This is a genomic window from Burkholderia sp. MSMB0856 (assembly GCF_001524645.2).
GTDB lineage: Bacteria > Pseudomonadota > Gammaproteobacteria > Burkholderiales > Burkholderiaceae > Burkholderia > Burkholderia diffusa.
Genome location: NZ_CP013427.1, coordinates 3299564 through 3355232 on the forward strand (window position 1 = coordinate 3299564; position 55669 = coordinate 3355232).

56 protein-coding genes (2 of these 56 cut by a window edge) are annotated in these 55669 nt (G+C 68.7%); 19 read left to right on the forward strand and 37 right to left on the reverse strand.

Features of this window, described 5'->3' with window-relative positions; genetic code table 11:
• The 3 genes in view from WS87_RS16655 to WS87_RS16665 are tightly spaced (at most 58 nt apart) and all read right to left on the reverse strand, a layout consistent with a single transcriptional unit that may run on beyond the window.
• A protein-coding gene (locus tag WS87_RS16655; protein ID WP_059819905.1) for a YoaK family protein crosses the window boundary here: on the reverse strand, positions 1–454 show its 5' portion. 299 nt of this gene lie to the left of the window's left edge; 454 of the gene's 753 nt are visible here — the first part of the coding sequence; its start codon is at positions 452–454; its stop codon lies beyond the left edge, outside the window.
• A 58-nt stretch (positions 455–512) separates the two neighbouring features.
• Positions 513–1040 carry a chromate transporter gene (locus WS87_RS16660; RefSeq protein WP_059535107.1) on the reverse strand — a complete coding sequence of 176 codons (528 nt, stop codon included), beginning with the start codon at positions 1038–1040 and terminating at the stop codon, positions 513–515.
• The gene (locus WS87_RS16665) at positions 1037–1651 is read right to left on the reverse strand and encodes a chromate transporter (RefSeq protein ID WP_059819906.1); all 615 of its coding nucleotides are present in this window, start codon (positions 1649–1651) and stop codon (positions 1037–1039) included. The genes WS87_RS16660 and WS87_RS16665 overlap by 4 nt, the downstream gene beginning before the upstream one ends.
• A 96-nt stretch (positions 1652–1747) precedes the next feature.
• On the opposite strand from WS87_RS16665, the gene WS87_RS16670 reads away from it, so the two are divergent.
• Entirely contained in the window at positions 1748–2632 is an 885-nt protein-coding gene (locus WS87_RS16670; RefSeq protein WP_059819907.1) for a transcriptional regulator GcvA, read from the forward strand.
• A gap of 41 nt (positions 2633–2673) precedes the next feature.
• Here the strand turns inward: WS87_RS16670 and WS87_RS16675 are convergent, their stop codons facing one another.
• The 13 genes from WS87_RS16675 to flgB all read right to left on the reverse strand — a co-directional run bounded on the left by WS87_RS16675 (position 2674) and on the right by flgB (position 16212).
• Positions 2674–3981, reverse strand: a complete 1308-nt coding sequence (locus WS87_RS16675) for a solute carrier family 23 protein (RefSeq protein WP_059691967.1) — start codon at positions 3979–3981, stop codon at positions 2674–2676.
• A gap of 252 nt (positions 3982–4233) precedes the next feature.
• Positions 4234–5472 (reverse strand): flagellar hook-associated protein FlgL, encoded by a 1239-nt coding sequence (flgL, locus tag WS87_RS16680; RefSeq protein WP_059819908.1) that lies wholly within the window; start codon positions 5470–5472, stop codon positions 4234–4236.
• 23 nt (positions 5473–5495) lie between these two features.
• Positions 5496–7478 carry a flagellar hook-associated protein FlgK gene (flgK, locus tag WS87_RS16685; RefSeq protein WP_059819909.1) on the reverse strand — a complete coding sequence of 661 codons (1983 nt, stop codon included), beginning with the start codon at positions 7476–7478 and terminating at the stop codon, positions 5496–5498.
• A 194-nt stretch (positions 7479–7672) separates the two neighbouring features.
• Positions 7673–8428 (reverse strand): flagellar brake protein, encoded by a 756-nt coding sequence (locus WS87_RS16690; protein ID WP_059535097.1) that lies wholly within the window; start codon positions 8426–8428, stop codon positions 7673–7675.
• Positions 8429–8664: 236 nt separating this feature from the next.
• The gene (gene flgJ, locus WS87_RS16695) at positions 8665–9663 is read right to left on the reverse strand and encodes a flagellar assembly peptidoglycan hydrolase FlgJ (protein ID WP_059535095.1); all 999 of its coding nucleotides are present in this window, start codon (positions 9661–9663) and stop codon (positions 8665–8667) included.
• A complete protein-coding gene (locus WS87_RS16700; protein WP_059820004.1) occupies positions 9664–10860 on the reverse strand; it encodes a flagellar basal body P-ring protein FlgI in 1197 nt (398 codons plus the stop codon).
• Between the two features lie 5 nt (positions 10861–10865).
• Positions 10866–11555, reverse strand: coding sequence for a flagellar basal body L-ring protein FlgH (flgH, locus tag WS87_RS16705; protein ID WP_059819910.1), 690 nt, complete (start codon positions 11553–11555; stop codon positions 10866–10868).
• A gap of 21 nt (positions 11556–11576) precedes the next feature.
• Positions 11577–12365 (reverse strand): flagellar basal-body rod protein FlgG, encoded by a 789-nt coding sequence (flgG, locus tag WS87_RS16710; protein WP_014895799.1) that lies wholly within the window; start codon positions 12363–12365, stop codon positions 11577–11579.
• Positions 12366–12400: 35 nt separating this feature from the next.
• Positions 12401–13159 carry a flagellar basal-body rod protein FlgF gene (gene flgF / locus WS87_RS16715; protein WP_059691964.1) on the reverse strand — a complete coding sequence of 253 codons (759 nt, stop codon included), beginning with the start codon at positions 13157–13159 and terminating at the stop codon, positions 12401–12403.
• Between the two features lie 20 nt (positions 13160–13179).
• Positions 13180–14421: a flagellar hook protein FlgE gene (gene flgE, locus WS87_RS16720; RefSeq protein WP_059819911.1), complete on the reverse strand. Its 1242-nt coding sequence runs from the start codon at positions 14419–14421 to the stop codon at positions 13180–13182.
• 28 nt (positions 14422–14449) lie between these two features.
• Entirely contained in the window at positions 14450–15196 is a 747-nt protein-coding gene (locus WS87_RS16725; protein ID WP_059535087.1) for a flagellar hook assembly protein FlgD, read from the reverse strand.
• A 67-nt stretch (positions 15197–15263) separates the two neighbouring features.
• Positions 15264–15689 carry a flagellar basal body rod protein FlgC gene (gene flgC / locus WS87_RS16730; protein ID WP_059535085.1) on the reverse strand — a complete coding sequence of 142 codons (426 nt, stop codon included), beginning with the start codon at positions 15687–15689 and terminating at the stop codon, positions 15264–15266.
• A 34-nt stretch (positions 15690–15723) separates the two neighbouring features.
• The gene (flgB, locus tag WS87_RS16735) at positions 15724–16212 is read right to left on the reverse strand and encodes a flagellar basal body rod protein FlgB (RefSeq protein WP_059448497.1); all 489 of its coding nucleotides are present in this window, start codon (positions 16210–16212) and stop codon (positions 15724–15726) included.
• 206 nt (positions 16213–16418) lie between these two features.
• On the opposite strand from flgB, the gene flgA reads away from it, so the two are divergent.
• The 4 genes from flgA (at position 16419) to WS87_RS16755 (ending at position 20175) form a co-directional block, all read left to right on the forward strand.
• A complete protein-coding gene (gene flgA / locus WS87_RS16740; RefSeq protein ID WP_059819912.1) occupies positions 16419–17678 on the forward strand; it encodes a flagellar basal body P-ring formation chaperone FlgA in 1260 nt (419 codons plus the stop codon).
• A gap of 118 nt (positions 17679–17796) precedes the next feature.
• Positions 17797–18129, forward strand: coding sequence for a flagellar biosynthesis anti-sigma factor FlgM (flgM, locus tag WS87_RS16745; protein ID WP_059448495.1), 333 nt, complete (start codon positions 17797–17799; stop codon positions 18127–18129).
• Between the two features lie 85 nt (positions 18130–18214).
• Positions 18215–18655: a flagella synthesis protein FlgN gene (locus WS87_RS16750; protein WP_006762551.1), complete on the forward strand. Its 441-nt coding sequence runs from the start codon at positions 18215–18217 to the stop codon at positions 18653–18655.
• Between the two features lie 173 nt (positions 18656–18828).
• A complete protein-coding gene (locus WS87_RS16755) occupies positions 18829–20175 on the forward strand; it encodes an SGNH/GDSL hydrolase family protein (RefSeq protein ID WP_059819913.1) in 1347 nt (448 codons plus the stop codon).
• Between the two features lie 80 nt (positions 20176–20255).
• Here WS87_RS16755 and WS87_RS16760 read toward each other — a convergent pair whose 3' ends face one another.
• On the reverse strand, positions 20256–22106 hold the full coding sequence (locus tag WS87_RS16760; protein WP_059819914.1) for a M24 family metallopeptidase: 1851 nt from the start codon (positions 22104–22106) through the stop codon (positions 20256–20258).
• Between the two features lie 392 nt (positions 22107–22498).
• Between WS87_RS16760 and WS87_RS16770 the strand changes: the two genes are divergently transcribed.
• Complete coding sequence (locus WS87_RS16770; protein ID WP_059819915.1) at positions 22499–23317, forward strand: helix-turn-helix domain-containing protein; 819 nt, start codon at positions 22499–22501, stop codon at positions 23315–23317.
• A 48-nt stretch (positions 23318–23365) separates the two neighbouring features.
• On the opposite strand, the gene WS87_RS16775 is transcribed toward WS87_RS16770, so the two are convergent.
• From WS87_RS16775 to WS87_RS16790, 4 genes are all read right to left on the reverse strand, one after another.
• Entirely contained in the window at positions 23366–24607 is a 1242-nt protein-coding gene (locus WS87_RS16775) for a multifunctional CCA addition/repair protein (protein WP_059703189.1), read from the reverse strand.
• Entirely contained in the window at positions 24604–25251 is a 648-nt protein-coding gene (locus tag WS87_RS16780; protein WP_059535069.1) for a glutathione S-transferase family protein, read from the reverse strand. The genes WS87_RS16775 and WS87_RS16780 overlap by 4 nt, the downstream gene beginning before the upstream one ends.
• Before the next feature lie 54 nt (positions 25252–25305).
• Positions 25306–26265: a complex I NDUFA9 subunit family protein gene (locus WS87_RS16785; RefSeq protein ID WP_059819916.1), complete on the reverse strand. Its 960-nt coding sequence runs from the start codon at positions 26263–26265 to the stop codon at positions 25306–25308.
• Between the two features lie 157 nt (positions 26266–26422).
• On the reverse strand, positions 26423–28375 hold the full coding sequence (locus WS87_RS16790) for a lytic transglycosylase domain-containing protein (protein WP_059819917.1): 1953 nt from the start codon (positions 28373–28375) through the stop codon (positions 26423–26425).
• An 8-nt stretch (positions 28376–28383) separates the two neighbouring features.
• Between WS87_RS16790 and WS87_RS16795 the strand changes: the two genes are divergently transcribed.
• Complete coding sequence (locus WS87_RS16795; RefSeq protein ID WP_059819918.1) at positions 28384–28992, forward strand: 5-formyltetrahydrofolate cyclo-ligase; 609 nt, start codon at positions 28384–28386, stop codon at positions 28990–28992.
• 68 nt (positions 28993–29060) lie between these two features.
• Here WS87_RS16795 and WS87_RS16800 read toward each other — a convergent pair whose 3' ends face one another.
• Positions 29061–29573 (reverse strand): winged helix DNA-binding protein, encoded by a 513-nt coding sequence (locus WS87_RS16800; RefSeq protein ID WP_059535061.1) that lies wholly within the window; start codon positions 29571–29573, stop codon positions 29061–29063.
• A gap of 148 nt (positions 29574–29721) precedes the next feature.
• Here WS87_RS16800 and pxpB point away from each other — a divergent pair, with 148 nt between their 5' ends.
• Genes pxpB through pxpA form a run of 3 tightly spaced genes read left to right on the forward strand, consistent with a single transcriptional unit; the run spans position 29722 to position 32262 of the window.
• Positions 29722–30378, forward strand: coding sequence for a 5-oxoprolinase subunit PxpB (pxpB, locus tag WS87_RS16805; RefSeq protein WP_059819919.1), 657 nt, complete (start codon positions 29722–29724; stop codon positions 30376–30378).
• Positions 30375–31442 (forward strand): biotin-dependent carboxyltransferase family protein, encoded by a 1068-nt coding sequence (locus tag WS87_RS16810; protein WP_059703181.1) that lies wholly within the window; start codon positions 30375–30377, stop codon positions 31440–31442. The genes pxpB and WS87_RS16810 overlap by 4 nt, the downstream gene beginning before the upstream one ends.
• A gap of 55 nt (positions 31443–31497) precedes the next feature.
• Positions 31498–32262, forward strand: coding sequence for a 5-oxoprolinase subunit PxpA (pxpA, locus tag WS87_RS16815; protein WP_059535055.1), 765 nt, complete (start codon positions 31498–31500; stop codon positions 32260–32262).
• Between the two features lie 559 nt (positions 32263–32821).
• Here the strand turns inward: pxpA and WS87_RS16820 are convergent.
• The 10 genes from WS87_RS16820 to WS87_RS16865 form a co-directional block, all read right to left on the reverse strand.
• Positions 32822–33967 (reverse strand): TraB/GumN family protein, encoded by a 1146-nt coding sequence (locus WS87_RS16820; protein ID WP_059819920.1) that lies wholly within the window; start codon positions 33965–33967, stop codon positions 32822–32824.
• A complete protein-coding gene (locus WS87_RS16825; protein ID WP_059819921.1) occupies positions 33960–34976 on the reverse strand; it encodes a peptide ABC transporter ATP-binding protein in 1017 nt (338 codons plus the stop codon). The genes WS87_RS16820 and WS87_RS16825 overlap by 8 nt, the downstream gene beginning before the upstream one ends.
• Positions 34973–35971: an ABC transporter ATP-binding protein gene (locus tag WS87_RS16830; protein WP_059535050.1), complete on the reverse strand. Its 999-nt coding sequence runs from the start codon at positions 35969–35971 to the stop codon at positions 34973–34975. Before WS87_RS16830 ends, WS87_RS16825 begins: the two co-directional genes overlap by 4 nt.
• 1 nt (position 35972) lies before the next feature.
• Entirely contained in the window at positions 35973–36890 is a 918-nt protein-coding gene (locus WS87_RS16835; protein ID WP_059607393.1) for an ABC transporter permease subunit, read from the reverse strand.
• A 4-nt stretch (positions 36891–36894) separates the two neighbouring features.
• The gene (locus WS87_RS16840) at positions 36895–37905 is read right to left on the reverse strand and encodes an ABC transporter permease subunit (protein WP_059691952.1); all 1011 of its coding nucleotides are present in this window, start codon (positions 37903–37905) and stop codon (positions 36895–36897) included.
• 118 nt (positions 37906–38023) lie between these two features.
• Complete coding sequence (locus tag WS87_RS16845) at positions 38024–39652, reverse strand: ABC transporter substrate-binding protein (protein ID WP_059819922.1); 1629 nt, start codon at positions 39650–39652, stop codon at positions 38024–38026.
• 312 nt (positions 39653–39964) lie between these two features.
• Positions 39965–41272, reverse strand: coding sequence for an MFS transporter (locus WS87_RS16850; protein WP_059703177.1), 1308 nt, complete (start codon positions 41270–41272; stop codon positions 39965–39967).
• Between the two features lie 188 nt (positions 41273–41460).
• Positions 41461–41772: a high-potential iron-sulfur protein gene (locus tag WS87_RS16855; protein ID WP_059535040.1), complete on the reverse strand. Its 312-nt coding sequence runs from the start codon at positions 41770–41772 to the stop codon at positions 41461–41463.
• A gap of 149 nt (positions 41773–41921) precedes the next feature.
• A complete protein-coding gene (locus WS87_RS16860) occupies positions 41922–43031 on the reverse strand; it encodes an NAD(P)/FAD-dependent oxidoreductase (protein ID WP_059691950.1) in 1110 nt (369 codons plus the stop codon).
• A 148-nt stretch (positions 43032–43179) separates the two neighbouring features.
• On the reverse strand, positions 43180–44160 hold the full coding sequence (locus WS87_RS16865; RefSeq protein ID WP_057924566.1) for an AAA family ATPase: 981 nt from the start codon (positions 44158–44160) through the stop codon (positions 43180–43182).
• A 227-nt stretch (positions 44161–44387) separates the two neighbouring features.
• On the opposite strand from WS87_RS16865, the gene WS87_RS16870 reads away from it, so the two are divergent.
• From WS87_RS16870 to WS87_RS16905, 8 genes are all read left to right on the forward strand, one after another.
• Entirely contained in the window at positions 44388–45107 is a 720-nt protein-coding gene (locus WS87_RS16870) for a nitroreductase (RefSeq protein ID WP_059819923.1), read from the forward strand.
• 146 nt (positions 45108–45253) lie between these two features.
• Positions 45254–45742, forward strand: coding sequence for a hypothetical protein (locus WS87_RS16875; protein WP_059819924.1), 489 nt, complete (start codon positions 45254–45256; stop codon positions 45740–45742).
• A 5-nt stretch (positions 45743–45747) separates the two neighbouring features.
• Positions 45748–46563, forward strand: a complete 816-nt coding sequence (locus tag WS87_RS16880) for an endonuclease/exonuclease/phosphatase family protein (protein WP_059819925.1) — start codon at positions 45748–45750, stop codon at positions 46561–46563.
• A gap of 274 nt (positions 46564–46837) precedes the next feature.
• On the forward strand, positions 46838–47608 hold the full coding sequence (locus WS87_RS16885; protein WP_059535031.1) for a ferredoxin--NADP reductase: 771 nt from the start codon (positions 46838–46840) through the stop codon (positions 47606–47608).
• A 415-nt stretch (positions 47609–48023) separates the two neighbouring features.
• Positions 48024–48839 (forward strand): quorum system sensor histidine kinase RqpS, encoded by an 816-nt coding sequence (gene rqpS, locus WS87_RS16890; RefSeq protein ID WP_059819926.1) that lies wholly within the window; start codon positions 48024–48026, stop codon positions 48837–48839.
• A gap of 7 nt (positions 48840–48846) precedes the next feature.
• Positions 48847–49503 (forward strand): response regulator transcription factor RqpR, encoded by a 657-nt coding sequence (rqpR, locus tag WS87_RS16895; protein WP_059468587.1) that lies wholly within the window; start codon positions 48847–48849, stop codon positions 49501–49503.
• Positions 49504–49701: 198 nt separating this feature from the next.
• Positions 49702–51108 carry an amino acid permease gene (locus WS87_RS16900; protein WP_059819927.1) on the forward strand — a complete coding sequence of 469 codons (1407 nt, stop codon included), beginning with the start codon at positions 49702–49704 and terminating at the stop codon, positions 51106–51108.
• Between the two features lie 283 nt (positions 51109–51391).
• Positions 51392–52417 (forward strand): XdhC family protein, encoded by a 1026-nt coding sequence (locus WS87_RS16905; RefSeq protein WP_059607548.1) that lies wholly within the window; start codon positions 51392–51394, stop codon positions 52415–52417.
• Between the two features lie 82 nt (positions 52418–52499).
• On the opposite strand, the gene WS87_RS16910 is transcribed toward WS87_RS16905, so the two are convergent.
• Positions 52500–53234 carry a PepSY-associated TM helix domain-containing protein gene (locus tag WS87_RS16910; protein ID WP_059819928.1) on the reverse strand — a complete coding sequence of 245 codons (735 nt, stop codon included), beginning with the start codon at positions 53232–53234 and terminating at the stop codon, positions 52500–52502.
• Positions 53235–53310: 76 nt separating this feature from the next.
• Between WS87_RS16910 and WS87_RS33660 the strand changes: the two genes are divergently transcribed.
• Complete coding sequence (locus WS87_RS33660) at positions 53311–53511, forward strand: hypothetical protein (protein ID WP_159085690.1); 201 nt, start codon at positions 53311–53313, stop codon at positions 53509–53511.
• On the opposite strand, the gene WS87_RS16915 is transcribed toward WS87_RS33660, so the two are convergent.
• From WS87_RS16915 to fliS, 4 genes are all read right to left on the reverse strand, one after another.
• Entirely contained in the window at positions 53491–53811 is a 321-nt protein-coding gene (locus WS87_RS16915; protein WP_059535017.1) for an EscU/YscU/HrcU family type III secretion system export apparatus switch protein, read from the reverse strand. The two genes, WS87_RS33660 and WS87_RS16915, sit on opposite strands and share 21 nt — an antisense overlap.
• Positions 53808–55127: a flagellar hook-length control protein FliK gene (gene fliK, locus WS87_RS16920; RefSeq protein WP_059819929.1), complete on the reverse strand. Its 1320-nt coding sequence runs from the start codon at positions 55125–55127 to the stop codon at positions 53808–53810. The genes WS87_RS16915 and fliK overlap by 4 nt, the downstream gene beginning before the upstream one ends.
• 75 nt (positions 55128–55202) lie before the next feature.
• Positions 55203–55535, reverse strand: a complete 333-nt coding sequence (locus WS87_RS16925; RefSeq protein WP_059819930.1) for a flagellar protein FliT — start codon at positions 55533–55535, stop codon at positions 55203–55205.
• Positions 55532–55669, reverse strand: partial view of a flagellar export chaperone FliS gene (gene fliS, locus WS87_RS16930; protein ID WP_059819931.1) — the 3' end only. Its footprint extends 297 nt past the window's final position; 138 of the gene's 435 nt are visible here — the last part of the coding sequence; its start codon lies off the right edge, out of view; the stop codon is at positions 55532–55534. Before fliS ends, WS87_RS16925 begins: the two co-directional genes overlap by 4 nt.

Genomic DNA, 55669 nt, shown 5'->3' on the forward strand with positions numbered 1-55669 from the left:
CGCGCCGCAGGTTGCCGGTTGTCATCACCGACGTGTACGACAGTTCCTCGAGATGGGTGAACGACAGCGTCTGCAGCGTCGCAACGAATGAGATGCCGGGAATCAGCCACGCGCTCGATGCGCCGACGAGCCCGCTCGCGGCAATGCCGAGAAACGCGATCTCGACGATCAGGCTCGCGAACGCGGTGTGGCGCATCCAGCCGCGCCGCGCGGCGAGACCGAGCAGGTGCGCGACGAATACCGCGACCACGAAGCCGCCGAGCGGCGGCACGTGATGCAGCGCGGCCGCCCATTCGCCGGCCGACAGATTGATACCGAGCAGCGCGACGTTGCCGGTCATCGTGTTCGCGAACACGTGGCCGTGACCGACGTACGTGTACGCGTCGAGGTAGCCGCCGGACAGCGTGAGCAACGCGGCGACAGTGAGATTGCGGCTGGCGCCGTCGAGATCCATCGATCCTCCCGTGAATATTCGCGCCAGTATGCGGGACGGGAGACAGCTTGTCCTTCGCTCACTGGCCGATGCCGGTGAGCCCGATCAGCGCGCCGGCCGCGAGCAGCCATAGCGGATGGATGCGCGTGCGCCACGCGAGCACCGCGCATGCGGCGGTGATGCCCCACTGGATCGCGGTGCGGTTCGACGCTTCCGAGATCAGCACCGCGCTGGCCGCGACGAGCCCGGCCGTGACCGGCATCAGCCCCTGCTGCACGTAGCGGCGCCACGGCCGGTCGCGAAAGCGCTCCCACGCGTGCAGCGCCAGCACCGTGACGAGCGACGACGGCCCGAACTTCGCGATCGACGCGACCAGCAGCCCGGCCCAGCCGGCCACGTGCCAGCCGACCAGCGACACGATCATCATGTTCGGCCCCGGCGCGGCCTGCGCGAGCGCGAACAGCGCGGTGAATTCGTGCGCGCTCATCCAGTGGTGCACGTCGACGACTTGCCGCTGCATCTCCGGCAGGATCGTGTTGCCGCCGCCGAATGCGAGCAGCGAAAGCTGGCTGAAGATCGTCGCGATCGCGATCAGCGTGTCGTTCATGACCGGCCTCCGTCGCGCGCGGCGGCGTGCTGCGGTGCCGGCGTATCGCGCCGCCGCGACGCGAGCCAGATGCTCAGGGGCGTCAGCACCAGCATCGTGGTCAGGAGCGGAATGCGCAGCACCGCGATCGCGACGAACGCGAGCGCCGCGATGCCGGCCGCGGTGCGCGGCGCGTGCAGCAGCGGTTTCACGACCTTCACGGCCATCGCGACGAGCAGGCCCGCGGCCGCGGCGGCAAGCCCGCCGAACAGGTGCTGCACGCGCGGATCGCCCTGCGTCTTCGCATACAGCACGCCGAGCGCGACGACCACGAGCGTCGGGCCCGCGATCAGCCCGAGAATGCCGGCGAACGCGCCCGCGACGCCGCGAAAGCGCATGCCGACGGCGACCGACAGGTTGATCACGTTGCCGCCCGGCAGGAACTGGCACAGCCCGAGCAGATCGGTGAATTCGTCGGCGGTGAGCCATTTGCGCTCGTCGACGATCGTGCGCCGCGCGAACGGCAGCGCGCCGCCGAACGACATCAGGCCGAGCGACAGGAAGCCGGTGAACAGCTCGGCGAGGCCGATCCGGCGCGGGGATGCGGCGGGCGGCGGAGAAACGGATTGCATGGGGGTCCTCATCAAACGGTGTCCCGAGATTACCCCCGTTCCGGACCCCGGCAAAACGATTTTATCGACGCGCCCTTGTGATCTAGAATCACAAGCATGGCACGCGACCTCCCGCCCTTTTCCGCGCTTCGGGCCTTTGAAGCAGCGGCACGACACGAAAGCTTCAGCGCCGCCGGCGACGAGCTGCATGTGACTCACGGTGCCATCAGCCGGCAGATCGCCGGGTTCGAGGCGTGGCTCGGCAAGCCGGTGTTCCACCGCTACGGCAAGCGCGTGAAGCTCACCGACGAAGGCCGCCGCTATCTGGATACCGTCCGTGCCGCGTTCGACAGCATCGCGCTCGCCACCGAGCAGCTGCGCAACACCGGTGCCGCGCGCGTGCTGCGCATCAATGCGCTGCCGACCTTCGCGATGAAATGGCTGCTGCCGCGCCTGTCGCGGTTCCAGCGCGACGTGCCGAACGTCGAGCTGAAGCTGTCCACGTCGAACGCGCCGCTCGACATGCTCGACGGTTTCGACGTCGCGATCCGCCGCGGCCCCGGCCCCTGGCCGAACTGCACGAGCGGCCACTTCCTCGACGAAAGCGTGATTCCGGTTTGCAGCCCCGCGCTGCTCAAGCGCGCGCCGATCGCCCGAGCGGACGAGCTCGCGCGGCACGTGCTGCTGCATTCGGACACGCGGCCGGAAGGTTGGCGCGACTGGTTCGCGGCGGCCGGCGTGACGATGAAGGGGCGCAAGCGGCAGTCGTTCGATCACTTCTACCTGGCGCTGCAGGCGGCCGTCGACGGGCTGGGCGTCGCGCTCGGCCCGCTGCCGCTGATCGACGACGAGCTCGCGAGCGGCCGCCTCGTGATGCCGCTGCCCGGGCCGCGCATCGCGACGCGCAGCTACTGGTGGATCGCGCCGGGCGCGCCGGCCGGCGATGCGCTCGTCGCGCAATTCTGCGCGTGGCTGCAGGCGCAGTCGAATATCGGCGCGTAACTACGTGCCGGCGGGCGGCGTTGCACCGCCCGCTGCCAAGGTCAGACCACCGGGCCCGGTTCCTTTTCCTTGCGCAGGATCGCGTACAGGATGATCGCGCCGAACGTCGCCGTGCCGATCCCGCCAAGCCCGAAGCCGCCGAACTTCAGCGAGAAGTCGCCGGCGCCGAGCACCAGCGTGACGGCCGCGACGATCAGGTTGCGGTTGTCGGAGAAGTCGACCTTGTTGACGACCCAGATCCGCGCGCCCGTCACCGCGATCAGCCCGAACACGACGATCGACACGCCGCCGAGCACCGGGCCCGGAATCGTCTGGATCACCGCGCCGAACTTCGGCGAGAAGCCCAGCCCGATCGCGATCAGCGCGGCGATCGCGAACACCAGCGTCGAATAGATCCGCGTGACGGCCATCACGCCGATGTTCTCCGCGTAGGTGGTCACGCCCGTGCCGCCGACGCTGCCCGACACGATCGTCGCGAGCCCGTCGCCGATGAACGCGCGGCCGACGTAGCGGTCGAGGTTGGTGCCCGTCATCGCGCTCACCGCCTTGATGTGGCCGAGGTTCTCCGCGACCAGGATCACCGCGATCGGCGCGAGCATCAGCATCGCGTGCGGATCGAAGACCGGCGCACGGAAGCTCGGCACGCCGAACCACGCGGCATGCGCGACGATCGAGAAATCGACCGGCTTGCCGAGGCCCATCCCGTTGGTCGCGATCGCATAGATCACGTACGCGATCACCAGCCCGACGAGGATCAGCAGGCGCTGCATCATCCCGCGCGCGAACACCGCGACGCCGCCGACGCACAGCACCGTGACGAGCGCCATCACCGAGTCGAAGGTCGATGCCGACACGCCCTTGACCGCGATCGGCGCCAGGTTCAGCCCGATCACCGCGACCACCGCGCCGGTGACGACGGGCGGCATCAGCGTCTCGATCCAGCGCGTGCCGATCGCCTGCACCAGCGCGCCGAGCGCGACGTACACGACGCCGCACGCGACGATCCCGCCGAGCGCGACGGGGATGTTCGGGTTCGGGCCGCTGCCGCCGTAGCCCGTCACCGCGATCACGAGGCCGATGAACGCGAAGCTCGAACCGAGGTAGCTCGGCACGCGGCCGCCGACCAGCACGAAGAACAGCAGCGTGCCGATGCCCGACATGAAGATGCACAGGTTCGGGTCGAAGCCCATCAGCAGCGGCGCGAGCACGGTCGAGCCGAACATCGCGACGACGTGCTGCACGCCCATCGCGACCATCTGCGGCCACGCGAGGCGTTCGTCGGGGCCGACCACGCGCGAGGCGGCGCCGGTCGGTTGCACCCGCCAGCGCGGGAAGTAGGAATCGGACATGGGGAAAAGGGCTCCTGTCGAACGCCGGCTGCGGACGGTGCGCCGGTCTGGAATCTGGCGCGAGTTTACGGAGCGGAAATGGGGCTGGCAAGCGCGAACCGCCGGCGCGGCGGTGGTGCGGTGCGGCGCCGTGGTCGTGCCCGCCGGGCGGGGTGCCGGACGGCACGATCGCGCCGATGAAGGCCGACGGCGGCCGGCCTGAGCCCGCCACGATGTAAGCGGGCGCTCACATCGCGGCGGATGTCGTGGGGATCACGGATTGATGTACTGGAACAGCGACATGTTCTGCAACTGCGCATACGCCTTCTGCGCGCCGCTCAACGCGTTCTGCACCTGCAGGTACTGGCTGATGGTCGTCACCATGTTGGTGCTGGTCAGGTCCGACAGGTTGCTGGTCGTCTGCAGCGCCGCGGTCTGGTTGACGGCCTGCATCGCCTTGACTTCCTGCTCGCGGCCGCCGACCGACGCCAGCACCGTCGTGACGTTGCGCATCGAATTGTTGATCTTCGTCGCGGCCGTGCCCATCGTGTTCGACAGCGCGGCGCTCGCCGTCTGGTTGCCGGTGACGGGCGTCTTCAACGCCGTGATCATCGAATCGAGCGTCGAGAACACGTCGACCCCACTTGCCTGCGGCGCGGGCGTGACTGAAAAGGTGTCATTGACCGCCGGCGTGCCCGACACGGCCACCTTCATCCCGCTGCCGAGCGCGATCGCGGTGCCCGACGTGTAGGCCTGCGCGGGCGTGGTCGTCGGCGGCGACGCCGTATTGTCGGTCACCGTGTAGGTCGGCGCGGCCGCCGTGCCGCCGAAGGTGATCGTGAACTGATGGCCGTTCGTCGCGGCCGACGGGTCCGTCACCGTGACGTTGCCGATGGTCGCCGTGCCCGTGTTGCTCGCGCCGGCCGCCTGGACCGGCGAGCTGCCCAGCGCCTGCACCGACATGAACACCGCGAGGCCCGAGTCGCCCTGCGGCACGCTGCGCGAATCGTCGATCTGTACCGTGCGCGTGCCCGTATCGCCGACGTAGCTGATGCCGCCGGCCGCGTTCTTCGTGAACGGCGCCGCCGCATTCTTGAAGCCGGCGAACAGGTAGTTGCCCGCGCCGTCCGTCGCGTTCGCGAGCGACATCAACTGGTCGCGATAGCCCTCGAGCTGCGTCGCGAGCGCCGCGCGGTCGCTGTCGGCGAGCGAACCGTCGCCAGCGCGCACGATCACCGACTGGATGCTGCCGAGCACGGTGCCGACGTTCTGCAGCGTCTGGTCCTCGGCCTGCAGCGACGCGAGCGCCGTGCTCTGGTTCGCCGCGTACTGCGACAGCGTGGCCGACGTCATCGACAACTGCACGGCCTGCGCCGCGCCCACCGGGTTGTCGGCCGGCGTCGTGAGGCTCACGCCGCTCGAGATCTGCTGGTAGAGCTGCGCGAGCTGGGCCTGCTGATCGTTCATCTGGCCGACGTTCAGCTGGTAGAACTGGGTCGTGGAAATCCGCATCGTTTCTATCCTCTCGAATCCGCTCAGCTGAACAGGCCCAGCACGGTCTGGAACAGCGAAGCCGCCGTCTGGATCACTTTCGCGTTCGCCTGGTAGAGCTGCTGGTACTGCATCAGGTTCGCGGCCTCCTCGTTCTGGTTCACGCCCGACACCGACTGCTGCGCGGACGTGATCTGGCCGACCAGCGCCGTCTGTGCGGTGCTCGACGACTTGAGCTGGCTCGCGGCGTTGCCGATGTTGTTCACGTAGTTCGCATAGGCGCCCGTGAGCGTCGTCGTGCCGCCGCCGAGCGTCTTCGCGTTGACGAGCTTCGACAGCGCGAGCGCGTTGCTGCCGTCGCTCGTGCCGCCCGCGTACGGTCCGATCGTGAACGAATCGCCGTCCGACGGCGTGCCCGACAGCGTGACGGTCACGCCGTTCATCGCCCCGGCGGCCGCCCCGGACATCGTCATCGCCGCACCGGTCGACGGGTCGTACGGCACGGGGTCGGTCGGACTGGCGATCGTCACCGACGTCGGCGGCGTGCCCGGGATCGTCACCGTGGTGCCGACCGGGAAGCCCGACAGCGACTTCGTCGCCGCGTCGTAGGTCAGCTTGGTCGACGGCACCTGGTAGCCTGCGCTCACCCCGCTCAGCGCGATCTTGCCGGTGCCGATGTTGGTGCTCGACGCCGACGTGATGGCCGGCGACGCGGCCGCGATCGCCGAGCCGCTCGTCGTCGCGAGGCCGAAACCGGTCAGCGCGCCGCGCGTCGGCAGCACGGTGAACTGGTCGCCGGCATTCATCGCGCCGGACGAGAACGAGAAGTTCAGCCCGCCGAGCGAAAGCGGCATCGGCCCCGCCTTCTGGTCGACCACCGTGCCGCTCGCGCGGTCGGTCAGCGTGTAGTTCGTGCCGTCGTACGACAGCGTGTAGTCGCTCGTCGTCGGCTGCGACGCATTGGCGAACGAGACGGACAGCGATGCATTGCCGGTGTTGCCCTGATTCGAATAGACGGCCGGGGCCGCCACCGTGAACAGGTTGCCGCCCGGCTTGCCGGACAGATCGATGCCCAGCGCGTTCTGCCCGTTGACCTGCGCGGCAAAGCTGGCCGCGACCGCGCCGAGTTGCGCCTGCGCGGGGTTGAGCGTCTGGCTGCGGAACGCGAGCAGGCCACCGAGCGTGCCGCCCGACAGCGACGCATCCGGCAGCGCCTGGTTCGGGCCTGGCGGGTTCGCGCCGGCGATCCCCTGCGACACGACGGTCAGCTCGCTCGGATCGGACGGCGACGTGACGGCCGCGAGCTGATAGCTCTTGTCGGCGAGGACGAGCGGCTGGCCGCCCGCGAGGAACACGCTGTAGCCGCTGTCGTTGCGCACCACCTGCACGCCTGCGAGGCTCGACAGGTTCGACACCGCGAGGTCGCGCTGGTCCATCAGCTGGTTCGGCGGCTGCCCCTGGCTGCTCGCCGCCGAGATTTGCTGGTTCAGCTTCGCGATCTGCGCGGTGTACGTGTTGATCTGCGACACCGTGCTGGTGAGCTGTGTATTCACGCTCTGGCGCAGCGCGTCGTACTGCTGGCCGGCCGCGTTGAGCTGGTTCGCGAGAATCTGCGCGTTGCTGATCGCGGTCTGCCGCACCGACGGATCGGCAGCGCTGTTCGCCACATTCTGCAAGCCGGTGAAATAGCCGGTGATCGCGGTCGAGATCCCGGCCGTCGGGCTGCCGACGTAATTGTTCAGCTGCGCGACGAGCGAATACCACGTCGACAGCGCGCCGCCCTGCGACTGCGCGCTGTTCAGCTGGTCGCTCAGGTACTGGCTGTACTGCCGCTGCACCGTGACGGTGTTCACGCCCTGCGGCATGTAGCCGCTCGACGTGTACTGGCCGCTCGCCTCGGCATAGACCGGGCGTTCGACCGAATAGCCGGGCGTGGCGGCGTTGCTGATGTTCTGACCGGTCGTCGTGAGGCCCCAGAGCGCGGCATTGAGGCCGCTGACGCCGAGGTTCATGAGTGTGTTGGACATGCGCGATCCTGATGAGCCGGCCGCGCTGCGGCCGCCGGGTTGCGTGACTCCCGGTATAACGGCCGCGGATCGGAAAAATTGAGGGAAAAATGCGCGTGCGACGCGCGCGTGCGCGTCGTCTGTCGAGCCGCCGGGCGGACGCCGCCGGCGCCGGTGCGAAAGCGGCCCCGGGCGGGGCCGCGAGAGGGATTACGTCAGGCCCGCGCGAGCGAGCGGCGCTTCATCTCGAGCTGCGTGATCAGGCGCTGCAGCGTGTTCTCCGCGCTGCCCGGCAGCGACATGAAGCGAAAACCGAGCTGGAAGCGCCGCGAACCGTTCGGCATCTGCGTCGAACGCTGCGACACGAGCCGCAGGTCGAGCGACAGCTTGCCGTGGCCGGTCAGCTCGAGCTCGACCTCCGGCAGCAGCGTGCCGACCTCGAGCGCCTCGACGCGCTCGTCGGCCGTGCGCAGCCCGACGCCGCCCAGCGACAGGTTATGCACCTCGAACACGAAGCTCTCGCCGTCCGGCAGCTTGCCGCGGCACAGGAACGGATCGACGATCGGCGCATCGACGCGGAAATACTCGCGGCGCTGGATGCACATCAGCACGTCGGGAAAATCGGCGACGAACGCGGGCAGCCCCTCGTAGCGCGTCTCGCGCGGCGTGCTCGTGGTGAATTCGACGCGCACGCCTTCGGGCGCCGCCGCGAACGTGCAATGCGACGCGCCGAGGATGCCGGCGTTCTGCTCGGACAGCGCGCCCCAGTCGAACGTGAACGTGCGCGCGCCGACGTCGACCTCGAGCAGGCGCGTGACGAGCTGGCCGCCCGGGTACTGGACGGTCAGGAAGTCGCCGCGGTTCACGAGGTTGCGCAGCTGCACGCCGATCTCCAGCGGATTGCGGCGGGCGTAGTCGGGCCCGGAATGGCCCGCATCCAGGCTCGGATCGGTCGACGTTTCGATATTCATGGCTAGCCGGTTTTCTTTTCATGGGCGCCCGGGCGACCGGTGCGCAGTAAAACCGGGCCAGAACAAGGGCCCGGTTGCAGGTCTCACACACTTAGCGGCAGTGCTCACCGAAAGTTTAGATCGAATTGCCGGTTTTTTTCGCGCAAACGTTGAAACCGCGCGCGGCGGGGTGCCGGGCGCGGTCCGTAAGACTGCAAGCATGGGCGGCAGGCGGGGCCGTTCCGGCCCCTGCCCCGTCAGCCGATCTGCTGCATGATCGAGATCAGCTTCTTCGCGTAGTTCGGGTCGGTCGCGTAGCCTGCCTTCTGCAGCCCGTGCGCGAAGCCCTCGACGCTGCGGCTCGCGCTCAGCACGCCCGCGTAGCGCGGGTTGTTCTTCAGCAGGTTCGCATAATCGGTCATCGCGTGCTCGTACGAATCGTACGCGCGGAACTTCGCGACGACGCGGCGCGGCGCGCCGTTCACGTATTCTGTCGTCAGCGCCGACACCGTGCGGCCCGTCCAGCCCTTGTTCGCCTTGATGCCGAACACGTTGTAGCTCGTCGAGCCGTCGCTCGCGCGGATCTCGCGCTTGCCCCAGCCCGATTCGAGCGCGGCCTGGCCCACGATGAAGCGCGCCGGGATGCCGGTGGTCGCGCTCGCCGCCTGCGCCGGGGCGGCGAGCCGGTCGACGAACGCGTCGGCGTCCTGCGCGCCGCTCGCGCCTTTCAGCGGCGGCGTCAGCGCGCTGCCGGCCGTGTAGCCGCGCGCGCCGGCGAGCCCGCCGTTGTTCGCCGCGTTCGCATAGGCCCGCGCCATCGCGTTCATCGCGGCGAGGCTGCCTTCGTTGCCCGACGTGCCCGAGCCGGCCGCACCCAGGCCCACCGCGCCGAGCCCGGCCGCGCCGGCGTCGGCCGCCGTGTCGCCGCCCGTGCCCTGCCCCGCGTTGCGCAGCAGCTGCTTCATCAGCGCGTCGGCCACGCCGATCCCGCGCTTCGACATCTGCTGCGCGAGCTGCTGGTCGAGCATCGACGTGTACATCTTCGACGTGTGCGAATCGAGCAGGCCGCCGTCGGGCGACGCGTCGCGCATGCTCTTGAGCATCATCTGCGTGAACATCGCGTCGAACTGGCCCGCGACCGCCTTCGCGCCGGCCTGCGGCGACTGCTTCGCCTGCGCGCGCAGCGCGTCGAAGCCCTGCACGTCGAGGGCGAAGCGCTGCGTCAGGTCGTTTGCGTTCGGGAGAGTAGCTGCCATTTAGATGATCTCCAGATCGGCGCGCAGCGCGCCGGCCGCCTTCATCGCCTGCAGGATCGACATCAGGTCCGCCGGCGTCGCGCCGAGCGTGTTCAGCGCCTTCACGACGTCGGCGAGGTTCGCGCCGGCCGTCACCATCTTCAGCGCGCCGCTGTCCTGCTTCAGCTGGATCTGCGATTGCTGCGCGACCACCGTCTGCCCGTTCGAGAACGGCCCCGGCTGCGACACCACGGGCTGCGTGTTGACGACCACCGACAGGTTGCCGTGCGCGACCGCGCAGCTTTGCAGCGTGACCATCTGGTTCATCACGATCGAGCCGGTGCGCGCGTTCAGGATCACCTTCGCGGCGGCCTTGTCCGGGCTCACGTCGAGGTTCTGCAGGCGCGCCATGAACGCGACCTGCTGCGCGGAATCCGCCGGCGCGGCGAGCTGGATCGTGCGGCCGTCGAGCGCCGTCGCGGTGCCCGGGCCGAAGCTCGAATTGACCGCGGACACGATCCGCTGCGCGGTGCCGTAGTCCATGTCGTTCAGCTGCAGCTGCAGCACGCCGTTCATCTGCGCGATCGCGTTCGGCACCGAGCGCTCGACGATCGCGCCGCCGACGATCCGGCCGGCCGCGAGCTGGTTCACCTGCACGCGGCTGCCGTTCGCGCTCGCCCCCGCGCCGCCGACCGCCATGTTGCCCTGCGCGAGCGCGTACACCTGGCCGTCCGCGCCCTTCAGCGGCGTGAGCAGCAGCGTGCCGCCGCGCAGGCTCTTCGCGTTGCCGAGCGACGAGACCGTCACGTCGAGCGCCTCGCCCGGCCGCGCGAACGGCGGCAGCGTCGCGGTGACCATCACGGCCGCGACGTTCTTCAGCTGCATGTTGTTCAGCGACGACGTGCCACCGTTCGCCGAGCCGTTGTTGATCGAGATGCCGAGGTTCGCGAGCATGTTCGCGAGCGTCTGCGTCGTGAACGGCGTCTGCATCGTCTGGTCGCCCGTGCCGTCGAGACCGACGACGAGGCCATAGCCGATCAGCGGGTTGTCGCGCACGCCCTGGATCTGCGCGAGGTCCTTCAGGCGCTCCGCGTGCGCGGGCGCCGTGCCGAGCGCGCATGCCGCCAGCACGAACGCGGCGGCGAGCCGCGCGACGGCAGGCACGCGCGACATACGGGACGCGCGCGACGAGAAGCGGTGGAAAAGTGGCTGCTGCATCGTCATCACCACGGTGCGATGTTGAGGAAGAAGCGCTGCAGCCAGCCCATCGTCTCGGCTTCGTTGATGTAGCCCTTCGCCGAGTATTCGATCCGCGCGTCGGCCACCTGCGTCGAGTAGACCGAGTTCGCGCCCGAGATCGTGTTCGGGTTGACCACCCCGGAGAAGCGCACGAACTCGTTGCCCTGGTTGATCAGCATCTGCTTCTCGCCGCTGACGACGAGATTGCCGTTCGGCAGCACGTTGGTGACGGTCACCGTGATCGTGCCGTTGAACGTGTTCGCCGCGCTGGCGCCGCCGGTCGCCGCGAACTTGTTGTTGCCGGCCGCCGACAGGTTCGCCTTCGCGAACAGCCCGCCGAGGAAGGCGGCCGTCGGCACGCTGAAGCTGGTGTCGCCCGCGCGGTTGGTGTTCGCGCCCGACGACTTGGTCGCGTTGATGTTCTCCGCGATCACGATCGTCAGGATGTCGCCGACGTTGCGCGGCCGCTGATCCTCGAACAGCGGCCGGCCGGCGTAGCCCGGGTTGAAGATCGAGCCGGGCGCCTGCATCGCCATCGGCGCCGGCGGCTGCGCCGTCATCGGCTGCTGGATGATCGGGTCGCGCGGAATCTGCGCGCAACCGGCGAGCGCGGCCACCGCGACCGCGCACGCGGCGCGGACGGAGGCTGACGGGAGGAGGCGAACCTGCTTCATGGCGACGACGGGACTTTCCGGTTAGCTCTTCATCTGCGTGACGGTCTGCAGCATCTGGTCGGACGTCGTCACGGCCTTGCTGTTGATCTCGTACGCACGCTGCGTCTGAATCATGTTGACGAGCTCCTGCACGACGTTCACGTTCGACGCCTCGACATAGCCCTGGTTGAGCACGCCTGCGCCGTTCAGGCCCGGCTGCGACACGTTCGGCGCACCCGACGACGTGGTCTCGGCGAACAGGTTCTCGCCCTTCGCCTCGAGGCCGGCCGGGTTGATGAAGGTCGCGATCTGCAGCGAGCCGATCTGCACCGCGTTGCTCGAGCCCGGCTGCGTGACCGACACGACGCCGTCCTTGCCGATCGTCAGCGACTGCGCGTTCTGCGGCACGGTGATCGCCGGCAGGATCTGGTAGCCGCTCGACGTGACGAGCTGGCCCTGCGCGTTGGTCTGGAACGAGCCGTCGCGCGTGTATGCGTTCGTGCCGTCCGGCATCAGCACCTGGAAGAAGCCCGCGCCGTTGATCGCGACGTCCTTCGAGTTGCCGGTCTGCGTGAGGCCGCCCTGCGTGTACAGGCGCTCGGTCGCGACCTGCTGCACGCCGGTGCCGAGCTGCAGGCCCGACGGCAGTTCGGTCTGCTGCGTCGAGTTCGCGCCCGGCTGGCGGATGGTCTGATACAGCAGATCCTCGAACACCGCGCGCGACGCCTTGAAGCCGTTGGTGCTGGTGTTCGCGAGGTTGTTCGAGATCACGTCCATCTGCGCCTGCTGCGCATTCATGCCGGTGGCGGCGATGTAGAGCGATCGGTTCATGTTGAATCTTCTCCTGGTAGCGAGGGCCGTGCCGCTCAGCTGAAGTTGAGCAGCTGGTTCGCCGACTGCTCGTTCTGGTCGGCCGTCTGGATCAGCTTGGACTGCAGCTGGAACGCCCGTGCGTTGTCGATCATCGCGACCATCGCGGTCACCGGGTTCACGTTGCTGCCTTCGAGCGAATTCGGCGTGACGACCACGTTCGGATCGGTGTCGGCCGGATTGCCGTCGGCGGTGCGGAACAGCCCGTCGTTGCCGCGCGTGAGCGTGGCGGGGTCCGGGTTCACGAGCTTCATCTGGTCGACGATCGCGACCGCCGTCGGCGGATCGCCCGGCATCAGCGCCGACACCGTGCCGTCCTTGCCGATCGTCACTTCCGCGTTCGGCGGCACCGAGATCGGGCCGCCGTTGCCGATCACCGGCAGGTTGCTCGCGTTGACGAGCTGGCCGTTTTCATCGACGTGCAGGTTGCCCGCGCGCGTGTACGCCTCGCTGCCGTCGGCGGCCTGCACCGACAGCCAGCCGGCGCCCTGCACGGCGACGTCGAGCGGGTTGCCGGTGCGCGTGATCGGGCCCGGTGCGTAATCCGCGCCGGGCGTCGAGGCGAGCACGTAGGTGCGCGTCGTCGTCGGGTCGATGTTGCTGCCGTCGCCGAAATTCATCGGCACCGCGCGATAGGTCGCGAGCTGCGCGCGAAAGCCCGTCGTCGACGCGTTCGCGAGGTTGTTCGCGACGATCGCCTGCTGGTCGAGCGACTGCGACGCGCCCGTCATCGCCGTGTAGATCAGTCGGTCCATGGCTGCCGGTTATCCGCGCATTACAGGTTGATGAGCGTCTGGTCGACGGTCTGCTGCGTCTTGATCGTCTGCGCGTTCGCCTGGTAGTTGCGCTGCGCGGTGATCAGGTTGACGAGCTGCGACGTGAGATCGACGTTCGAGTTCTCGAGCGCGCTGCCCTGCAGCGAACCGTGGTTCGTGCTGCCCGGCGACGAAATCTGCGGCACGCCCGACGCGGACGATTCGGCGTACTGGTTGCCGCCGAGGTTGACGAGCCCGTTCGGATTGTTGAAGTTCGCGAGCACGATCTGGCCGAGCACCGACGTCTGGCCGTTCGAGTAGTTGCCGGTCAGCTTGCCGTCGGCGCCGATCGAGAAAGTCGTCAGCGTGCCGCTCGCATAGCCGTCCTGCGCGAGGTTGTTCACGCCGTCCTTGCCGCCGTACTGCGTGGTGCCGGTCAGGTCGAGCGTGAGCTGCTGCGGCGTCGCCGAGCCGTCGGTGTTCGGAACGGTGAACTGAAACTGGCCGAGCGATGCGGTCGGCGCGGCCGGCGTGCCCGTCGTCGTGCTCTGGATCGCGCCGGACGAGTTGAACGTGACCGTGCCGAGGTCCGTCGTGGCGCCGCCCTGCACGCCTGCGTAGGCTTCCCACGTGCCGGCCGCCGACTTTACGAAATACATGTTGACCGCCTGCGAGCCGCCGAGCGAGTCGTACACCTGGATCGACGTCGAGTAGTTGTACGTCGTGGTGTCGGTCGCGCTGAACGGCGTCTTGGTCGGCACCGTGTCCTGCGAGTTCAGGTTGAACTGGCCGGTGATCTTGGTCGTCGCGGTCGGCGCGATGTTGCTGGTCGGCGCCTGCAGCGGCACGGTCTGCGCGGTGTTGATCACGCCGCCCGTGTTGGCCGCGTAACCCATCAGGTTACGGCCTTGCGAGTCGACGATGAAGCCGTTCTTGTCGCGCTGGAACGTGCCGTCGCGCGAGTACGTCGTCACGCCGTTGTTCGACATCTGGAAGAAGCCGTTGCCGTTGATCGCGACGTCGAGCGACGAGTTCGTCGTGTTGATCGTGCCCTGGCCGAACTGCTGCTGCACCGAGGCGAGCGTCGTACCGATCCCGATTTGCGTGTTGACCGACGTCGCGACCGAGTTCGCGTACATGTCGGAGAACTGCGCGGTGCTCGACTTGAAGCCGACCGTGTTCGCGTTCGCGATGTTGTTGCCGATCACGTCGAGCGCGTTCGATGCGCCGGCGAGGCCGCTCAGACCCTGTTGATAACCCATTTCGGTCTCCGTTTTCGAGAAATCTGGATCAGTTGGTGGTGGTCGTGCCGCCGGACGACGACGACGCGGTGTTCGGGAAGATCGACGCGACCTGGGTCAAGCCCACCGTCGTGCCGTTCGACAGCACGAGCCCCGCCGTGCCGTCGGCCTGCTTGATCACGCTCTGCACCTGCGCGGCCGCGAGCACGGTCGGCGCATACGTCTTGCCGTCCGAGCCCGTGTACTGCGCGCTCACGGTGTACTTGCCGTCCGGCAGCGCGTTGCCGGCCGCATCGGTCGGCGTCCAGTTGAACGGCACCGTGCCGGCCGACTGCTTGCCTGCGTTGATCGTGTTGACGACGACGCCCGAGCTGTTCTTCACGGTGATCGTCAGGTTCGACACGTCGTTCGCGAGCGACACGCCGAACGGCGACGCCGCGCCGCTCTTCACCGCGACGCCGTTGCCCGGCGCGAGCACGTTCGTGCCGATCAGCAGCGCGGCCTGCGTCTGCTGGCCGGCCGCGAGCTGCGTCGACAGCGACGTGAGCGACGTGTTCAGCTGCGCGATGCCGCTCACCGTGTTGATCTGCGCGAGCTGCGACGTCATCTGCGAGCTGTCGACCGGGCTCGTCGGATCCTGGTTCTGCAGCTGCGTGACGAGCAGCTTCAGGAACGTCGCCTGCAGGTCGCTCGCCGACGTGCCGTTCGTCGACACGTTGTTGGTGTTCATCGTGTCGGTCGGCAGGGTCGACACGTTGGTGCCGTTGCTGCCGATCGTCGTGCTGGTGGAAGTCATCCTGGGTGGCCTTGTGTCGGAACTGTCGGGTCTGGGTCTCGGTGGGGAAGGACGCTCGGCGCGCGGCTTACGTGCCGATCGTCAGCGTCTTGAGCATCAGCGTCTTCGCGGTGTTCAGCGTCTCGACGTTGGCCTGGTACGAGCGCGACGCCGAGATCATGTTCACCATCTCCTGCACCGGATCGACGTTCGGCATCTGCACATAGCCGTTCGCGTCGGCGGCCGGGTTCGCCGGGTCGTAGGTCGACTTCATCGGCGACGGATCGTCGACCACCCTGGTCACGCGCACGCCGCCGACGCCCTGGCCGGACGCGGTGCGCGCGCCGCCGATCGGGTCGGTCGCGAACACGACCTGCTTGGCCTTGTATGGCTTGCCGTCGGGGCCGGTCGCGCTGTCGGCGTTCGCGAGGTTCGACGCGGTGACGTTCAGGCGCTGCGATTGCGCGGACAGCGCCGAACCGGCGACGCCGAAGATGTTCATCAACGAGGGCATGGGGGCTCCTTGTTCGGGGCGAAGCGGCGCGCGCTTACGAGTTCGTCGAGATCGCGGCGATCATCGCCTTGATCTGCTGGGTCATCACGGTCATCCCGGTTTCGTAGTGCAGCGCGTTGTTCGCGAACTGCACGCGCTCGACGTCGAGATCGACCGTGTTGCCGTCGAGCGACGGCTGCAGCGGCATCCGGTACTGCGCGCGACCGTAGTCGTCGGCCGGGCCGCCCGTCGGAATCAGCTTCGCGGTGCCGGCCATGTGGCCGGGCGCCGTCGACACCATCGTCATCCCGCTCGTCACGCCGGCCGGCTGCGCCATCGGCAGCTGCGCGGCGTTGCTCGGCGCGAGGCCGCCGCCGGTCTGCTTCAGCGAGCGCGCGAGGGTCGACGCGAAGTCGACGTCGCGGGCCTGGTAGCCGGGCGTGTCGGCGTTCGCGATGTTCGACGACAGCAGCTCCTGCCGATAGGCGCGCACGTCGAGCGCCTGTCGGCCGAACGCGAATTCGGCATCGAGTTTGTCCAGCATGTGTGCGTCTCTCCGTATGAAGCGCTGCACGCCCCCTTGCGCCGGATGGCGACCCAAGGGGCTTTTTTCCATGACAGCGATGGTAGGCGTCGGGCGCAACCGGCAATCGGACGAATAACGCGGCAAAGGCCCCCTCTATTCATCGTTTGCGCGACGGCCAGGCTCCCTAGAATGCGAATCGGATCAACGGCTTCGAGGACACGGCGATGACAGGCGCACTTCGCGGAAACGACGGACGCGGCACGCGCATGGCGCGGGCGTTCGCGCTCGCCGCGGCGCTGTGGCTCGCGGTGCCGCTTGCGCATGCGGACGACGGGATGATCGTGATTCCCGGACGCGGCGAGACGGCCGAAACCGCGCTCGCGCATGCGAACGCGGCGAGCGGCGGGCAGTTCGGCGGGAATGCGGGCACGGCTTCGGGTACGGGCATGGCGATGGCGGGCGGCGCCGTTGGCGCGGGTGGTGGCGCCGGCGTAACCGGCGCGGCCTCGGCCGGCTCTGCGGCGCTGCCGGCTGGCTCGATGATCGTGACGAGCGTCCCGCCGCCGGCCGCCGTGCTGGCACCCGCGCCGCGCCCCGTCTACGCCGCCGCGCGCATGAACGCTGGCGATGGCGCACGGCGCGCCGCCGATCCGGGTGCCGTCGCGACCGTCGTCGCCGGTACGGCCGAGCCCGCATCGAATCCCGCGAATTCCGCGAATTCCGCGAATTCCGCGCGACCGGCCATCGCCGCGCGCATGGCCGCGGCCCGGGCCGCTTCGGCCGCGCCGGCGCCGCGCGCGCCGGCCGCTGCCGCCAACCCGGCCCAGGCCACCGCCGCGTCTCCGCCGGCCACGCCGGCCGGCCAGCAGGACCCCGACACGATCCGGCGCACGGCCCTCGCGTTCCTGCAGCAGCAGGTCGCGGGCCTGCCGGGCAAGACCACCGCGACGGTCGCGACCGCATTTCCGCGCGGGCTCGCCGCGTGCACGACGCTCGAGCCGTTCCTGCCGACCGGCGCGCGCCTGTGGGGCCGCACGACGGTCGGCGTGCGCTGCGCCGGCGAGCGGCCGTGGACCGTCTATCTGCAGGCGAAGGTCGCCGTGCAGGCCACTTATTACGTCGCCGCGCGGCAGATCACGCCGGGCGAGCCGCTCACCGCGGCCGACCTCGTCGCGCGCGACGGCGACCTGACGGTGCTGCCGCTGGCGGTGATCACCGATCCCGCGCAGGCGGTCGGCGCGACCGCGCTGGCCCGGATCTCGGCCGGACTGCCGCTGCGCCAGGACATGCTGAAGAGCGCCGCGTCGGTGTCGGCCGGCCAGACGGTGCGGGTCGTCGCGGCCGGGCCCGGCTTCACGATCTCGGCCGACGGCAGCGCGCTCGCGAATGCGGCGCCGGGCCAGTCGGTGCGGGTCAGGATGGCGGCGGGCCAGATCGTCACGGCGATCGTCAAGGACGCCGGGACCGTGGAAATTCCTCTATAGGGACGGATCGCGCCGCAAGATTGCAAAGAATTGTTTATTCGGAGAATGTCGGGCTCACGATGCTAAAGTTCGGGCCGACCCGGCCGTTATCTGGGTCATACCGTACAGGAAACCCATCGTGAAGATCGATTCCACTCCGAACCCGAGCCCACTCGCGTCGACCGGCAACGGCGCGACCCGCGCGCAATCCGGCGCGGCTTCGTCGTCGTCCGCGCAGGCGGCCGACGCAGGATCGACCGGCGGCGACACGACCGTGAACCTGTCGGGTCTGTCCGGCCAGCTGCGTTCGCTGTCGGCCTCCGGCAGCGCCGACATCGACACGGCCCTCGTCCAGTCGATCAAGGACGCGCTGAACAACGGCACGTTGACGATCGACGTGAACAAGATCGCCGACGGCGTACTGAATACCGCCCGCGACCTGCTGCAACAGCAGCGCTCGCAGGGCAACTGAGCCGGCCCGGGGCCCGTCACGCCCGGACCGGTCCCCTGGTTTGCCGGCATGCGGACACGCGTGCCGGCGCGACGAGCATGACGCGATGAGAGAAGAGCTGCTGGCCACGGTCAACGACGAACACGCGACGGTCGAAGCGTTCGCGTCCCTGCTCGCCTACGAGGAAAAGGCACTGACGACGCCGGAGCCGCTCGACATGCTGCCCGGCATCGTCGAGAAGAAAAGCGCGTTGATCGACCGGCTCGCGCAGCTCGAGCGCACGCGCGACACGCAGTTGTCCGCGCTCGGCTTTCCGGCCGGCAAGAAAGGGATGGACCAGGCCGCCGAGCGCGATGCCCGCCTCGCCGGCCGCTGGCAATTGCTGCTGCAGGCCGCCGAACGCGCGCGCCAGGCCAATGCGACCAACGGGATGCTGATCCGGATCCGGATGGACTACAACGAGCGCGCGCTTGCGGTGCTGCGCTCGGCGCCCGCGCCGGCCGGCGTCTATGGCCCGGACGGGCGTGTGTCGGCGCTGATGCGTTGATGCCCTGCGGCGGCCTGCGTCCCGTTCCGCCCTCAACACGCCTCGCCGCTTCACCCGCTTCACCCTGAATTCCGCTTCGACAGACCGGGCTCCAGTCCGGCACATGCGTCCCCCCGATACGCGGCAGCGCAGCCGCGCTGCCTGATCCGAAAACAACCGATCGGAGGGCATCGATGCATCATCATTCCCGTCTTGAATCCGCGCGCCGCGCGGCCGCCATCGCCACGCTCGGCGCCGCGCTGGCGTTCACCGCGTCGCTCGCGCCGGCCGCCCCGGCCCCGCTGCCGACGCCGACCGGCGACATGACGCTGTCGCCGGCCGGCCCGCTCGCTACGCCGGCGTCGGCACCGCCGGGCGCAGCGCCGCGCGCCGCGTCGCGCGGCAGCGACACCTACACCTACCTGCGCTGCTGGTACCGGATCAGCGACGATCCGCTCAAGCCCGAGGCGACCTACGAATGGGCGCGCGATCCGGCGGGCGGCGACTGGTATCGGGTTCCCGGGTACTGGTGGGCGGACGGCATCACGCAGTGGAAAAACATGTTCTACAGCACGACGGCGCAGGAGACGCTCGCCGACGTCTGCCGCAAGACGCTCGCCGCGCGCGGCATCCGCGCGAACCTGACGCATGCGGTCGCGGCGAACAACGCGCTGTCGTTCAACTACACGGTCTGGACCATCGACGCCGCGCAGCAGGACGCGCGGGTCAACAAGCTGATCGTGTTCGGCGACAGCCTGTCCGACACCCAGAACATGTTCAACGCGAGCCAGTGGAAGCTGCCGAACGGCACGAGCTGGCACGCCGGACGCTTCAGCAACGGGCCGGTGTGGGCCGAATACGTCGCGAACGCGCTGCGGCTGCCGTTCTACAACTGGGCGATCGGCGGAGCGGCGACCGACCAGCACCTCGTCGTGCCGGGCCTCGTGCAGCAGATCGACTCCTGGCGCGAATACATGGATCGCGCGCCGGACTACCGGCCCGCCAATACGCTGTTCGCGGTGTTCGCGGGCGGCAACGATCTCGTGAACTACGGCCGCACGCCCGAGCAGGCGGCGAACGCGGTGCGGGACAGTCTCGAGCGGCTCGCCGCGGCCGGCGCGACGCGCATCCTGCTCGTCACGCTGCCGGACGTGTCGCGCGCGCCGGTGTTCGCGACGCGCACCGACGCCGCCAGCGTCGCCGCGCAGGTCAGCGACTACAACAGACGGCTCGCCGACGCCGCCGCCGCCGTGCGCGCCCGCTACGGCGCGACGCTGCGTCTAGAAGTGTTCGACGCGTACGCGCCGTTCGACGATCTGCTGAGCTACCCCGCGCAATACGGCTTCGACGATGCAAAGCGGTCGTGCCTCGACATCCCGAAGCCGTCGTCGTTCACCTACCTGGCCGCGCAGACGCCGCGCGCGGACTGCCGCGACCCGGCGCGCTTCGTGTTCTGGGACACGTTGCACCCGACGACGCGCACGCACGCGTGGCTCGCCGAGCGAATCACGCCGTTCGTGCGGGCGCGGTTGCTGGATTGAAATGGATCCGGGTCCAGCGCCGGTGATCCATCGATGACCGGCGGACAGCGGGCGGCCGACGCCGCCCGCGCCGGCACCGCTTACAGCAACGGGCAGGCCGTCACCTGCGTGCCGCGTTCCACGCAAAGCCTTTCGTAGTCGCGCAGGTACGCGCGCTCGTCGTCGTTCAGCAATTCGACGTCGATCAGGTCCCAGTCGTAGCCGACCGTGACGATGTTCTCGAACGCCACGGTGTCCGACGCGTCGTCGTCCGCGCGCACGATCACGATGTTCTCGATCCGCACGCCGCCCTTGCCCGGCACGTAGATGCCCGGCTCGACCGAAATCACCGCGTTCGGCACCAGCCCGTACGTCGCGCCCGGCGCGAACCGCACGCCGCCCTCGTGCACGTGGATCCCGACGCCGTGCCCGGTGCCGTGGCCGAAATCGTAGCCGTGGTCGCGGCACACCTGGCGCACCGTCGCATCGACGTCGCCGCCGGTCGCGGTCTTCGGGAAGCGCGTGACGAGCCCCTTGATGCATGCCTTCAGCGCGACCGTGTAGATCTCGCGCTGCCACGGCTGCGCGACCGTCTCCGGCCGCGTGCGACGCAGCACGACGCGCGTGCAGTCCGTCGCGAAACCGGCGTCGTAGTACGCGCCGCTGTCGAGCAGCACGAGCTCGCCTTCGGTCAGCTCGACGTCGGCGCTCGCCGCCGTGTAGTGCGCGAACGCGCTGTTCGCGCCGTTCGCCGCGATCGACGGGAACGTTAGCGCGACCGCCGAGCGGGCGCCGTACGCGTCGTTGATCGTGCGGGCCAGGTCGTACTCGGTATGGCGCCGCCCCGGTTCGCCGGCCTTCGCCCAGCGCATCGTTTCGGCGATCGCCGCCGAACTGCGCGCGAACGCGTCGCGGAACCGGTCGAGCACGGCCGGCGTCTTGCCGGCCCGCAGCGCCTCCACCGGGTTGAAATCGGCGTGGCGCGCGTGCGGCCACACGCGGCGCACCGACTCGACGAGCGCGCAGTTGACCGATTCGAAGCCGTAACACGCGTGGTCGACCGCGAATTGCGCGAGGAAGCGCTCGAGTTCGGCGAAGTCGCGCCGGATCACGTGCAGCGCCGGATACGACGCCAGTTCGACCGGGCAGCGGTCGCAGCCTTCCGGCAGAAACAGCGCGACCTGCTCGCCGACCGCGAACAGGAAGCCCAGGTGCGACGACGCATTCGGGATGTGATAGCCGCGGCTGTTCAGCAGGTACGCGAGATCGTCGGACGCGCACGTGAAGAACGCGGTCTTGCCGGGCGCCGCACCGGTGTGCGCGGCGAGCCGCCGGTTCAGCGCGTCGAGGTTCTGCGCGACGCTCGCACCGGTCATCGCGTCCGGCAGCTCGAAGATCGGCCGCTCGACCACCCAGCCCGGCAGCGCGATCGCGCGGTCGATCTCGCGCTCGACGAGGCTCGTCCAGTCGAGCGACGCCGCCTGCGTGCGCTCGACCAGCCGGTCGCGCTGCGCGACGCTGATCCGCAGCGCGTCGTAGCCGACCCGCGCGAGCCGGCTCGCGTGCGCGAGCAGCCAGTCGGCCAGCGCCTGCCAGATCGTCACGTTCATCCCGAGCTTTTCGATGCGCACGCGCGCCGGGTCGCACTGCTGTTCGGCCTGCAGGTGATAGCGGCCGTCGACGAACAGCACGAACGGCGGCACGCCGAGTGCCTGCGCGGTCGCCGCGCTCAGGAAGATCCCGCAGCCGGCCGAGCCGTCGAAGCCCGACAGCGCGTAGCGCGGGTTGTTGCTGCGCGGCAGGTATTCGGTGATGTACTCGTCCTGCGACGTGACCACGACCGCATCGAGCCGGGCGGCGTCGAGCAGTCGCGACAGACCGGCCTGCGTGTCGGCGACGGACGCGTCGTACGAGGGAAGGCCGGAGAAGCTGTATTTCAGTCGATCGATCATCGGATACCCGCTATTGATTGTTGTCGTCCGCCGGCGGCGTCACGTGCCGGCGCGTGCCTGGCGCGCCGCGGCGCCGTTCCATCGACGGATTTTCGGGGAAATTTTTGTCTCACTTAACTTTGTTTGATGCGAGCGACAGAATCTAGAGCACGCTGAAAACGAGGTCAAGCCAAAATTTTCGTAGGGCTAAAATTACCGGCACCGCGCGCGACGGCGGTGCGGCCCCCCGCGGCCCTGCCTGGCGCGAGGCGGCCGGGCGCCGGCGTGCGCGGTACAATGCGCCGGCATCGTCGTCCCGACGGCCGTGCTTCGTGCGATTCGCGGAATGCCGCATCCCGGCGACGGCACCGCCCCTCCGCTCGCCTTGCGACTCGTTGCCACGAAAGAGATTCATGGATTCAGACATCATGCGTATCGGCCAGCGCATTCGCCGCCTGCGCCGGGAAGCGAAGAAAACGCTGCTGGAAGTCGCGACCGAAGCGAACCTGTCGGTCGGGTTCCTGTCACAGGTCGAGCGCCACCTCACCGGCATTTCGCTCTCGTCGCTCGTCAACGTCGCGAAGGCGCTGAACGTGCCGCTCGGCACGCTGATCGACCAGCCGCGCCAGGCGCAGCCCGACTCGCACGCGGGGCGCCGCGAACCGTACGCGGTCGATGCCGCGTCGCAGTGGTACGAGCGGCTGTCCACCACCTTCGACGGCAGTCAGATCAACGCGCTCAAGGTCCGGATGATGGAGGGCTACCGTTCGGAATGGGTCGCGCACGGCGGCGACGAGTTCGTCTATGTGCTGACCGGCCGGCTCTGCTACACGATCGGCAAGAAGGATTACCCGCTGTCTGCCGGCGACTCGCTTCACTTCGACGCGCGGAAGCGCCACCGCGTCGCGAACGTGGGCGACGGGCCCGCCGAAATGATCGCGGTCGGCACGCTGCCGCTCTTCGACGACAACGGTGCCGAGCTGGGATCCGAGGCGATGAAGATCAGACTGCTCGCACGCGATGCCGGCGCGGCGCCGGGCGAACCGCGCGTGAGCCGCCGCAAACCTGCATCGAAGCGCGAGCGCGATGCGGATTCGATCGCGGCTGCGCCCGCCGACACGCCGGCCCGCGCGACGGCCACGCCGGCAGCCGGGAAGCCGCGCGCGACCGCCGCCAAACGTCCTGCCGCCGCCGCCCCGACCCGGCGCGCCGCCGCCCGCACGAAGAAATGACGGCTGGCCGCCGGGCGGCGCACCACGCCACCCGGCGCTTCCGCAGCACTATTCCCCGATCGCCAGCGCCTGCTTGACGGCCTCGATGCGCGCGCGATGCACGGCGTCCTTGATCTGCATCGCATCGTTGGCGACGCCGCGCGCGATCGCGCCCGCGTCGACGCTGCGCGCCGCCACCAGCGCCACGCGCAGCCGCTCGGCCTGCGGATACGGCTGCGTGTCGAGCCCGAGCCGGCCGCGCGCATCCGATTCGCACGCCTGCAGCATCTCGGCGAAGCGCGCGGGCTTGCGCAGCGCGTCGCTGCGCTCGAAGAGCCGCACCAGCGCGGCCGCGCCCATTTCCATCACGCGATGCAGGTTGCCGTGCTCGCGCGCGACCACCAGCGCGAGATCGCGGCACTCGTTCGGCACACGCAGCCGCTCGCACAGCGGCTTGATGAGATCGACGCTGCGGCCTTCGTGGCCGACATGGCGCGGCAGCACGTCGGCGGGCGTCGTCGCCTTGCCGAGATCGTGCGTAAGCGCCGCGAAGCGCACCGGCAGCGAGTAGCCCTGCTTCGCCGCGTAGTCGACGACCATCATCACGTGCACGCCCGTGTCGACTTCCGGGTGGTAGTCCGCGCGCTGCGGCACGCCCCACAGCGCGTCGACCTCGGGCAGGATGCGCGCGAGCGCGCCGCACTCGCGCAGCACCGCGAACATCCGCGACGGCTTCGCCTCCATCAGCCCGCGCGCGATCTCCTGCCACACGCGCTCGGGCACCAGCGCGTCCGCTTCGCCCGCGTCGACCATCCGCCGCATCAGCGCGAGCGTGTCGTCCGCGACCGTGAAATCCGCGAAGCGCGCGGCAAAGCGCGCGATCCGCAGGATCCGCACCGGATCCTCGACGAACGCGTCGCCCACGTGCCGGAACACACGTGCACGCAGGTCGGCCTGTCCGTCGAACGGATCGATCACCGGGCCGATCAGCGCGCCCTCCGGGCTCACTTCACGCGCCATCGCGTTGATCGTCAGGTCGCGCCGCGCGAGATCCTCGTCGAGCGTCACGTCCGGCGCGTAGTAGAACTGGAAGCCGTGATAGCCGGCCGCCGTCTTGCGTTCGGTGCGCGCGAGCGCGTATTCCTCCTGCGTGTCCGGATGCAGGAACACGGGGAAATCCTTGCCGACCGGCCGGAAGCCCTGCGCGGCCATCTGCTCGGGCGTCGCGCCCACCACCACGTAGTCGCGGTCCTGCACCGGCACGCCGAGCAATTCGTCGCGGATCGCTCCGCCAACTGCGTAGATGTTCATGGCGTCGGTTCGTATTCGGCGATCACGTTGGTTTCGCGGCGCGCGGCATCGATCCAGCGCTGCACCGCCGGCAGCGCCGTCACGCGCGCGGCATACCCGGCCGCCTCCGGCGACAACGCCGGCGCATACGTGTTGAAACGCATCACGACGGGCGCATACATCGCATCGGCGATCCCGAATTCACCGAACAGGAACGGTCCGCCCGATGCCTCGATGCATGCGCTCCACAGCGCGTCGATGCGCGCGACGTCGGCGAGCGCATCGGGCGTCGCGCCGCGTCCCGGCATCGACGCCCGCACGTTCATCCCCATCTGCGTGCGCAGCGCGGCGAAGCCCGAGTGCATCTCCGCCGAGATGCAGCGCGCATGCACGCGATCGAGCGGATCGGCCGGCCACATCGGGAACTGCGGATAGCGCTCGGCGAGCGTCTCGGCGATCGCGAGCGAATCCCAGATCGCGACGCCATGGTCGTCGATCAGGCACGGCACCTTGCCGGTCGGCGAATACTCGCGGATGCGCGCGGCCGTGTCGTCGCGGCGCAGCTCGATTGCGATCTCGTCGAACGGGATGCCGAAATGCGCGAGCAGCAGCCACGGCCGCATCGACCACGACGAGTAATTCTTGTCTCCAATGACGAGTTTCATGGCGGGGTTCCGAAAAGCGCGAAAGTGAATGGCGGAAGCGACGGCCCGCGACGCCTAGCGGCGCGAGCGGAACCAGTCGAAGCGGGAGCGCCGCGCGGCATGACCGAGATACGCGGGCGCGATGCTCTCGAGACTCGCGGGCGAGATCCCGAGTTCGGGCGCGAGCGGCCCGGACAGCACGTTCGGCACCGACATCGACGCGAGATTGTCGCGCGTGATCACCGGCTCGCCAGGCAGGCATTCGAACACGCTCGCCTGCAGCCGCGCGAGCGCGTCGGGCAGTCGCACGATGCGTGCCTGCCGGCCGACCAGCGTGCCGCAATAGCGCACCAATTGCTCGAGCGTGTAGACGGTGGGGCCGCCGAGTTCGTAGGTCTTGCCGTGCGCGGCCGCGAGATCGAGCGTGTTGACGAATGCGCGCACGACGTCGCCGACGAACACCGGCTGGAAGCGCGCATCGGGCATCGCGAGCGGCAGCACCGGCAGCGTGCGCTGCAGGTTCGCGAACGTGTTCAGGAACGCGTCGCCGGGGCCGAACACGACCGACGGGCGGAAGATCGTCAGCGCGAGCGAGTCGGTCGCCGCGACCGCATGCAGCGCGGCCTCGCCGTCGCCCTTCGAGCGCTGGTACATGCTCGGGCCGTGCGAATCGGCGCCGAGCGCGCTCATGTGCAGCACGCGCCGCACGCCGACTTCGACGCACGCGGCGGCCAGCGCGGCCGGCAGCGCGACGTGCGCGCGCTCGAACCCGGGCCCGTACGGCGTGCCGCGGCCGCCGTGCAGCACGCCGACGAGGTTGACGGCCGCATGCGCGCCGGCGACGAACCGCGCCAGCGTGCGCGGATCGAACGCGTCGAGCTCGACGATCTCGACCGGCAGCATCTGCAGGTGGCGTGCATGCTCGCGCCGCCGCGTGCCGATCCGTACCTGCTTGCCGGCGTCGATCAGCGCATTGACGAGCCGGCTGCCGATGAAGCCGGTGCCGCCCAGCAGCGCGACGGTCTGGCGATCCATGTTCGAGACCTCCAAGGAGCTGTTCACGCCAATAACGGGCTTGCGCTGGCGGCCAGCCCCACAAATGACATTTCCAGTCAGGGGAACAAGCCCGGTATCAGCGTGAACAGCCCCTTGCACACTGCCGCGTCTCGCGCGGCAGTATGAAGATTGCGGATCAGGGCGAGATCATGCCCAGGCGTTTCTTCAACGACTGCGGTTTGCCCTCGAAGAGCGCCGCGTAGTAGACGGTATTCGACAGCACGTTCTTCACGTAGTCGCGCGTCTCGTTGAACGGAATCGTCTCCGCGAAGATCGCGCCTTCGACCGGCTGCGTCAACACCTGGCGCCACTGGCGCGGCCGGCCCGGGCCCGCGTTGTAGCCGGCCGTCGCCAGCACCGGCGAGCTGTCGAAGTTGTTGTAGATGTCCGACAGGTACCAGGTGCCGAGCTGGATGTTCGTATTGATGTCGTGCATCTGCGCACGCGTGATCGTGCCCATCCCGAGCTTCTTCGCGACGAGCTGCGCGGTGGCCGGCATCAGCTGCATCAGCCCGCCCGCGCCGACCGACGAACGCGCGTTCGTGATGAAGCGCGATTCCTGGCGGATCAGCCCGTACGCCCATTCGATGTCGAGGCCGGTCGACTGCGCGTAGCGCTCGACGATGTCGCGATACGGCGACGGGTAGCGCAGCGTGAAGTCGTGCTCGGCCTTCGTGCGGTCGGCCGTGTTGACCGTGCGGTCGAGCAGGTCGATGCGCTTGCCGTATTCGGCGGCCGCGAGCAGCTGGCGATCGGTCATCCCGCGCAGCGGCCAGTTCCATTCGCGGTTGCCTTCGAGGCGCAGGTTCAGCCCGTAGAAGCGTTGCGCGAGCGCGAATCCGGGGATCTTGCTCATCGCGTCGACGTCGGCGTCGCTCACCTTCGTGCGCGGCGGGACCGACGTGCGCTGGCCGAGCTCCTCGCCGGCGAGCTGCCCGTAGAAGTTGAACTGGCCCGCGACCTGCTCGAATTCCTGGTTCGCCTGCAGCGTGTCGCCGCTCTGCTTGAGCGCGCGCGCATGCCAGTAGATCCACGCCGGATCGCTGCGCAGCGACGGCGGCATCTGTTCGATCGACCAGCGCACCATCGGCCAGTTGCCGACGAGCAACGCGGCGCGCGTGCGCCATTCGTAACCCGGGTTCGACAGCGGCGCGTTCGCGGATTTCGCATACCAGACCGATGCGAGCGCCGAGCGCTTGATCGCCCCCTGGTAGCCGATCGCGCCCCATGCGATCGCCTGCTCCTGCTTCGTCAGCGAGCCGGCGATGGACGTCAGCATCCCGGCCGCGGCGTCCGGGTCGTTGCGCGCCATGCGGCCGAGCGCGATCAGCGCGAGCTGATGCGATACCGCGTCGGGGCCGACGCCGCGCGCGAGGTACAGCGGCGGCGCGCTGGTCGCCTGATCGAAGCCGACCGGCCGCGCGCCGAGCGCGTCGACGATCTTCCCGCCGAGCGTCGTGTAGTTCTGCTCGTACGCGAGGCGTGCCTGCTGCCACACGTCGTCGCTCGTGAACTGCTGGTTGACGGTGAGCGCCGTAATCAGGTCGACACAGGCGTCGCCGTAGTATTTCGGCTCGACGAGCAGCGCGCGCGCCGCCTCGGCGACGTTCTCGCCGCGCGCCGCGCGCGATTCGAGCGCGTAGCACTTGACCTGCGTGTCGTCGTCTAGCACGAAGCGCTTGTACTGCTCGTCGAAGCCGCGCCAGTCGTGGCGCGCGCCGAGCACGAGCAGGTAGTCGTTGCGCAGGCGGTCGGCGATCGCCTGGCCGTCGTAGCGCTGCAGGAACGACTGCACGGGCGCGTCGGGGGCGTCGACGCGTGCGCGGCCCGTCGAATCGAACAGTTGCGGCTTGATCTGGAAATACTCGACGTAGGACGGGACCGGATAGTTCGGAATCATCGCCGCGAGCTGCGCGGCCTTCGCGGCGTCGTTGCGGCGCGCGGCTTCGCGCAGCTGCACGAAGATCTGGTCGTCCCCGGCGAGCGTGTCGTCGTTCGGTGCGGCGCACGCGGCCGTGCCCGCGACGAGCGCGGCGGCCGAAAGCGCGAGCGCGACCGCGCGATATACTCGGAAAAGGCTGTTCGACATCGTTTTGAATGGAGCACGAAGTGAGCGAAAGCATAGCATGCAACCCTGTGCCGAACCCGAAGGTTGCACTGCGCAAAACGCTGTCCGGCGCGCGTCGCGACGCCGCGTCGCAGCCCGCCGCGAACGCCGCGCTCGACGCGCGGCTGCGCCTGTTGCTCGAGCGGCTCGCGCCGCGCACGGTCGGCTTCTACTGGCCGCTGCCGGGCGAATTCGACGCGCGCGACGCGGTGCTCGCGTGGTCCGCGGCAGGCCCGGGTCGCCGCGCCGCGCTGCCGGTGATCGGCGAGAAGCACACGCCGCTCGCGTTCCATGCGTGGGATGCGCACACGCCGATGCGCGAAGGGCATCACCGGATTCCGGAGCCGGCGTCGGGGGCCGTCGTCGTGCCCGATCTTTTGCTGATTCCGTGTGTGGGATTCGATCTGCAGCGCTACCGGCTCGGCTATGGCGGCGGCTATTACGACCGCACGCTCGCGGTGTGGCCGGGCGAGACGCTGCCGGTGACGGTCGGCATCGCGTATGAAGCGTGCCGCGTGGAGGCGCTGCCGGCCGAAGCGCACGATCTCGCGATGCGCTGGATCGTGACCGACGGCGCGCTTTACCCGGCCGCCGGATGACGGGGCGCGCGACGCGAAGTCTGCGGCATGCCGCGCGTCACCGCGTCGACCGTCCCGTCCGCAATCGTTTACAGCGACGCCGCCGCGCGCGCGGCCGTGTCGTAGAGGCCCGATGCGTGGCGCAGCAACTGCGCCGCGTCGCCGATCTGCTCGTTGGTGAGGCCGCTGTCCTTCAGCGTCTCGATCAGGCAATGCTCGCGCACCTCCCGATACTTCATGCACAGCTCGCGGCCCGCGTCGGTCGCGAAGAAGAACACTTCCTTGCCGCTCTTCTCGCTCTTCACATAGCCGCGCGCGATCAGTTTTTTCAGCGCATAGGTCGCGACGTGAGTATCCTCGATATTGAGCACGAAGCAGATGTCGGCGAGCTTCTTCTTGCGTTCGCGATGGCTGACGTGATGCAGCAGCGACACCTCGACCGCCGTCATGTCCTTCGCGCCCGCGGCCGACATGCAGCGCACCATCCAGCGATTGAACGCATTGCCGGCCATGATGAGCCCGTATTCGAGTTCCGACAGCTCCGCGCTCGAATCGGAAACGAGGTGTTCGGATGACACGATCTTGGTCGCAGGACGCTTCATGGAAAGGCGGCGCAAGCCGGATGACAGGGTGTGCCGAGTGTACGCCAGAAGCCCGGACATACGGGCTAGGCGAAAACGCTTATTGGGAAGTTGTCGATATTTTATTGACAATGTGCGCTAACATTGCCGTCCAAACCGTGCCAGTCCGATGACGCAACCCCGCATTTATCCGCTCGGCGACGCCGCCCTCGTCTGCGAGGTGCCGCCGCCCGCCACGCTCGATTGCCAGCGCCGCGTCTGGGCCGTCGCCGAGGTCGCGCGCGCGTGGCCCGACGTGATCGACGTCGTGCCGGGCATGAACAACCTGACGATCGTGTTCGACGCGCTCGCCGCGACGGCCGAGTCGCTCACGCCCGCGCTGCGCGACGCGTGGGAAACCGCCGACGTCGAGCATGCGGACGGCCGGGAAATCGAAATCCCGGTCGAATACGGCGGTGCGGCCGGCCCCGATCTGGCGACCGTCGCCGCGCACACCGGGCTGCCGGCCGACGAAGTCGTCGCGCGTCACGCGGCCGGCGAATACGTCGTGTTCTTCGTCGGCTTCCAGCCGGGCTTCGCCTATCTCGGCGGCCTCGATGCGTCGCTGCACACGCCGCGCCGCGCGGCGCCGCGCCTGGAAGTGCCGGCCGGCTCGGTCGGCATCGGCGGGGCGCAGACGGGCATCTATCCGGCCACGTCGCCCGGCGGCTGGCAGCTGATCGGCCGCACGTCGCACGTGCTGTTCGACCCGGCGCGGCCGCAGCCGGCGCTGCTGCTGCCCGGCGACCGCGTGCGCTTCACCATTGCCGGAGTCGACGCGACATGACCCAGAACACCGCACCGGGCACGATCGAGGTGGTCCGCGCCGGCCCGTTGTCGACCGTGCAGGATCTCGGCCGCCGCGGCATGCGCCATCTCGGCGTCGCGCAGGGCGGCGCGCTCGACGGCCTCGCGCTCGAAGTCGGCAACCGGCTGGTCGGCAATCGCCCCGACGCGGCAGCCGTCGAAATCACGATCGGCCCGGCCGCGTTCCGCTTCACGCGCGCGACGCGCATCGCGATCACCGGCACCGAATTCGGCGCGACGCTCGACGGCAAACCCGTGTATTCCTGGTGGAGCCTCCCCGTCGAGGCCGGGCAAACGCTCGTGCTGCCGGCCGCGAAACGCGGGATGCGCGGCTATCTGTGCATCGCCGGCGGCATCGACGTGCTGCCGATGCTCGGCTCGCGCAGCACCGATCTCGCATCGCGCTTCGGCGGCCTCGGCGGCCGCGCGCTGCGCGACGGCGATCGGCTTCCGGTCGGTGTGCCGCCGGCCGGCGCCGGCTGCCTCGCGGCCGATGCGCCCGAATTCGGCGTGAAGGCGCCCGCGTGGTGCGCGTTCGTGCGCGTCGACGAACCGCCGCGCCGCCACCGGCCCGCGCATGCGCCGTGGGCGATGCCCGTGCGCGTGCTGCCGGGCCCCGACTACGCGTCGTTCGCGGCCGATTCGCAGCAGGCGTTCTGGGACGAGGAATGGCTCGTCACCGCGAACAGCAACCGGATGGGCTATCGCCTCGCCGGCGCCGAGCTGGTGCGCGAGCGGCCGGTCGAGCTGCTGTCGCACGCGGTGCTGCCCGGCACGATCCAGGTGCCGCCGAACGGCCAGCCGATCGTGCTGATGCACGACGCGCAGACCACCGGCGGCTATCCGAAGATCGGCACGGTGATCCGCGCGGATCTCTGGAAACTCGCACAGGCGCGGCTCAACCTGCCGATCCGCTTCGTGCGCACGACACCCGACGCCGCGCGCGCCGCCCTGACCGCAGAACGTGCCTATCTGCGTCAGATCGACGTCGCGATCGAGATGCGCGAGGAGACCCGCCGCCGCGCGCAATCGCGCGCGGCGTGACAATGGCGGAAGCAGGACGAAGGACGCGCCACGCCATCAGTGGACGAGGAACATCATGGAAATCGATCTGAATGCCGATCTCGGCGAAGGATGCGGATCGGACGAGGCGCTGCTCGACCTCGTCACGTCGGCCAACATCGCGTGCGGCTGGCATGCAGGCGGCGCCAATGCGATGCGCGACTGCGTGCGCTGGGCCGTGCAGAAAGGCGTGTCGATCGGCGCGCACCCGAGCTTTCACGACCCGGAGAATTTCGGCCGCAAGGAAATGCAGCTACCGGCCGGCGACATCTATGCCGGCGTGCTGTACCAGCTCGGCGCGCTATCGGCGATCGCGCAGGCCGAGGGCGGCCGCATCGCGCACGTGAAGCCGCACGGCGCGCTGTACAACCAGGCCGCGCGCGACCCGATGATCGCCGACGCGGTGGTGTCCGCGATCCACGACTTCGATCCGTCGCTGGCGGTGTTCGGGCTCGCGAACAGCGTGTTCGTCGCGGCCGCGCGCCACGCGGGGCTCGCCGCGGTGGAGGAAGTGTTCGCCGATCGCGGCTACCGCGCGGACGGCTCGCTCGTGCCGCGCAGCCAGCCCGGCGCGCTGATCGATGACGAGGACGCGGTGCTCGCCCGCACGCTCGACATGGTGCGCGATCGGCGGGTGCAGTCGGTGAGCGGCGAGTGGGTGCCGCTCAATGCGCAGACCGTCTGCCTGCACGGCGACGGCCCGCATGCGCTCGCGTTCGCGAAGCGGATCCGCGCGGCGCTCGAAGCGGCCGGCATCGATGTCGTCGCTCCGGGCGCGCTGGAAGCCGACGAAGGCGCCTGACCGGCGCGCAAGCCGCGCGGCCGCCCGACGAAAACCGCTGCCCCAAAGAAAAAAAGCGCCCTCGTGGCGCTTTTCTGTTGGCGCAATCGCCGCGGACTTCGCCGTCTGTCGATTCGCCCCCCGAAACCGTCTGTCGACGGTGACCGGAAAGATGCTCCGGATTAAAAAACGTCCGCCGCCGCCCGATTGCTGCTTCCCCCGGTCGGACGACGGAACGTCGCTTATCCGCAAGTCTGTCGCATGCATTTGTTGTCCCGACGATGTTTGGCCCCGCCGTGCATGCAGACACTCCGCGGCCGGCACGATCATCACGTGCCGGCTACGCTAACCCCGCGCTTTGTTTTCTGCTACCCCGTAGAACTTTTTCTATTCTTTTCAATTTTTCAACTTGTGGGATGAAGAATAGAGATCGGCAGAACCGGATGTCAATCGTTTTAAACGCTATTTCCTGAGGATTCAAGGGTTTTCCTTATCGAATCGCGCGGCCGCACAGGCGCCTCGCAGCGCGTGCGTATCGTCGATCAAACAGGGGAGGATCGGTGCGCGGCGGCCGGCGCGATCAGTTCGCGTCGACCTGATACCCTTGCTGGCGCAACAATTCGAGCACGCCGCGCGGGCCGCCCAGATGCAGCGCGCCGATGGCGACGAATACCGGCCGATTCGGCGCGGCGATTGCCGTCATCCGTGCAACGAAGCGCCGGTTGCGCTCGTACAGGATCTTGTTGTCGATCGACGCCGACAGCGCCTTCGAACGGGCCAGCCGCTCGCTCTTCGCGACCGCCCACGCCGAGATCGCATCGGCGTCGCCAATTTGCCACAGCCGGTGCAGCGCCTTGATGTCGTCGGCGTTCTGCGCCGGCGTCTGCACCATGTCCTGCGCGAGCATCTCGCGCTGCTCGGCGAGCGTCAGCCCGGTGAACGCGCGCATCTGCTCGGCGAGCGTCTCGAGCCCGATCACGCGGCCGCCCTTCTTCTTCAGGAAGACGTTCTGCAGTTGCGCCTCGGTGCCGTATTCCGTCTGCAGGCCGGCCGCCAGCGAGTCGTAGGTTTCGACGACCAGCGCCGCGAGCCACGGCCGCATCCGGCGAATCTCCGCAAGCGCGGCCGGATTGCCGCGCAGGCGCCCCGCGAGGCGCTGCCACAGCGGCTCGGGCAACAGGCGCTGCAGGCACGGGTAGCGGCACACGCCGTACTTCGACACGTCGTCCTGCGATTCGAGCAGATCGTCCGGCGACAACTCGAGCGCGAGCGTCGGCGACGCCGCGAGCGCCCCGAGGATGCGCGGCCGGAACGGCTGAGCGGGCGGATAGTCGGACGGGTCGCCCGTGTGCAGCGTGCCGAGCACGTACAGCGTGACCTTGCCCCGGGTGGCGACATAGAACGGCATGCGCGCGGGCTGCACGCGCACCGTGCCGCGCGCGACCGTGCCGTTCGACACGGACGGCGCGTGGAAGCCCGGCAGGCTCATGCCGGGCGGCGGAACCTGCGACGGACGGATCGGCGAACTCGCCGGCGCGCGCCCTTCGGCGCGCGCCGACTCGACGGGAACGACGAGGCTGGCCGCCACGCACGCGCCGGCCAGCGCCGCGCCCGTGACCGTGCGCACGCTCCAGCGCCGTGCGTTGCGGCACGCGCGCATCACGCGCGCGCTGCCGGCCCCCGAACGGCGCACGCCGGACGCGCGCGCCGCCAAACCTTCAGGCATTCGCCTCCCCCACCTCCTCGGCGCGATGGCAGGCCACGCGGCGTCCGTCGACGTCGCGCAGCTGCGGTTCCTCGACACGGCAACGCTCGACCGCGTACGGGCAGCGCTGGTGAAACGCGCAGCCCGACGGCGGATTGAGCGGCGACGGCAGCTCGCCCTGCAGCTTGATCTGCACGCGGCGGTCTTCCTCGAAGATCGCCGGCGTCGCCGACATCAGCGCGCGCGTGTACGGATGGCGCGGCCGCGCGTAGATCGTCGCCTTGTCGCCGAGCTCGGCGACGCTGCCGAAGTACATGACCATCACGTCGTCGGCGACGTGCTCGACCACCGACAGGTTGTGCGAGATGAACACGTAGCTCGTCTTGAACTGCTCCTGCAGATCCATGAACAGGTTCAGGATCTGCGCCTGGATCGACACGTCGAGCGCGGACACCGGCTCGTCGGCGACGACGATCCGCGGATCGAGGATCATCGCGCGCGCGATCGCGACCCGCTGGCGCTGGCCGCCCGAGAACATGTGCGGATAGCGCTTCGCGTGCTCGGGCCGCAGGCCGACCGTGCGCATGATCTGCGCGATGCGCGCCGCGCGCTCGGCGGCCGTCAGGTTCGCATTGATCTCGAGCGGTTCGGAGAGCGTCTGCTCGACCGTCTTGCGCGGGTTCAGCGACGCGAACGGATTCTGGAACACCATCTGCACGCGGCGGCGCAGGTCGGCGACCGTCTCGCGGCTCGCGCCGGCCACGTCCTTGCCGTCGATCGTCAGGTGACCCGAGGTGGGCGTCTCGATCATCGTGAGCTGGCGCGCAAGCGTCGATTTCCCGCAGCCCGATTCGCCGACGACGGCGAGCGTCTTGCCGCGCTTGAGCGTGAACGACACGCCGTTCAGCGCCTTCACCGTGCCCTGCCCGAACATCCCGCGCTTGACCGTGTAGTGCTTCGCGAGCTGGTCGGCGACCAGCACCGCTTCCTCGTCGTGCGGCACGCGAGGCGTTTCTTGGACTGCATTCATCGTGCGCCTCCCGTCAGGTCGAGGTTGGAAACATTGAGCGGCTTGATGCAGCGCGCACGCATCGCATCGTTGGCCGGCACCAGCGTATCGAGCGCCGGACGCGCCTTGCGGCAATCGTCGACGACGTACTTGCAGCGCGGCGCGAACAGGCACCCGGACGGGCGATCATCGCGGCCGGGCACCATGCCCGGCAATGCGGCAAGGCGACGCGCCCCCTGATTGTGCTCGGGAATCGCCGCGAGCAGCGCTTCGGTGTACGGATGATGCGGCGCACGGAAGATGTCCGGCACGCGATTGGTCTCGATGACCTCGCCCGCATACATCACCGCGACGCGCTGCGCGACCTCCGACACCACGGCCAGGTCGTGCGAGATCAGCACGAGCGCCATCCCGCGCTCCTTCTGCAGCTTCACGAGCAGATCCATGATCTGCGCCTGGATCGTCACGTCGAGCGCGGTGGTCGGCTCGTCGGCGATCAGCAGCTTCGGGTTGCACGCGACCGCCATCGCGATCATCACGCGCTGGTTCATCCCGCCCGACATCTGGTGCGGGAACGCCGTGATGCGGTTCTTCGCGTCGGGAATGCCGACCTGATCGAGCAGTTCGAGCGCGCGCCGGTGCAGCGCGTCGCCGCGCAGGCCTTCGTGCAGCTTCAGCACCTCCTTGATCTGGTAGCCGACCGTGTAGCTCGGATTCAGGCTCGTCAGCGCGTCCTGGAACACCATCGCGATGTCCTTGCCGACGATCTTGCGGCGCGCCTTCGGCGACGCCTTCAGCAGATCCACGCCGTTGAACGTGACCTCGTCGGCCGTCACCTTGCCGGGCGCGTCGATCAGGCCCATCAGCGCCATCATCGTCACGCTCTTGCCCGAGCCCGATTCGCCGACGACGCCCACCACCTCGCCCGGCGCGATCGACAGGTTGATCCGGTCGACAGCGGGCAGGCCGTTGAAGTTCACCGCGAGATTGCGGATGGTCAGAAGATTCTGGGTCATGTCAGGCCATCCGCTTCAGTTTGGGATCGAGCGCGTCGCGCAGCCCGTCGCCGAGCAGGTTGATCGCGAGCACCGAAATCAGGATCGACAGGCCGGGCATCGTCACGATCCACCATGCGTTGTCGATGTAGTCGCGCGCGGACGCGAGCATCGCGCCCCACTCCGCGGTCGGCGGCTGCACGCCGAGGCCGAGGAAGCCGAGCGCGGCCGCGTCGAGGATGGCCGACGAAAAGCCGAGCGTCGCCTGCACGATCAGCGGCGCCGTGCAGTTCGGCAGCACCTGCGAGAACATCAGGCGCAGCGTGCCGGCACCGGCCACGCGCGACGCCGTCACGTACTCCTTCTGCAGTTCGCCGAGCGCCGACGCACGCGTGAGACGCACGTAGGCCGGCAGCGCGACGATCGCGATCGCGAACATCGTGTTGGTGAGGCCCGGGCCGATGATCGCGACGACCGCGACCGCGAGCAGCAGCGACGGCAGCGCGAGCAGCACGTCCATGATGCGCATCACCGGCGTGTCGGCCCATTTCTGGAAGAACGCGGCGACCAGCCCGAGCACGATGCCCGGGATCAGCGCGAGCACGACCGACACGAAGCCGATCCAGAACGACATGCGCGCGCCGAACATCAGGCGCGAAAGGATGTCGCGGCCCGCTTCGTCGGTGCCGAGGATGAACTGCCAGTTGCCGCCCGCGAGCCATGCGGGCGGGATCTTCACGTAGTCGCGGTATTGCTCGACCGGGCTGTGCGGCGCGATCAGCGGCGCGAGGAGCGCGACCAGGATCAGCACCAGCACGACGATGCCTGCGCCGACGGCGCCGCGGTTGCGCGAGAAGTTGGCCCAGAACTCGCGCAGCGCGAGCGCACGGCCGCCGGCCGGCGCGGATTCGCTCGGCAGGGTGTTTTGCAGATTGCTCATGGAATTACCTCGTGTGGCGGATGCGCGGATTCAGCACGCCGTACAGCAGGTCGACGACCAGGTTCACGACGATCACGAGCGTCGCGATCAGCAGGATGCCGCCCTGGACGACCGGATAGTCGCGGCGGCCGATCGCATCGATCAGCCACTTGCCGACACCGGGCCACGAAAAGAGCGTCTCGGTCAGCACGGCGCCCGCGAGCAGCGTGCCGATCTGCAGGCCGATCACCGTGACGACGGGGATCAGCGCATTGCGCAGCGCATGCACGACGACCACGCGCGCAGGCGACAGCCCCTTGGCGCGGGCGGTGCGGATGTAGTCCTCGCGCAGCACTTCGAGCATCGACGAGCGCGTCATCCGCGCGATCACCGCGAGCGGGATCGTGCCGAGCACGATCGCGGGCAGGATCAGGTGGCTGACCGCCGACTTGAACGAACCTTCGTCCGGCGCGAGCAGCGCGTCGATCAGCATGAAGCCGGTCGGATGCGGGAAGTCGTATTCGACCGCGATGCGCCCGGACACGGGCGTCCAGCCGAGGTACGACGAAAACACCATGATGAGGATCAGCCCCCACCAGAAGATCGGCATCGAATAGCCGGTGAGCGCGGTGCCCATCACGCCATGATCGACGACCGAGCCGCGCCGCAGCGCGGCGATCACGCCGGCCGGCAGCCCGACGGCGAGCGCGAACACGAGCGCGCACAGCGACAGCTCGACGGTCGCCGGGAAGCGCGCGAAGAATTCGCCCGCGACGCTGGTGTTGGTGATGATCGACGTGCCGAGGTCGCCATGCAGCGCCCGGCCGATGTAGTGGACGTACTGCAGGGGCAGCGGCTGGTCGAGCCCGAGGCGTTTCATTGCCTCCGCATGCATCGCGGGATCGACGCCGCGCTCGCCCATCATCACTTCGATGGGGTCGCCCGGTATCAGGTGAATCAGCGCAAACGCCAGGATGGTGATGCCGATGAAGGTCGGGATCACCATCCCCACGCGGCGCAACACGAATGTGAACATGATGCGTCTCGTATTTTCTTGTGGGAAATGTGCGACCGGCGACGAGGGGCTTTTGGCCCCTCGCCGCCGGATGATTTCAAGCCGGTCTTCTCAATGACGACAGCTTAGGCCAGGTCGGTTACTTCACGCTGACACCGTCGAAACGCGCATAGCCGAGCGGCTCGATGCGCATGTCGACCACGTTCTTGCGCACCGGCTGGTAGACCGTCGAGTTCGCGATCGGCGAGAACGGCAGTTGCTGCGCGAAGATCTGCTGGGCCTGCATGTAGATCTTCGTGCGCGCGTCCTGGCCGGTCGTCGTGCGCCCCTTCTGGATCAGCTCGTCGAACGGCTTGTAGCACCAGTGCGAGAAGTTGTTGCCCTTGATCGCCTCGCAGCCGAGCAGCGTGCCGAGCCAGTTGTCGGGGTCGCCGTTGTCGCCCGTCCAGCCGATCAGCATCGTGTCCTGCTCGCCCGTGTGTGCGCGCTTGATGTACTCACCCCACTCGTACGTGACGATCTTCGCCTTCACGCCGATCTTCGCCCAGTCGGCCTGGATCATCTCGGCCATCAGGCGGGCGTTCGGGTTGTACGCGCGCTGCACCGGCATCGCCCACAGCGTGATGTCGAAACCGTTCGGATAGCCGGCCTTCGCGAGCAGCGCCTTCGCCTTCGCGGTGTCGTTCGGCGCCATCTTCAGGTTCTTGTCGTACGACCATTGGGTCGGCGGCATCGGTGCGCTGGCGGCCTGGCCCGCGCCCTGATAGACGGATTCGAGGATCGCCTTCTTGTTGATCGCCATGTCGAGCGCCTGACGCACTTCGAGCTTGTCGACCGGCTTGTGCTCGACGTTGTACGCGAGGTAGCCGAGGTTGAAGCCCGGCTGCGACGGCATGTCGATGCCCGAGTCGGCCTTCAGCGTCGCGATGTCGGCCGGACGCGGATAGCTCATCACCTGGCATTCGTTGCGCTTGATCTTCTGCACGCGCACGCCCGGGTCGGGCGTGATCGAGAAGATCAGCTTCGACAGCTTCACAGCGCCGTTCTTCCAGTAATCAGGATTCCCGTCGAAACGGATCGTCGCGTCCTTCGTGTAGCTGCGGAAGATGAACGGGCCCGTGCCGACCGGCTTCTGGTTGATGTCGGCGGCCTTGCCTGCCTTCATCAGCTGATCGCCGTATTCGGCCGACAGGATCGACGCGAATTCCATCGCCATGTTCTGGATGAACGGCGCGTTCGGCTCGGCCAACGTGAACTTTACGGTGTACGGATCGACCTTCTCGACCTTCGTGATCAGCTTGTCGAGGCCCATGTCGGTGAAGTACGGGAACGACACCGGGTAGGCCTTGCGGAACGCCTGGTTCGGATCGAGCATGCGCTCGAACGAGAACACGACGTCGTCCGCGTTGAATTCACGCGTCGGCTTGAAGAAGTCGGTCGTGTGGAACTTCACGCCATGGCGCAGGTGGAACGTGTACACCTTGCCGTCGGACGAGACGTCCCACTTCTCGGCGAGGCCCGGCTCGACCTTGGTGCCGCCGCGCTCGAATTCGACGAGGCGGTTGTAGACGGTGAACGTGGCGGCGGTGAAATCGACGCCAGTCGTGAATTGCGCGGAATCGAAACCCGCCGGGCTGCCTTCTGAGCAGTAGACGAGCGTTTTGTTCGGGATCTGTGCGAATGCAGAACCCGCGACGCCGAGCGATGCCGCTGCCACGCCTGCAATGGCGGTAACACGCAGGGTGTGCAACAGACGGTTGTATTCCATGTTTCCTCCAGGTCTCCAGATCGGAACCGGTCCCCCCTGGGGCCGGGTACGCGGATATTACTTGAGCTAGCGATTTTGCAACAAGCTGGAGAAAAAACTCTTCTAGACGCATTTACGCGGGTTTTTGCGGATGTCTCGCGCACGCAAAAAGTGCGTCTGCGCGCGCGAGCGACGAATTCGTTCATCCCGCGCGTGTTTCCTTCGACAACTAAACAATTCGTCCGCGGGCGCGAACGATCACCGCGCCGATTTCGGGGCCAGGGCCCGCATTGTTGCGGATTTCGAAATGATGGTCGCGCTGCAATGCGGCCGTCAGGCCGGGGCGTCGAGATCCGCGCTGCGCGCGGGCACGAACGCGACCGCGACGATCGACAGCGCGAGCCCCGCCATCACGTAATAGGTCGGCGCGAGCGGCGTGCCCGTCACCTTGATCAGCCACGTGACGATGAACTGCCCGAAACCGCCGAACAGCATCACCGCGACGTTGTACGCGATCGACAGCCCCGTCGAGCGCACGTTGGCCGGGAACAGCTCGGCGATCATCGCGCCGAACGGCCCGTAGTAGCCGGCGAGCGTCACCGACAGCACGGCCTGCACCGCGATCAGCCGCCCGATGCTCGGCGCCGCGTCGAGCCACGCGAACAACGGATACATCAACGCGAGCGTCAGGACGAGCGACCACAGCGACAGCCCCTTGCGGCCGATGCGGTCCGACCACGCGCCCGCGACCGGCGACAGCACCATCAACAGCAGGTTGCCGACGATCACCGCATAGAACGATTCCGCATACGGCAGCTTCAGCTGCTTCACCGCGAAGGTCGGCAGATAGCTGATCAGCACGTAGATCGTCACCGTCAGCGCGATCACCGAGCCGAGCCCGCACAGCACCTCGCGCGGATGGCGCGTGAACACTTCGCCGAGCGTCGCGCGGCGGGCGCTTTGCTGCGCGTGCAGGAATGCTTCGGAATCCGCGAGATGACGGCGGATGTAGAACCCGATCGGGCCGATCATGAGCCCGAGGATGAACGGCACGCGCCAGCCCCAGCTGCGCAGCGCGTCGTGCGACAGCCCGCGCGTGACGGCCGCGCCGACGAGCGCGCCGATCAGCAGCGCGGCCGCCTGGCTCGCCATCTGCCAGCTGCCGTAGAAACCGCGTTTCGAGAACGGCGCGGCTTCGATCAGGAGCGCGGTCGCGCTGCCGAATTCGCCGCCCGCCGAGAAACCCTGCAGCAGGCGGCCGAGCACGATCAGGATCGGGCCGCCGATGCCGATCGCCGCATAGGGCGGTGCGATCGCGAGCAGGAAGATGCCGGCCGTCATCAGCAGGATCACGAGCGACAACGCGGCCTTGCGGCCCGCGCGGTCGGCGTACAGGCCGAACACGATGCCGCCGATCGGACGCATGAAGAACGCGACGCCGAACGTCGCGGTGGTCAGCAGCAGCGACGAGTATTCGCTGGTCGTCGGAAAGAACAGTTCGGCGATCACGACGGTCATGAAGCCGAACACCGTGAAGTCGTACCACTCGAGCGCGTTGCCGATCACGGCCGCCGCGACGGCCCGCCGGTTCAGTGCACGCTCGGGCCGGACCGTTTTCGTTGAATTCGCAATCGTCGCCATGCGTGCCTCGTCCTCGTGAATTCGCCATCGGGTGGCGCGGCGCACGGGGGGCCGCGGCGCGCTGGTTTGCAGCGAGTGTAGAAAGCGACGGAACCGTTTTCAAGCATAAAAAACGCCCGCCATCGTCCGATGGCGGGCGTTTTGCGGTTTTCGCCACATTGCGGCATCGCACGATGCCGCCGCGGACGTCAGCCCATCTTCGTGAATGCGCTGCACCAGCCCTTCGCCGATACCTGCTTGCCGGGGAATGCGCCGCACGGACCCGAGGCCGAGCCCTTCTTGCCCTGATACAGCATGCAGGCCGCGCAATCCTGGCCTGCTGCGTATTTCGGATACTTCGTCTTGTCGACCTTCGTGGCATCGGCCTTGTAGCCGAGCGCCACCGCGGCCGGATCCGTTTCCGACAGCATCGGCGCGTCGGCCAGCGCTTCGCGCGACAGCGCCAGCGCGGACACGGCACCAATGCTCGTAATCAGGAAACTCCGACGGGATGTTTTCATGGGGGACTCGCTCCAACGTTATCGGTTTGAAAGCCGTTCTGGCGACGGCCGTTCGACAGAATAACGCTCAAGCGAATGAATGTGCGCGCCGAAATGCCGGAAATAAGGGATTTCACACGGCCGGCCCGCACGAATGCGGGCCGCGTGCGTCACGCATGTGACGTCATGTCGCCGACGCGCTGCGCGAGCGCGAGCGACGCGGTCAGCCCCGGCGACTCGATGCCGAACAGGTTCACGAGCCCGCGCACGCCGTGCTGCGCCGCGCCCTGCACGATGAAGTCGGCCGGCGGCTCGCCGGGCCCCGCGAGCTTCGGCCGGATCCCCGCGTAGGCCGGCTGCAGTGCGTCGTCGGGTAGCCCCGGCCAGTATGTACGGATCGACGCGTAGAACGCCGGTGCGCGCGCGGGATCGACCTCGTAGCGCAATGCATCGACCCACTCGACGTCCGGGCCGAAACGCGCCTGTCCGGCCAGGTCGAGCGTCAGGTGCACGCCGAGCCCCGCGCGGTCGGGCATCGGATAGACGAGGTGCGAGAACGGCGCGCGCCCGGACAGGCTGAAGTAGTTGCCGCGCGCGAGATAGAGCGGCGGCACCCAGCGCGGATCGAGCCCGCGCGTGCGGCGCGCGAGCGCCTGCGCGCCGAGGCCCGCGCTGTTGATCACGCACGCGGCCTCGATTTCGGTCGGCGCGTCGCCGCCGGTACGCACCACGAAGCGGCCGCCGCGCAGCACGTCGATCGACTCGACCGGGGATTTCAGCGCGCACATCGCGCCGTCGCGCTCGGCGTCGCCGAGCAGCGCGAGCATCAACTGGTGACTGTCGACGATACCGGTGCTCGGCGAGAACAGTGCCTCCGCGCATTCGAGCGCGGGCTCGAGCGTCTGCGCCTCGGCACGCGTGAGCGGCATCAGGTCGAGCACGCCGTTTTCCGCCGCGCGCGCGGCGATCGCCTTCAACTGCTTCACCTGCGCGGCGCTCGTCGCGACGAGCAGCTTGCCGACGCGCCGGTGCGGCACGTGACGGGTCTCGCAGAACTCGTACAACAGGTCGCGCCCGTGCACGCACGACATCGCCTTCAGCGAACCGCGCGGGTAGTAAAGCCCCGCGTGAATCACCTCGCTGTTGCGCGAGCTGGTGCCCGTGCCGATCGCGTCGGCCGCCTCGAGCACGACGGTTTCGCGCCCGCGCGCGGCCAGTTCCCGCGCAATCGCAAGACCGACGACACCCGCGCCGATCACCACACAATCCATCTGCTCCATGACGTTTCGCGTCGCTTGCGCATCAAGGGGAGAGAAGAGAATTGTACGTCCCGGTTCGCATGCTTGCCGGACGCATCCGTATCGGCCTGCAAGCGTCGCGCGGCGAGGCCCGGCGCGTACAGGTCGCGGCGAAGCGCGCGCCGCCGGCTCAGAATCCGATTGGCCGGCGCTTCGCCGCGCCCTCGTCGGCGCGGATGTCGGACGGTGCGATCACGTCGCGGCCGTCGAGCCGCGCGGCGCCGAACGCATGCAGCAGCGCACGGCGCATCGTGCGCGGCGGCGTCGCGGCCAGCACGTCGAGTGCGTCGTCGTCGAGCGTGTCGGGGAAGCGCCGCCCCCACGCGTGCGACGTGCGGATCTCGTCGTAGATCGTCTGCGCGATCCGGCGCGCGCCGGCCGCGTCCGGCGGCGCGATCTCGTACACGTTCATCCGGTTCAGCAGCGGCTCCGGAATCGCCTGCGCATCGTTCGCGGTCGCGACCCAGATCACGTTGCCCGCATCGATCGGCACTTCGGCGAATTCGTCGACGAACGCGCGCGCGGTATCGTGTTCGAGCAACGCGTACAGCGCGCCGAGCGGGTCGTATTGCGCGTCGCTGCCGGCCTTGTCGATCTCGTCGACCGCGATCACCGGGTTCGCATAGCTGCCGTTGACGAGCGCATCGAACACCTTGCCGGGCTTCGCGTTCTTCCATTGCGACGACGCGCCCGACAGGATCCAGCCGGCCGTCAGCGAGCTCATCGGCACGTAGTGATACGCGGTGCCGAGCAGCTGCGCGAGCGCCTTCGCGAAATGCGTCTTGCCGATACCGGGCGGCCCGAGCAGCAGGATCGGCATGAGTTCGAGCCGGTCGTCCGTCTCGAGGCACAGCGCGACCTGCTTGCGCACGTCGTCGAGCGGCTCGGTGAAATTGGGCAGCGCGTCGCCGAGTTCGTCGAACGACGGCATCCGGTTCGGCTTCACGCAAAAGCGCAGATTGCCGGTCTTGAGCATGCGCTCGTAGGTGGCGCGCAGTGCGTCGCTCGCGCTCTCGTTCAGGTCGTTCAACGCGGTCTCGACCTGCTCGAGGTCGTACACCGTGCTGAAGGACGCCACCGCCAGTTCCTGTTTCACCATCGCCGTCGTCATACCAACCTCGCTACCGCTACCGTCACACGACCATCAGACCCTTACGATTTCAGTGTAGCGATCCCGCATCGGCGTGCAAGCAAGCAGCCGTCCCGGTCTGCTGCTAACACTGCGCGCGCGCTGCAGCGCAGCGCCGCGCGGCGTATGATCGAACGTTCACCGGCCGCCGCGCCGGCCTCGCCACGGCGCCCACGCGGCGCCGTGCGCTTCGTCTCGAAGGGTTGCCGATGTCCATCCCCGCTGCCGTCCCGCGCGTCGACACCGATGCGATTCACGCCGTCGACGCCGCGCTCAAGTCGCGCCGCGCGATTCGCGCGTTCCTGCCGACGCCCGTGCCGCGCGACACGCTCGAGGCGATCCTCGAAGCCGCGAGCCGCGCGCCGTCGGGCACCAACATCCAGCCGTGGCGCGTGTACGTCGCGACCGGCGCGACCCGCGACGCACTCGCCGCGGCCCTCACCACCGCGTACGACGATCCGGCGCGCGACGAGAAATACGTCGCCGAGTACGACTACTATCCGCGCGAATGGGTGTCGCCGTATATCGACCGGCGCCGCAAGGTCGGCTGGGACCTGTACGGTCTGTTGAACATCGGCCGCGACGAAAAGGCCCGCATGCACGCGCAGCACGCGCGCAACTTCCGCTTCTTCGATGCGCCGGTCGCGCTGTTCTTCACGCTCGACCGCGTGATGACGCACGGTGCATGGCTCGACTGCGGCATGTTCCTGCAGGGCGTGATGACGGCCGCGCGCGCACGGGGCCTCGACACCTGCCCGCAGGCCGCGTTCGTGCCGTTCCACCGGATCGTCGCCGAGCATCTCGGCATGCCGGCCAACGAGCAGCTCGTCTGCGGGATGTCGCTCGGCCATGCCGACCCGGACGCGATCGAGAACCGCCTCGTCACCGAGCGCGCGAGCGTCGCCGAGTTCGCGCGCTTTTTTGCTTGAAAACGCGTGACGCGTACCTACCTTTTGATCAGGACCGGATCGTGCTGCGAACCTGCGGCGATGCGTCCTGTCACACCACCGTCCAAATCGATCGGGCGTAAGATGTGCGTCCGTTCCCCGCTACCCCGCGTTTCCGGAGAAGTTTCATGCTGAAACACGGCCTGGCCGTCCTGCTCGCGAGCGCCGCGCTCGCGGCCCATGCGCAGAGCCCCGCACCAGCCGTCGTCGCGTGGGAGATCCAGGTGGTGCGCGACGGTCAGACGATCGACACGTTCCAGCAACGCACCACCGTGGGTCAATCCCGTACCGACACCCATCGCTATCCGTCCGCCGTGCCCGTCGGCTGCGGCAATGCCGCGCGCGTCGTGCCGACCGAGCGCTCGCGCTCGGTGACGGTCGCGCCGCTCACCGTCGACGACGCCGCGCACACGGTATCGCTCGCGCTCGACGTGCAGGAAACCCTCGACGACGAAAACGCGACGCGCAGCGATCCGTGCCTGCCCGCGTCGCCGCGGCAGATCGTCGCGAGCCATCCGGGGCTGTCGGTCGGCGGCGATGCATGGACCGACTGGACGCTCGTCGAGCAGCGCCCGCATCTCGTCTACCGCGTGCGCGCGCACGTCGCGAAGGACTGAGCGCCATGTCCGCCGACGCCCTGTCCTTGCCGTTCGCCGAATCGCACGCCGCGCCCGACGAAATCACCGCGGTCAGCTGGAACCTGCACAAGGGCCGCTCGCCGCTCGGCTTCACCGCATGGAACGCGATGCGCAACTGGATGCAGTCGACGCACGCCGACGTGTATTTCCTGCAGGAGGCGATGGCGCGCCGCATGCCGCGCCCGATGCTCGCCCCCGGCTTCGGCGCGCCGATGGACGACGCGGTCGACGACGTGTGGCACTGCCAGGCCACCGAGATCGCGCAGGCGCTCGACTGGCAGATCGCGCTCGGACCGAACGTGTTCAAGCCGTCGTGGCGGCACGGCAACGCGATCCTGTCGCCGCATCCGCTCGACCTCGGCGGCCGCTGGGACATCTCCGCGCACCGCTTCGAGCGCCGCGGACTGCTGGTCGCGCGCGCGACGCTCGCGGGCGCACGGCCCGTCACGCTGCTGTGCGCGCACCTCGCGCTCACGCGCGCGGCGCGGCTGCGCCAGATGCACTGGATCGCGCACTGGATCGTGCGCAACGCGGGCGACGACCCGCTCGTGCTCGCCGGCGACTTCAACGACTGGCGCAACGATTCGGTCGCGCTGTTCGGCGAGATCGGGCTGTCCGAGGTCGCCACGCTGCTCGGCCAGTCGGGCCGCACGTTCCCCGCGTTCTCCCCCGCGCTCGCGCTCGACAAGATGTTCGTGCGCGGGCTGACGCCGCTCGAATGGCAGGCGCCGTCCGGCGAAACCGCGTGGCTGTCGGATCACCTGCCGTATATCGCGCGGCTGCGCCTCGATCCGCAGTGACGCGGTAGCGCGGCGCGCTGTGCGTGAAGCTCGCGGCCGAACACTGAAAGCCGGTTGCAAGATTTCGTTGCGCCAAATCCGCGCGGCCGCGCGGGTCAAGCCCGCATCTGCCCCAAGCAGGGTAAAATAACGAGTTCCTCAATCGTCTGTCATCGAGAAGGCGCGTGTCCGACGCGCCGGCCGGCCGATCCGCGATCGGGCCGACGCACTCGGTTTTTTTGCCCGTTTTTGGGCCCGTTACACGCGTCCGCTACGCGCGTCCGTTTTCAAAGCCATGAGCAAATACGACACCGCCACCGTCCAATCCGTCCATCACTGGACCGACACGCTTTTCAGCTTCACCTGCACCCGTGAGCCGAGCCTGCGCTTCAACAACGGCGAATTCACGATGGTCGGCCTCGAGGTCGACGGCAAGCCGCTCGCGCGTGCCTACTCGATCGTCAGCCCGAACTACGAAGAGCACCTCGAATTCTTCAGCATCAAGGTCCAGAACGGCCCGCTGACGTCGCGCCTGCAGCACCTGAAGGTGGGCGACTCGGTGCTGATCGGCAAGAAGCCGACCGGCACGCTCGTCGCCGACAACCTGCTGCCCGGCAAGACGCTGTGGATGCTGTCGACCGGCACGGGCCTCGCACCGTTCATGTCGATCATCCGCGACCCGGACATCTACGAACGCTTCGACAAGGTCATCCTGACGCACACCTGCCGCCTGAAGGGCGAGCTGGCGTACATGGACTACATCAAGCACGACCTGCCGGGCCACGAGTACCTCGGCGACATCATCAAGGAAAAGCTCGTCTACTACCCGACGGTCACGCGCGAGGCGTTCGACAACGAGGGCCGGATCACCGACCTGATCGCGACCGGCAAGCTGTTCACGGACCTCGGCGTGCCGGCGTTCTCGCCGGAAAACGACCGCGTGATGCTGTGCGGCAGCACCGCGATGCTGAAGGACACGACGGACCTGCTGAAGCAAGCCGGCCTGGTCGAAGGCAAGAACAGCGCGCCGGGTCACTACGTGATCGAACGCGCATTCGTGGACTGATCGAACCCCGAATTTGTGCCACATCAAGAACCGGAGCAAAAGCTCCGGTTTTTTTTCGTCCCTACTTGGCGAATTCGTAACAAGCCACGATCATTTCATGTCAAATCGTTACATTTGGATACGGGCGATCCGTGTGCTTTCGCGTCAGTGTTTTTCCTACAACAGCTTCGCTCGGATTATTCACATTTACCCTTAAATGTCCGCCCAGCATGACGTTTTCCAAATTTTTGAGATATTATTCGCCCCGCGTGGTCGCCGATCGGGCGACCATTGGAGGGTCGGACTCAAACGTTACAAGATGTAACTTTTGTTACCTCGGCACGGGGCGATTCTCTGGCGGCGGCCGTCATCGAAACGGCAGCCGATCCACGCAGCCAGCCGGTGTCTGAACCGCTTTCTGACAGCAGGGAGAGTCATGGATACGTCGCTCAACGCGCCCACGGGCGCTCATGCCCCGTTCCCGTCGCAGCCGCTCGTGCACGGCTGCGACGCGGCCGCGCCCGTGGCCGAAGCCCTGCCCCAACGCGACACGTCCGCCGCACGGATCGCGGCGCTGTCCCTCCAGTTGATGGTTGCCGACGAGGCGGCCCGCCGCCATCTCGCCGGCGAGCTGCATGACGGACTCGGCGCCGAACTCACCGCCGCACGTTTCGCGCTCGCAAACGTTCAAACGTGGCTGCCGGCCAATGCGCCGGACGGCTGCCTGCGCGCGCTCGAGCTGGCGCAGCAGGCGCTCGACTCCGCCACCGACGCCAACCGCCGGCTGATCGACGAGCGCGACACGCCGGCACTCGACGGCGGCGTCGTCGGCGCCCTGTCGGCGTGGGTCGACAGCCACACGGCCCGCACCGGCCTGCGCACGAGCTTCGTCTGCGCGGCCGACGCACGGCTCACGCAACTCGGCGGCGCCGGTGCGCTCGCGATCTTCCGCGTCGCGCAGGAAGCGCTGTCGAACGTCGCGAAGCATGCGCGCGCGACGTCCGTCGACGTGCAGATCGACACCGACGACTCGCATATGTCCCTGATCGTCACCGACGATGGGACCGGTTTCGCGCGTAGCCGGCGCACCGGCTACGGCCTCGCCGGGATGCGCGCACGCTGCGAGGCGTTCGGCGGCAGCTTCGACGCGAGCGCACCGGAAGCGGGCCGCGGCACGCGCGTCACCGCGCGCTTCGCGTGGGACTCGCTGTTCGCGGTGCCGGCGGCCGCGCGCCGCGCGTCGCTTTCGTGAGGCCGTCATGAGCCTGAACATCCTGCTCGTCGACGATCACGCGATCGTCCGTCAAGGGATCCGCCACTTGCTGATCGACCGCGGCATCGCGCGTAACGTGACCGAGGCCGAGACCGGCAGCGATGCGGTGGCGGCCGTCGACCGCGAGGCCTTCGACGTGATCCTGCTCGACATCTCGTTGCCGGACACGAATGGCATCGAGGTGCTCAAGCGCATCAAGCGCAAGCTGCCGGGCGCGCCGGTGCTGATGTTCTCGATGTACCGCGAGGACCAGTACGCGGTGCGCGCGCTGAAGGCCGGCGCGGCCGGCTACCTGTCGAAGACGGTGAATGCCGCGCAGATGATCGGCGCGATCCAGCAGGTCGCGGCCGGCCGCAAGTACGTGAGCCCGGCGATGGCCGAGGCGCTCGCCGAATACGTGTCGTTCGAGAACGAACCGCTGCCGCACGAGAAGCTGTCCGACCGCGAATACCAGACGCTCTGCATGCTCGCATCGGGCAAGCGCCTCACCGACATCGCGAACACGCTGTCTCTGTCGGTGAAGACGGTCAGCGTGTACCGGTCGCGGCTGCTCGAGAAGATGCGGCTGTCGAACAATGCGGAACTGACGTTCTACGTGATGAGCAACCGGCTCGTCGACATGGCGCCCGCGTCGGGCGCCTGATTCTTCGTCCTCGCCGCACCCGGCCGGCTCCACGCCGGCCCCGGCGCGCCGCACGCCGCGCACAAGCACTTGTTTTATCGGACGATTCCCGGGCTCAGCGCTGCGCCGCAGCGGGTCTTCCACGCCAAATCGGCTAAAATTACGGGTTTTCACTCACTCGGCGCCGCCGCGCTCGCGCGCGCTGGAAACTCATCCGCAATGTCCTTCTTCCGCAAGAAAAACGTCGATCGCATGATCGCCGGCGCGCACGGCGCCGGGCTCAAGAAAGCGCTCGGCGCCATCGACCTCACCTTCCTCGGCATCGGCGCGATCATCGGCACCGGCATCTTCGTGCTGACCGGGACGGGCGCCGTGCAAGCCGGCCCCGCGCTGATGCTGTCGTTCGTGATCGCCGCGATCGCGTGCGGCCTCGCGGCGCTGTCGTACGCCGAATTCGCGTCGACGATTCCGGTCGCGGGCTCGATCTACACGTACTCGTACGCGACGCTCGGCGAGCTCGTCGCCTGGATCATCGGCTGGGACCTGATGCTCGAATACGGCCTCGCGGCGTCGGCCGTGTCGGTCGGCTGGTCGGGCTACCTGCAATCGCTGCTGCAGGGCTTCGGGCTCACGCTGCCGACCGTGCTGACGGCCGCGCCCGGCGCGATCCCGGGTGTCGTCACGTGGTTCAACCTGCCGGCGTTCCTCGTGATGCTGGTGATCACGACGCTGCTGTCGATCGGCATCCGCGAGTCGACCCGCATCAACAACGTCATGGTGTTCATCAAGGTGTCGGTCGTGCTGCTCGTGATCGCGGTCGGCATCTTCCACGTCACGCCCGCGAACTGGAAGCCGTTCATGCCGCACGGCTGGAACGGCGTGTTCGGCGCGGCGGCCGTGATGTTCTTCGCGTTCATCGGCTTCGACGCCGTATCGTCGGCGGCCGAGGAAGTGAAGAATCCGAAACGCGACCTGCCGATCGGCATCATCGCGTCGCTCGCGGTCTGCGCGGTGCTGTACGTGACGGTCGCGGCGGTCGCGACCGGCATCGTGCCGTCGGCGCAGTACGCGAACGTGTCGCATCCGATCTCGTATGCGCTGCAGATCGCCGGCGAGAAGTGGGTCGCGGGCTTCATCGATCTCGGCGCGGTGCTCGGCATGCTGACCGTGATCCTCGTGATGAGCTACGGCCAGACGCGGATCATCTTCGCGATGTCGCGCGACGGCCTGCTGCCGGCGGCGCTGTCGCGCGTGCATCCGCGCTATGCGACGCCGTTCCTGACGACCTGGCTCGTCGGCCTGTTCTTCGGGCTGATCGCCGCGCTCGTGCCGCTCAACGTGCTCGCCGAGCTGATCAACATCGGCACGCTCGCCGCGTTCTCGATGGTGTCGATCGCGGTGCTGGTGCTGCGCCGCACGCACCCGGAACTGCCGCGCGCGTTCCGCTGCCCGGGCGTGCCGGTGGTGCCGATCCTCGCGGTCGGCGCATGCCTGTTCCTGATGCTGAACCTGCAGCCCGTCACGTGGGCCGCGTTCGGCATCTGGCTCGTGATCGGCCTCGTGATCTACTTCCTGTATTCGCGGCATCACTCGAAGCTCGCGCACGGTCAGCACAACGCGCATTGACCGCCGTCGCTGCGCGCGCACGCCGCGCGCAGCGACACGACGCCACGCCGGGCCGTCACCGGCCCCGTGCGCGCCCCCTCCCCGCCCGAACCGGCCCGGCCATCGGCGCCGCCGCGCCCCGCACGCGCTCGATCGCTGCCCGATCGTCGCGATTTCTTGCCCGATCGTCCGGATTTGCCCACACGATTTGCACGCTGCCAGCGCGCGCGCGCCGAGCGGTTCATAATCCGGCCATCGAACGACGGCCCGGCCCGGCGGGCCGTCCGGCAACAGGAACAGGATGATGGAAAGCGTCGATCTCGATGTACTGAAATCCAGCGCGCGCTGGCTCGACGAAGGGCGCCGCGTGCTGCTCGTCACGGTCGTGAAGACGTGGGGCTCGTCGCCCCGCCCCGAAGGCGCGATGCTCGCGGTGCGCGAGGACGGCCTCGTGGTCGGCTCCGTGTCCGGCGGCTGCATCGAGGACGACCTGATCGCCCGCGTGCACGCAAGCGGGATCGCGGCCGATGCACGCCCGGAGGCCGTCAAGTACGGCGTGACGGCCGAGGAAGCGCACCGCTTCGGGCTGCCCTGCGGCGGCACGATCCAGCTCGTGCTGGAGCCGCTCACGCCCGACAGCGGGATCGCCGCGCTGTGCGCGGAAGTCGAGGCCGGCCGCCTCGTCACGCGCACGATGACGCTCGCGACCGGCCGCGCGTCGCTGTCGCCCGCGCAGGCGACCGACGGGCTCGCGTTCGACGGCGACCGGCTCGTGACGATCCACGGGCCGCGCTACCGGATGCTCGTGATCGGCGCGGGACAGTTGTCGCGCTATCTGTGCCAGATCGCGGTCGGGCTCGATTACCAGGTGACGGTCTGCGATCCGCGCGAGGAGTACACGGATGCGTGGGACGTGACGGGCACGCGCGTCGTGCACACGATGCCCGACGACACGGTGCTCGACATGAAGCTCGACGCGCGTTCGGCCGTGATCGCGCTCACGCACGACCCGAAGCTCGACGATCTCGCGCTGATGGAGGCGCTGAAGACGCCCGCGTTCTACGTGGGCGCGCTCGGCTCGCGACGCAACAACGCGGCCCGGCGCGAGCGGCTGCTCGAATTCGACCTGAGCGAGGCGGAACTGGCGCGGCTGCACGGGCCGGCCGGCATCTACATCGGCAGCCGCACGCCGCCTGAAATCGCGATCTCGATCCTCGCCGAGATCACGGCCGCGAAGAACAACGTGTCGCTGCCGACGATCCTGCAGGTCGAAGGCGCGAAGGCCGCCCGCGAGATCGCGGCAAACAGCGGCGCGACCTGCGGCCTCTGAGGCCGGTCGCCTCCGCGGCGCATGGCCGTGCCCGGAGGGCCATCATGCGCCGGCGGGAAACCGGCGCGCGTCGAGGGTGACGTCAGGCGAGACCCGCGGCGAGCGCCGCGGCGACGGAGCCGACCACCAATACGACGCCGACCGTGCGGCGCTTGTTCAGCTCCGTCCACAGCAGCACGCCCGTCAGCGACAACAGGATCAGCGAACCCGCGATCGTGTCCATCAGCAGCACCCAGCCGAGATTCATGCCGACGCCGCGATGCAGGTTGTTCAGCGTCGTCAGGAACGTATTGCCGGTGCGCTTCACCGATACGTAGCCGTTGCCGACCCAGTATTCGGCCTGGAGGTTCTGGTGCGGACCGAACAGGCCCATCTGCCAGTGCTCCGGCTGCATCACGCGCTTGTCGCCCCAGGCGACCGGCTGCGCGGGCTCCGTGCGCACGCGGCCCGGCCGGCCGTCGAAGCGCAGTTCGTGCTGCAGCCACTTCGTCATCGCGGCCGGCGACTTCGGCGCCGGGTCCGGCAATGCGATCTGCATCTGCTCGACCTGCGGCTCGCCGGTCGGGATCTTCAGCGGCGGCGCACGGTGGTTGAGCAGCACGCCCGTCACGCCGAACAGCAGCCCGAGCACCGCGCCCCAGAGCCCGACCCAGCCATGCACCTTGCGCAGCCATTTGATGAAGGTCGCGCGCCGCGAGCGCTGGCGGCGCGCCGCCAGTTCGGCGTCGCTCAGGGGCCGTGCGGCCGGATGCAGCACGGTGACGCCCGCGATGGGCCTGCCCGCCTGCGGCGGGGCGATCGTTTCGGGCGCGTTCACGCGAGAGTGTCCATTCGTTCAAAGCAACGGGCGGCGCACGGAAAACATGCGCCGCCCGGATAACATGAAAATGAGAATGGATATCATTACACAAATGGTGCGGCCGCTCAATCCGCCGGCGCACGCCGGGCCGACAAGACAATCCGGCGATAACCGACGAAGCGCGCAGATTGCACGTCGATTCAAGAGAAATGCCGGTGAAATGATCGCGAAAGTCCGGGACGGCATTTCGCAAGAAAAACGGCGCGGCGAACGCTCAGCGGCGCAGCGGCGGTAGCGGAAAATGCGGGGCGGCGTCGCCCGGCCCGGGCTCGGTTCGATCGAGCGCGTACAGCCATGCCAGCAAATCGGCGACTGCCTGGTAAAGCTGCGGCGGAATCCGGTCGTCGAGATCGACCTGCATCAGCAGCGACACCATCTCCGGCGCGGTATGCACGTACAGCCCGGCATCCCGCGCACGGGCGACGATCATCTCGGCGAGCAAGCCGTACCCCTTCGCGACCACGCGCGGCGCGGTATCGCCTCCCTTCGGATCGTAGACGAGCGCGGCCGCGCGCTTGCGGGACGTCATGCTCATCGCGGCACCTCGTCGTCGGCGCCCGGCGTACCGCCGGCCGCGCTGCGCGCATATGCGGCGGCGGCGGCCTGCGCGACGAGCGGGTCGAAGCCGTCCGGTTCGTCGCCGACCGCACGAATCGACAGTCCGCCGAGCTGCAGCCCCGATCCCTCGAACCGCTGCCGTAGCGCGGCCTCGTTCCGCGTGAGCCGGTCGGCGCCGGCCGAATTCGCACGCAGTCGCGCGACGAGCTGTGCGCCGTTCAGCACCAGCTCCGCGTCGACCGTGCCGAGCGACGGCAACGTGAGCGTCAGCCGCGTGCGCCATGCGATCCCGTCGCCTGCGTCGTCGCCGCCGCGCGACGCGTGGCCGCCCGGATCGTCGGGCTCGATCGTCCAGTCGAGCCGCGCGCCGGGCCATGCCTCACCTGCCCAGCGGAACTGATCGGTCGCGAGCGCATCGAGCTGCTGCCGGACGATCGGCACGGCGGCAGGATGCACGGGAGCCGGCGTCTGCGTCTGCGGATCGGCCGACGCGGCGGCCAGTTCGGCGCGCGCGGGCGTCCAGCGCGTGTCCGGGCGATCGCCGAGCGGGTCGGTCGTCGCGGCCGTGGCCGACGCCGCACCTTGCCGAGCGGCGGCAGCCGCGTTCTGTGCAAGCTCGCGCGGCACCGCACCGCCCGACGCGGGCGCGCCCGGCTGCGTAGCGGTTCGCGCCGCCGTCGGCAGCGGCAGGCGCTGCGCGAGCAGTTCGTCGAGCACGTCGGGCGCGTCGTGCTGCGCGGCGTCCGGGGCGGGCTGCACCGGCGCGGTCGTGAGCCGCGCCTGCGGTTCGCGCATCAGCGCGGCGAGCGGGCGCTGGCCGGCCAGCCACTGCGCGAGATGGGATTCGTAAAAGAGGCCGCTTTCGCTGACGGCCTGCGCGAGCGCCGCACGCAGCGCCGCGACGTCGGACGCAGGCGTTGCGGTGGAAGGCGCGGCGGCGGACGCAGCCGGACCGGCGGTCGGCTGCCCGTCCGGCGGCACGGCCGCCGCCGTGCTCAGCAACACGGCAGGATCGGCCAGCAGCGGCGTGCGCCCGGCGATCACGGGCGTCGCGACGCCGCCCGAGCGCGAAATCGCGTCGAGCACGAGCGCGACATCGGACAACGCGGTCTGCGCGGATGCCGGCGGCGGCGCCGGCGGGGCCCCGGCCGAAGACGGCGACGACGCGCCGGCGCCCGGCGTGCCGACCTGCGCGGTCGCGCCGCCGCCGGCGGGCGCGATCACGGGGCCGGTCAGCAGGCTGTCGAGGCGACTCGCCAGCAGGGCGGCCGCAACGGAGTCGATACCGGTCATGATCGGAGCCTGCTCACCTCAGCGACATCGTTGCGAAGCCGGGCATGCGGCAACCGCCGCCCCGGCAAACGGGCACTACCCGCGAGCGCGGTAGAGATCGGTCAATACCTGGGTCGAGCGCCGCGCCTCGAACAGCGCGGACAGCCGTGCGACGTCCGGGCTCGCGAGGTCGCGGATGGCGGCGTCGTCGGCGAGGATGCGGCGAATCAGCTCGAGCTTGCGGCCGAGGTCCGCCTGGTCGAGCGTGACGCCCGGATGGGCCTCCTTCAGCCCGTCGACGAGACGCAGGAATTCGGCCTGCAACTCCGGCAGCGCGCTCCACTGCGCGCCGCGCGCCGCGGACAGCATGCGGCCCGACACGGCCGCAAGCGCCTCGTAGCGAGCGAAGTATTCGGCCTTGAGATTCATCGTGCCGCGCCCGCCGCCTGTTGCGCGGCCATGCGCGCGACTTCCGGAGCGATGCCCGTCCACGCTTCCTCGAGCGTCGCGAGCAACCCGTCGACCTCGACCAGCATCGCGTCGCTGGCATGCATGTTGGCTTC

Bases quoted from the DNA above. Each gene is read 5' to 3' on its own strand.
- WS87_RS16660 (WP_059535107.1), bottom strand. From the start codon at position 1,040: ATGAACGACACGCTGATCGCGATCGCGACGATCTTCAGCCAGCTTTCG.
- WS87_RS16665 (WP_059819906.1), bottom strand. From the start codon at position 1,651: ATGCAATCCGTTTCTCCGCCGCCCGCCGCATCCCCGCGCCGGATCGGC.
- WS87_RS16670 (WP_059819907.1), top strand. From the start codon at position 1,748: ATGGCACGCGACCTCCCGCCCTTTTCCGCGCTTCGGGCCTTTGAAGCA.
- WS87_RS16675 (WP_059691967.1), bottom strand. From the start codon at position 3,981: ATGTCCGATTCCTACTTCCCGCGCTGGCGGGTGCAACCGACCGGCGCC.
- flgL (WP_059819908.1), bottom strand. From the start codon at position 5,472: ATGCGGATTTCCACGACCCAGTTCTACCAGCTGAACGTCGGCCAGATG.
- flgK (WP_059819909.1), bottom strand. From the start codon at position 7,478: ATGTCCAACACACTCATGAACCTCGGCGTCAGCGGCCTCAATGCCGCG.
- WS87_RS16690 (WP_059535097.1), bottom strand. From the start codon at position 8,428: ATGAATATCGAAACGTCGACCGATCCGAGCCTGGATGCGGGCCATTCC.
- flgJ (WP_059535095.1), bottom strand. From the start codon at position 9,663: ATGGCAGCTACTCTCCCGAACGCAAACGACCTGACGCAGCGCTTCGCC.
- WS87_RS16700 (WP_059820004.1), bottom strand. From the start codon at position 10,860: ATGCAGCAGCCACTTTTCCACCGCTTCTCGTCGCGCGCGTCCCGTATG.
- flgH (WP_059819910.1), bottom strand. From the start codon at position 11,555: ATGAAGCAGGTTCGCCTCCTCCCGTCAGCCTCCGTCCGCGCCGCGTGC.
- flgG (WP_014895799.1), bottom strand. From the start codon at position 12,365: ATGAACCGATCGCTCTACATCGCCGCCACCGGCATGAATGCGCAGCAG.
- flgF (WP_059691964.1), bottom strand. From the start codon at position 13,159: ATGGACCGACTGATCTACACGGCGATGACGGGCGCGTCGCAGTCGCTC.
- flgE (WP_059819911.1), bottom strand. From the start codon at position 14,421: ATGGGTTATCAACAGGGTCTGAGCGGCCTCGCCGGCGCATCGAACGCG.
- WS87_RS16725 (WP_059535087.1), bottom strand. From the start codon at position 15,196: ATGACTTCCACCAGCACGACGATCGGCAGCAACGGCACCAACGTGTCG.
- flgC (WP_059535085.1), bottom strand. From the start codon at position 15,689: ATGCCCTCGTTGATGAACATCTTCGGCGTCGCCGGTTCGGCGCTGTCC.
- flgB (WP_059448497.1), bottom strand. From the start codon at position 16,212: ATGCTGGACAAACTCGATGCCGAATTCGCGTTCGGCCGACAGGCGCTC.
- flgA (WP_059819912.1), top strand. From the start codon at position 16,419: ATGACAGGCGCACTTCGCGGAAACGACGGACGCGGCACGCGCATGGCG.
- WS87_RS16750 (WP_006762551.1), top strand. From the start codon at position 18,215: ATGAGAGAAGAGCTGCTGGCCACGGTCAACGACGAACACGCGACGGTC.
- WS87_RS16755 (WP_059819913.1), top strand. From the start codon at position 18,829: ATGCATCATCATTCCCGTCTTGAATCCGCGCGCCGCGCGGCCGCCATC.
- WS87_RS16760 (WP_059819914.1), bottom strand. From the start codon at position 22,106: ATGATCGATCGACTGAAATACAGCTTCTCCGGCCTTCCCTCGTACGAC.
- WS87_RS16770 (WP_059819915.1), top strand. From the start codon at position 22,499: ATGGATTCAGACATCATGCGTATCGGCCAGCGCATTCGCCGCCTGCGC.
- WS87_RS16775 (WP_059703189.1), bottom strand. From the start codon at position 24,607: ATGAACATCTACGCAGTTGGCGGAGCGATCCGCGACGAATTGCTCGGC.
- WS87_RS16780 (WP_059535069.1), bottom strand. From the start codon at position 25,251: ATGAAACTCGTCATTGGAGACAAGAATTACTCGTCGTGGTCGATGCGG.
- WS87_RS16785 (WP_059819916.1), bottom strand. From the start codon at position 26,265: ATGGATCGCCAGACCGTCGCGCTGCTGGGCGGCACCGGCTTCATCGGC.
- WS87_RS16790 (WP_059819917.1), bottom strand. From the start codon at position 28,375: ATGTCGAACAGCCTTTTCCGAGTATATCGCGCGGTCGCGCTCGCGCTT.
- WS87_RS16795 (WP_059819918.1), top strand. From the start codon at position 28,384: ATGGAGCACGAAGTGAGCGAAAGCATAGCATGCAACCCTGTGCCGAAC.
- WS87_RS16800 (WP_059535061.1), bottom strand. From the start codon at position 29,573: ATGAAGCGTCCTGCGACCAAGATCGTGTCATCCGAACACCTCGTTTCC.
- pxpB (WP_059819919.1), top strand. From the start codon at position 29,722: ATGACGCAACCCCGCATTTATCCGCTCGGCGACGCCGCCCTCGTCTGC.
- WS87_RS16810 (WP_059703181.1), top strand. From the start codon at position 30,375: ATGACCCAGAACACCGCACCGGGCACGATCGAGGTGGTCCGCGCCGGC.
- pxpA (WP_059535055.1), top strand. From the start codon at position 31,498: ATGGAAATCGATCTGAATGCCGATCTCGGCGAAGGATGCGGATCGGAC.
- WS87_RS16820 (WP_059819920.1), bottom strand. From the start codon at position 33,967: ATGCCTGAAGGTTTGGCGGCGCGCGCGTCCGGCGTGCGCCGTTCGGGG.
- WS87_RS16825 (WP_059819921.1), bottom strand. From the start codon at position 34,976: ATGAATGCAGTCCAAGAAACGCCTCGCGTGCCGCACGACGAGGAAGCG.
- WS87_RS16830 (WP_059535050.1), bottom strand. From the start codon at position 35,971: ATGACCCAGAATCTTCTGACCATCCGCAATCTCGCGGTGAACTTCAAC.
- WS87_RS16835 (WP_059607393.1), bottom strand. From the start codon at position 36,890: ATGAGCAATCTGCAAAACACCCTGCCGAGCGAATCCGCGCCGGCCGGC.
- WS87_RS16840 (WP_059691952.1), bottom strand. From the start codon at position 37,905: ATGTTCACATTCGTGTTGCGCCGCGTGGGGATGGTGATCCCGACCTTC.
- WS87_RS16845 (WP_059819922.1), bottom strand. From the start codon at position 39,652: ATGGAATACAACCGTCTGTTGCACACCCTGCGTGTTACCGCCATTGCA.
- WS87_RS16850 (WP_059703177.1), bottom strand. From the start codon at position 41,272: ATGGCGACGATTGCGAATTCAACGAAAACGGTCCGGCCCGAGCGTGCA.
- WS87_RS16855 (WP_059535040.1), bottom strand. From the start codon at position 41,772: ATGAAAACATCCCGTCGGAGTTTCCTGATTACGAGCATTGGTGCCGTG.
- WS87_RS16860 (WP_059691950.1), bottom strand. From the start codon at position 43,031: ATGGAGCAGATGGATTGTGTGGTGATCGGCGCGGGTGTCGTCGGTCTT.
- WS87_RS16865 (WP_057924566.1), bottom strand. From the start codon at position 44,160: ATGACGACGGCGATGGTGAAACAGGAACTGGCGGTGGCGTCCTTCAGC.
- WS87_RS16870 (WP_059819923.1), top strand. From the start codon at position 44,388: ATGTCCATCCCCGCTGCCGTCCCGCGCGTCGACACCGATGCGATTCAC.
- WS87_RS16875 (WP_059819924.1), top strand. From the start codon at position 45,254: ATGCTGAAACACGGCCTGGCCGTCCTGCTCGCGAGCGCCGCGCTCGCG.
- WS87_RS16880 (WP_059819925.1), top strand. From the start codon at position 45,748: ATGTCCGCCGACGCCCTGTCCTTGCCGTTCGCCGAATCGCACGCCGCG.
- WS87_RS16885 (WP_059535031.1), top strand. From the start codon at position 46,838: ATGAGCAAATACGACACCGCCACCGTCCAATCCGTCCATCACTGGACC.
- rqpS (WP_059819926.1), top strand. From the start codon at position 48,024: ATGGATACGTCGCTCAACGCGCCCACGGGCGCTCATGCCCCGTTCCCG.
- rqpR (WP_059468587.1), top strand. From the start codon at position 48,847: ATGAGCCTGAACATCCTGCTCGTCGACGATCACGCGATCGTCCGTCAA.
- WS87_RS16900 (WP_059819927.1), top strand. From the start codon at position 49,702: ATGTCCTTCTTCCGCAAGAAAAACGTCGATCGCATGATCGCCGGCGCG.
- WS87_RS16905 (WP_059607548.1), top strand. From the start codon at position 51,392: ATGGAAAGCGTCGATCTCGATGTACTGAAATCCAGCGCGCGCTGGCTC.
- WS87_RS33660 (WP_159085690.1), top strand. From the start codon at position 53,311: ATGGATATCATTACACAAATGGTGCGGCCGCTCAATCCGCCGGCGCAC.
- WS87_RS16915 (WP_059535017.1), bottom strand. From the start codon at position 53,811: ATGAGCATGACGTCCCGCAAGCGCGCGGCCGCGCTCGTCTACGATCCG.
- fliK (WP_059819929.1), bottom strand. From the start codon at position 55,127: ATGACCGGTATCGACTCCGTTGCGGCCGCCCTGCTGGCGAGTCGCCTC.
- WS87_RS16925 (WP_059819930.1), bottom strand. From the start codon at position 55,535: ATGAATCTCAAGGCCGAATACTTCGCTCGCTACGAGGCGCTTGCGGCC.